Origin of the sequence: Spirillospora sp. NPDC048819 (genome assembly GCF_040650055.1) — a bacterium.
In the GTDB taxonomy this organism is placed as follows: domain Bacteria; phylum Actinomycetota; class Actinomycetes; order Streptosporangiales; family Streptosporangiaceae; genus Spirillospora.
This window is the reverse complement of the sequence record NZ_JBEZGN010000039.1, coordinates 57,181-105,760: the sequence shown is the minus strand read 5'-3', so window position 1 is coordinate 105,760 and position 48,580 is coordinate 57,181. Positions and strand designations below refer to the sequence as shown.

At 69.0% G+C, this 48,580-nt stretch carries 44 protein-coding genes and 1 CRISPR repeat array (1 of these 45 cut by a window edge); of the genes, 11 read left to right on the top strand and 33 right to left on the bottom strand.

The window, feature by feature from the left end; genetic code table 11:
• Positions 1 to 134 precede the first annotated feature (134 nt).
• Positions 135 to 1,385: direct repeats of the CRISPR family, unit length 29 nt; unit sequence GTGCTCCCCGCGCACGCGGGGATGGTCCC.
• 231 nt (positions 1,386 to 1,616) lie between these two features.
• Together AB0C35_RS37495 and AB0C35_RS37490 are read right to left on the bottom strand one after the other, a co-directional pair.
• Complete coding sequence (locus tag AB0C35_RS37495; protein WP_358466725.1) at positions 1,617 to 2,213, bottom strand: hypothetical protein; 597 nt, start codon at positions 2,211 to 2,213, stop codon at positions 1,617 to 1,619.
• Positions 2,214 to 2,325: 112 nt separating this feature from the next.
• A complete protein-coding gene (locus AB0C35_RS37490; RefSeq protein ID WP_358466723.1) occupies positions 2,326 to 3,048 on the bottom strand; it encodes an ATP-binding protein in 723 nt (240 codons plus the stop codon).
• 832 nt (positions 3,049 to 3,880) lie between these two features.
• Here AB0C35_RS37490 and AB0C35_RS37485 point away from each other — a divergent pair.
• Complete coding sequence (locus AB0C35_RS37485) at positions 3,881 to 4,717, top strand: helix-turn-helix transcriptional regulator (RefSeq protein ID WP_358466721.1); 837 nt, start codon at positions 3,881 to 3,883, stop codon at positions 4,715 to 4,717.
• Positions 4,714 to 4,917: a DUF397 domain-containing protein gene (locus AB0C35_RS37480; RefSeq protein WP_358466719.1), complete on the top strand. Its 204-nt coding sequence runs from the start codon at positions 4,714 to 4,716 to the stop codon at positions 4,915 to 4,917. Before AB0C35_RS37485 ends, AB0C35_RS37480 begins: the two co-directional genes overlap by 4 nt.
• Positions 4,918 to 4,934: 17 nt before the next feature.
• Here AB0C35_RS37480 and AB0C35_RS37475 read toward each other — a convergent pair whose 3' ends face one another.
• The 7 genes from AB0C35_RS37475 to AB0C35_RS37445 form a co-directional block, all read right to left on the bottom strand.
• Positions 4,935 to 5,681, bottom strand: coding sequence for a hypothetical protein (locus AB0C35_RS37475; protein WP_358466717.1), 747 nt, complete (start codon positions 5,679 to 5,681; stop codon positions 4,935 to 4,937).
• 466 nt (positions 5,682 to 6,147) lie between these two features.
• Positions 6,148 to 6,444, bottom strand: coding sequence for a superinfection immunity protein (locus AB0C35_RS37470; protein WP_358466715.1), 297 nt, complete (start codon positions 6,442 to 6,444; stop codon positions 6,148 to 6,150).
• A 17-nt stretch (positions 6,445 to 6,461) separates the two neighbouring features.
• The gene (locus AB0C35_RS37465) at positions 6,462 to 7,349 is read right to left on the bottom strand and encodes a hypothetical protein (protein ID WP_358466713.1); all 888 of its coding nucleotides are present in this window, start codon (positions 7,347 to 7,349) and stop codon (positions 6,462 to 6,464) included.
• Positions 7,346 to 9,400 (bottom strand): toprim domain-containing protein, encoded by a 2,055-nt coding sequence (locus tag AB0C35_RS37460; protein ID WP_358466711.1) that lies wholly within the window; start codon positions 9,398 to 9,400, stop codon positions 7,346 to 7,348. Before AB0C35_RS37460 ends, AB0C35_RS37465 begins: the two co-directional genes overlap by 4 nt.
• On the bottom strand, positions 9,397 to 10,260 hold the full coding sequence (locus AB0C35_RS37455; RefSeq protein ID WP_358466709.1) for a DUF2637 domain-containing protein: 864 nt from the start codon (positions 10,258 to 10,260) through the stop codon (positions 9,397 to 9,399). The genes AB0C35_RS37460 and AB0C35_RS37455 overlap by 4 nt, the downstream gene beginning before the upstream one ends.
• Positions 10,261 to 10,751: 491 nt before the next feature.
• Positions 10,752 to 12,542, bottom strand: a complete 1,791-nt coding sequence (locus AB0C35_RS37450) for a hypothetical protein (RefSeq protein WP_358466707.1) — start codon at positions 12,540 to 12,542, stop codon at positions 10,752 to 10,754.
• Between the two features lie 15 nt (positions 12,543 to 12,557).
• A complete protein-coding gene (locus tag AB0C35_RS37445; RefSeq protein WP_358466705.1) occupies positions 12,558 to 12,977 on the bottom strand; it encodes a hypothetical protein in 420 nt (139 codons plus the stop codon).
• Between the two features lie 188 nt (positions 12,978 to 13,165).
• Here AB0C35_RS37445 and AB0C35_RS37440 point away from each other — a divergent pair, with 188 nt between their 5' ends.
• Positions 13,166 to 13,561, top strand: coding sequence for a hypothetical protein (locus AB0C35_RS37440; protein ID WP_358466703.1), 396 nt, complete (start codon positions 13,166 to 13,168; stop codon positions 13,559 to 13,561).
• Between the two features lie 89 nt (positions 13,562 to 13,650).
• On the opposite strand, the gene AB0C35_RS37435 is transcribed toward AB0C35_RS37440, so the two are convergent.
• Positions 13,651 to 14,214: a hypothetical protein gene (locus AB0C35_RS37435; RefSeq protein ID WP_358466701.1), complete on the bottom strand. Its 564-nt coding sequence runs from the start codon at positions 14,212 to 14,214 to the stop codon at positions 13,651 to 13,653.
• A 221-nt stretch (positions 14,215 to 14,435) separates the two neighbouring features.
• On the opposite strand from AB0C35_RS37435, the gene AB0C35_RS37430 reads away from it, so the two are divergent.
• Together AB0C35_RS37430 and AB0C35_RS37425 are read left to right on the top strand one after the other, a co-directional pair.
• The gene (locus tag AB0C35_RS37430) at positions 14,436 to 14,942 is read left to right on the top strand and encodes a hypothetical protein (protein ID WP_358466699.1); all 507 of its coding nucleotides are present in this window, start codon (positions 14,436 to 14,438) and stop codon (positions 14,940 to 14,942) included.
• Positions 14,943 to 15,255: 313 nt separating this feature from the next.
• Complete coding sequence (locus AB0C35_RS37425) at positions 15,256 to 15,666, top strand: hypothetical protein (RefSeq protein ID WP_358466697.1); 411 nt, start codon at positions 15,256 to 15,258, stop codon at positions 15,664 to 15,666.
• A gap of 144 nt (positions 15,667 to 15,810) precedes the next feature.
• Here AB0C35_RS37425 and AB0C35_RS37420 read toward each other — a convergent pair whose 3' ends face one another.
• The 3 genes from AB0C35_RS37420 to AB0C35_RS37410 all read right to left on the bottom strand — a co-directional run bounded on the left by AB0C35_RS37420 (position 15,811) and on the right by AB0C35_RS37410 (position 19,969).
• Positions 15,811 to 17,058 (bottom strand): MFS transporter, encoded by a 1,248-nt coding sequence (locus AB0C35_RS37420; RefSeq protein WP_358466695.1) that lies wholly within the window; start codon positions 17,056 to 17,058, stop codon positions 15,811 to 15,813.
• Between the two features lie 85 nt (positions 17,059 to 17,143).
• Entirely contained in the window at positions 17,144 to 18,871 is a 1,728-nt protein-coding gene (locus tag AB0C35_RS37415) for a prolyl oligopeptidase family serine peptidase (RefSeq protein WP_358466693.1), read from the bottom strand.
• Positions 18,872 to 18,970: 99 nt separating this feature from the next.
• The gene (locus tag AB0C35_RS37410; protein WP_358466691.1) at positions 18,971 to 19,969 is read right to left on the bottom strand and encodes a LuxR C-terminal-related transcriptional regulator; all 999 of its coding nucleotides are present in this window, start codon (positions 19,967 to 19,969) and stop codon (positions 18,971 to 18,973) included.
• A gap of 270 nt (positions 19,970 to 20,239) precedes the next feature.
• Here AB0C35_RS37410 and AB0C35_RS37405 point away from each other — a divergent pair, with 270 nt between their 5' ends.
• On the top strand, positions 20,240 to 20,992 hold the full coding sequence (locus AB0C35_RS37405) for a hypothetical protein (RefSeq protein WP_358466689.1): 753 nt from the start codon (positions 20,240 to 20,242) through the stop codon (positions 20,990 to 20,992).
• Between the two features lie 249 nt (positions 20,993 to 21,241).
• On the opposite strand, the gene AB0C35_RS37400 is transcribed toward AB0C35_RS37405, so the two are convergent.
• The 4 genes from AB0C35_RS37400 to AB0C35_RS37385 form a co-directional block, all read right to left on the bottom strand.
• Positions 21,242 to 22,051 (bottom strand): coniferyl-alcohol dehydrogenase, encoded by an 810-nt coding sequence (locus AB0C35_RS37400; RefSeq protein WP_358466687.1) that lies wholly within the window; start codon positions 22,049 to 22,051, stop codon positions 21,242 to 21,244.
• A complete protein-coding gene (locus AB0C35_RS37395) occupies positions 22,048 to 23,460 on the bottom strand; it encodes an MmgE/PrpD family protein (RefSeq protein WP_358466685.1) in 1,413 nt (470 codons plus the stop codon). Before AB0C35_RS37395 ends, AB0C35_RS37400 begins: the two co-directional genes overlap by 4 nt.
• A 1-nt stretch (position 23,461) precedes the next feature.
• A complete protein-coding gene (locus AB0C35_RS37390) occupies positions 23,462 to 24,670 on the bottom strand; it encodes a cytochrome P450 (protein ID WP_358466683.1) in 1,209 nt (402 codons plus the stop codon).
• Positions 24,671 to 24,772: 102 nt separating this feature from the next.
• On the bottom strand, positions 24,773 to 25,783 hold the full coding sequence (locus tag AB0C35_RS37385; RefSeq protein WP_358466681.1) for an ABC transporter substrate-binding protein: 1,011 nt from the start codon (positions 25,781 to 25,783) through the stop codon (positions 24,773 to 24,775).
• Positions 25,784 to 26,013: 230 nt separating this feature from the next.
• On the opposite strand from AB0C35_RS37385, the gene AB0C35_RS37380 reads away from it, so the two are divergent.
• On the top strand, positions 26,014 to 26,619 hold the full coding sequence (locus tag AB0C35_RS37380; protein WP_358466679.1) for a helix-turn-helix domain-containing protein: 606 nt from the start codon (positions 26,014 to 26,016) through the stop codon (positions 26,617 to 26,619).
• 55 nt (positions 26,620 to 26,674) lie between these two features.
• Here AB0C35_RS37380 and fabG read toward each other — a convergent pair whose 3' ends face one another.
• Genes fabG through AB0C35_RS37355 form a run of 5 tightly spaced genes read right to left on the bottom strand, consistent with a single transcriptional unit; the run spans position 26,675 to position 31,805 of the window.
• Complete coding sequence (gene fabG, locus AB0C35_RS37375; RefSeq protein WP_358466677.1) at positions 26,675 to 27,436, bottom strand: 3-oxoacyl-ACP reductase FabG; 762 nt, start codon at positions 27,434 to 27,436, stop codon at positions 26,675 to 26,677.
• The gene (locus AB0C35_RS37370) at positions 27,433 to 28,413 is read right to left on the bottom strand and encodes an NAD(P)-dependent oxidoreductase (protein ID WP_358466675.1); all 981 of its coding nucleotides are present in this window, start codon (positions 28,411 to 28,413) and stop codon (positions 27,433 to 27,435) included. Before AB0C35_RS37370 ends, fabG begins: the two co-directional genes overlap by 4 nt.
• 7 nt (positions 28,414 to 28,420) lie before the next feature.
• The gene (locus tag AB0C35_RS37365; RefSeq protein ID WP_358466673.1) at positions 28,421 to 28,849 is read right to left on the bottom strand and encodes a VOC family protein; all 429 of its coding nucleotides are present in this window, start codon (positions 28,847 to 28,849) and stop codon (positions 28,421 to 28,423) included.
• Positions 28,768 to 30,558 carry a dihydroxy-acid dehydratase gene (locus AB0C35_RS37360; RefSeq protein WP_358466671.1) on the bottom strand — a complete coding sequence of 597 codons (1,791 nt, stop codon included), beginning with the start codon at positions 30,556 to 30,558 and terminating at the stop codon, positions 28,768 to 28,770. The genes AB0C35_RS37365 and AB0C35_RS37360 overlap by 82 nt, the downstream gene beginning before the upstream one ends.
• Positions 30,555 to 31,805: a cytochrome P450 gene (locus AB0C35_RS37355; protein WP_358466669.1), complete on the bottom strand. Its 1,251-nt coding sequence runs from the start codon at positions 31,803 to 31,805 to the stop codon at positions 30,555 to 30,557. The genes AB0C35_RS37360 and AB0C35_RS37355 overlap by 4 nt, the downstream gene beginning before the upstream one ends.
• Before the next feature lie 121 nt (positions 31,806 to 31,926).
• Here AB0C35_RS37355 and AB0C35_RS37350 point away from each other — a divergent pair, with 121 nt between their 5' ends.
• Positions 31,927 to 33,366 (top strand): aldehyde dehydrogenase family protein, encoded by a 1,440-nt coding sequence (locus AB0C35_RS37350; RefSeq protein WP_358466667.1) that lies wholly within the window; start codon positions 31,927 to 31,929, stop codon positions 33,364 to 33,366.
• A gap of 74 nt (positions 33,367 to 33,440) precedes the next feature.
• Here AB0C35_RS37350 and AB0C35_RS37345 read toward each other — a convergent pair whose 3' ends face one another.
• Together AB0C35_RS37345 and AB0C35_RS37340 are read right to left on the bottom strand one after the other, a co-directional pair.
• Positions 33,441 to 34,820 (bottom strand): IS110 family transposase, encoded by a 1,380-nt coding sequence (locus AB0C35_RS37345; protein ID WP_358466665.1) that lies wholly within the window; start codon positions 34,818 to 34,820, stop codon positions 33,441 to 33,443.
• 253 nt (positions 34,821 to 35,073) lie between these two features.
• The gene (locus AB0C35_RS37340) at positions 35,074 to 35,592 is read right to left on the bottom strand and encodes an enoyl-CoA hydratase/isomerase family protein (protein WP_358466663.1); all 519 of its coding nucleotides are present in this window, start codon (positions 35,590 to 35,592) and stop codon (positions 35,074 to 35,076) included.
• A 195-nt stretch (positions 35,593 to 35,787) separates the two neighbouring features.
• Between AB0C35_RS37340 and AB0C35_RS37335 the strand changes: the two genes are divergently transcribed.
• Both AB0C35_RS37335 and AB0C35_RS37330 read left to right on the top strand, forming a co-directional pair.
• Entirely contained in the window at positions 35,788 to 36,258 is a 471-nt protein-coding gene (locus AB0C35_RS37335) for a VOC family protein (RefSeq protein ID WP_358466661.1), read from the top strand.
• A 25-nt stretch (positions 36,259 to 36,283) separates the two neighbouring features.
• Positions 36,284 to 36,478 (top strand): ferredoxin, encoded by a 195-nt coding sequence (locus AB0C35_RS37330; protein ID WP_358466659.1) that lies wholly within the window; start codon positions 36,284 to 36,286, stop codon positions 36,476 to 36,478.
• 34 nt (positions 36,479 to 36,512) lie between these two features.
• Here the strand turns inward: AB0C35_RS37330 and AB0C35_RS37325 are convergent, their stop codons facing one another.
• The 9 genes from AB0C35_RS37325 to AB0C35_RS37285 all read right to left on the bottom strand — a co-directional run bounded on the left by AB0C35_RS37325 (position 36,513) and on the right by AB0C35_RS37285 (position 48,274).
• Positions 36,513 to 37,286 (bottom strand): SDR family NAD(P)-dependent oxidoreductase, encoded by a 774-nt coding sequence (locus tag AB0C35_RS37325; protein WP_358466657.1) that lies wholly within the window; start codon positions 37,284 to 37,286, stop codon positions 36,513 to 36,515.
• A 120-nt stretch (positions 37,287 to 37,406) separates the two neighbouring features.
• Positions 37,407 to 38,348, bottom strand: coding sequence for a helix-turn-helix domain-containing protein (locus AB0C35_RS37320; RefSeq protein WP_358466655.1), 942 nt, complete (start codon positions 38,346 to 38,348; stop codon positions 37,407 to 37,409).
• A gap of 299 nt (positions 38,349 to 38,647) precedes the next feature.
• The gene (locus AB0C35_RS37315; protein WP_358466653.1) at positions 38,648 to 39,184 is read right to left on the bottom strand and encodes a DoxX family protein; all 537 of its coding nucleotides are present in this window, start codon (positions 39,182 to 39,184) and stop codon (positions 38,648 to 38,650) included.
• Entirely contained in the window at positions 39,181 to 42,735 is a 3,555-nt protein-coding gene (locus AB0C35_RS37310; RefSeq protein WP_358466651.1) for an indolepyruvate ferredoxin oxidoreductase family protein, read from the bottom strand. The genes AB0C35_RS37315 and AB0C35_RS37310 overlap by 4 nt, the downstream gene beginning before the upstream one ends.
• Positions 42,736 to 42,751: 16 nt before the next feature.
• Complete coding sequence (locus AB0C35_RS37305; protein WP_358466649.1) at positions 42,752 to 43,960, bottom strand: thiolase family protein; 1,209 nt, start codon at positions 43,958 to 43,960, stop codon at positions 42,752 to 42,754.
• A complete protein-coding gene (locus tag AB0C35_RS37300; RefSeq protein ID WP_358466647.1) occupies positions 43,957 to 45,213 on the bottom strand; it encodes an acetyl-CoA C-acetyltransferase in 1,257 nt (418 codons plus the stop codon). The genes AB0C35_RS37305 and AB0C35_RS37300 overlap by 4 nt, the downstream gene beginning before the upstream one ends.
• On the bottom strand, positions 45,210 to 46,280 hold the full coding sequence (locus AB0C35_RS37295) for an acyl-CoA dehydrogenase family protein (protein ID WP_358466645.1): 1,071 nt from the start codon (positions 46,278 to 46,280) through the stop codon (positions 45,210 to 45,212). Before AB0C35_RS37295 ends, AB0C35_RS37300 begins: the two co-directional genes overlap by 4 nt.
• Positions 46,281 to 46,282: 2 nt before the next feature.
• A complete protein-coding gene (locus AB0C35_RS37290; RefSeq protein WP_358466643.1) occupies positions 46,283 to 47,491 on the bottom strand; it encodes an acyl-CoA dehydrogenase family protein in 1,209 nt (402 codons plus the stop codon).
• A gap of 6 nt (positions 47,492 to 47,497) precedes the next feature.
• Positions 47,498 to 48,274, bottom strand: coding sequence for an SDR family NAD(P)-dependent oxidoreductase (locus AB0C35_RS37285; RefSeq protein ID WP_358466642.1), 777 nt, complete (start codon positions 48,272 to 48,274; stop codon positions 47,498 to 47,500).
• A 194-nt stretch (positions 48,275 to 48,468) separates the two neighbouring features.
• On the opposite strand from AB0C35_RS37285, the gene AB0C35_RS37280 reads away from it, so the two are divergent.
• Positions 48,469 to 48,580, top strand: the start of a protein-coding gene (locus AB0C35_RS37280; RefSeq protein ID WP_358466640.1) for a coniferyl-alcohol dehydrogenase. The gene runs 746 nt beyond the window's last position; 112 of the gene's 858 nt are visible here — the first part of the coding sequence; it begins with the start codon at positions 48,469 to 48,471; its stop codon lies beyond the right edge, outside the window.

The window sequence follows — 48,580 nt, the reverse complement described above, 5'->3', positions numbered from 1 at the left end:
TCAGCGCGGAGATCGGCAACACTCAACGTCACGCTAGAAAGATCCCTGTCTCGCCCTACTTGTGTCACAGAAGACTAGTTCGTCCCCATGTCTCCTCTGAGTCTGACAGAGAGGGTTGCGCGGGGGTCGGGTGAGTGCTCCCCGCGCACGCGGGGATGGTCCCCCGCGACGACCACTGCAGATCGCTCGCGGATCGTGCTCCCCGCGCACGCGGGGATGGTCCCTACGACCCCACCCGCGGCGCGGACGGGTCGTTGTGCTCCCCGCGCACGCGGGGATGGTCCCGCCTGCTGCACATCCATGCGCAGGCCGAGAAGGTGCTCCCCGCGCACGCGGGGATGGTCCCGACCCGCCCCCAGCACCGACCAGTTGGTGTGGAGTGCTCCCCGCGCACGCGGGGATGGTCCCGTGCTGGCGGGTGGTCTGCGGTGACGGCGCTGGTGCTCCCCGCGCACGCGGGGATGGTCCCTCGACCGGGAGCGTGTACGGCGCGGACCCGTTGTGCTCCCCGCGCACGCGGGGAGGGTCCCGCGGTCGCGACTCTGGTGATGGGTTTGGCGGTGTGCTCCCCGCGCACGCGGGGATGGTCCCCCCGAGGAGGACGACATGCCCAGCGCGGAAGAGTGCTCCCCGCGCACGCGGGGATGGTCCCTGCGTGCAGCGATCCGGCTCCGCGACCTGTACGTGCTCCCCGCGCACGCGGGGATGGTCCCGGCGACAACGCCACGGTGAGGCTCGGCGTCCAGTGCTCCCCGCGCACGCGGGGATGGTCCCCAGGGGGTTGGCGTGTGACGTGCCCGACGTGGGTGCTCCCCGCGCACGCGGGGATGGTCCCGGCCGGTGCCGGGCCAGTCGAAGTAGCGCGTTGTGCTTCCCGCGCACGCGGGGATGGTCCCTCGCGGGTGCCGGCGCCCTGGTGGGCGTGGTAGTGCTCCCCGCGCACGCGGGGATGGTCCCCCGCACACCTACCCCCTGACCAGCACCGCCAGGTGCTCCCCGCGCACGCGGGGATGGTCCCTACCCGACCACGGGCGAGACGCAGATACGGATGTGCTCCCCGCGCACGCGGGGATGGTCCCCAGCAGGCGAACGCACAGCGGGTGTGCTGTCCGTGCTCCCCGCGCACGCGGGGATGGTCCCGGGCGATGAGCAACGTGACCTGGCCGAGCATCGTGCTCCCCGCGCACGCGGGGATGGCCCCGGGCGATGAGCAACGTGACCTGGCCGAGCATCGTGCTCCCCGCGCACGCGGGGATGGTCCCATCCGAGACGGGAAGGTCAAGACCTGATGAGCGTGCTCCCCGCGCACGCGGGAATGGTCCCTCGCGGGTGCTTGCTCCTTTGGTTCGTCTCGTAGTGCTCCCCGCGCATGAGGGAATGGTGCTCGGGGTTGGACGCGAGCAAGAGGGACGGGGCAGTTCTGTTGAGCGCTTTGCGCATGGTCCATGGCGTCCCACCAGCAGCGGTCGCGGGCCAACAACGTGGCGTGCTCTCCGTGTCCGGGAGGGCGCGGCCATGCAGCCTGGGCGTTCGGCCGCGTGGCCTAGCGAATGTGCCTAGGCGCGGACAGGAAGGTGGGATGCCCTTCGCCCCGCGGCTTCAAGCGAATTTCCTCATCATTGTTCAGAGTGACCGTCGAATGTCATTGGTTCTTGGTGCTGGTAGCGGTGATATTGCTTGGCGAGGACGTCGATGGGGAGCAGGGGCCAGCGGGTGACGGTGCCGGTGGTCTTGTCGATGACGAGGGTAGTTGGGGTCTCGAGGGTGGGAACGGGTGGTGGCTCGGGGATGGTGGTCAGGATTGGGATGGCCTGGTAGCCGTCCTCGAATTCTTGGATGTGGATGAGGATCGGTTCGTCGTGGCGGGCAGGCAAGTGGAGGTGGGCTCGGCGCCAGGCCTCGGCCGGGCCAACTGAGATGCCGTTTGGGAGGGTGGGAACCAGGGCCTTTCCGCAATGCTGGCAGCCGTGCTGGCCGGATGGGCCCTCGTGCTCGCGATGCGCTTCGATGACCACCATCAGAGCATCTTCGGCGCTGACCAGGAGGTCATGGACACGGCAGAGGAAGGCGATGGTGTTGGCGTCAGGGTCGCCCGTCCTTATCAGCCGATCGAAGACCTGGTTGATGCCGTTGCTGGCGACTCGTCCTGCGAAAGCTCTGATGTCTTCGGTGGCTCGTGCTAGGCGGGCGTGAAGGTCGGCGGCTTTGTGCATGGAGATTCCTGGAATGTGGGCGTTGCGTGGGCCGGGGACGCGGCGTATGGGAGGTGTCGACGCGTCCCCGGGGAGTGGCGCCGGAGCTTGGTCCGGGAGGTGTCGGCCGCGTTCAGGCCGGTGATGCGGAAGCGGATGCCGTTTCGTGGCAACTGACGATGCGTTCGGCGACTTCCTGCAGGTCGATCAGCGGCTGGCGGGTGTAGCCCTGGCTGCTGCGCCAGGAGAAGGCGTTCGGCTCTACCCAGATGTTCAGGGCTCCGACGTTGATGAGCGAAATGCCGTTGTCGTCGCAGCGGCAGGCGGCGGGCACGCCGCGGGCCCTCAGGACTTCGGAGAGTCGACCTGCTGCGACCGCAGGGATGATGACGCGTTTGGCCGCCGGCCATCCGGTAGGGAGGGTGAGCGTAAACCAGACACACTTACCCACCGAGGTGGTGAGACGGGAGCGGGTGTGGTGGGTGCCCGTGTTGGAGGAGAGGGCCGCGACGATGGCCAGGCCCTTGCCGTGTTCGTCGAGTAGGTCGGCGTTGTGGGAGACGGGCCACGTTTCGCAGTGAGTGTCGAATACGGAAACGACCAGTTCGGGGGCGGGGCGGGTGCGCGCCCAGACCCACAGTTCTGGGCGCGATGTCGAGGGTGCGTGCGCGTGCGCGTTGGTGGCCAGTTCGGACACCGCGAGCTTGGCGTCTTCGATCGAGTCGGCGGTGAAGTTGAGTTCGCGCATCGTTGCGGTGAGGAGTGAGCGCGCTTGGGACGCGCAGCGCGCGTCTCCGGGTAGCTGGAACGCGCAAGCTCCACCAGGCGGGATGTCGGCGGGTCGGCCAGTCAGCATCGGCCGCTCCTGCCGAGCGTCCTGGGCATGGAGTGGCGACCGCGGCATCTGCCCCTCTTCCGGGAGGGCCTGCGACTGGAAAGGGCCTGCGCAGCAGGTGGTAGGTACGAAGTGGCGCTTCTGTGCAGTGCTCTGTGCGACGGCATTTGCGGCCGACGGCGCTGCGGCAGACGGGGCATGCGGAAGTCGAGCCGACGACTCAGGGCTTCTGGTGTGGCGCCCTCGACCAGTCCGGGCGTGCCGTCCTGTGCGTGGGTCAAGGCCCAGTAGCTTCCGGTGTACTCGCCGAACCAGACCGTTGCCACGGGGAACTGCTCGCCGATTTCGGCGATGGCCCGATCAGGGTCGATGTCGCCTGCCCAGGGCGCCGGTGACGTCATGGTTGGCGTGATCGGCGTCGAGGGTCGTCGTCGGACGGGGACGGGTGGGCGCTCCAGGGTGGCCGTCATCGCCTGGACGGGTGACGGATTCGTACGATCGTGCATAGTCGGACCTCCTGCGTCCGATCAGGCCCCGGCCGGTGTTGCCGCACCGCGTCCGGGGCTGCCCTTCTTCGGGGGTCACATCGAAAGAGCAGCGAAACCGGCCACTTCCGGTTTCATCACTCCCGCTCTGCAATCGAGTGAGTACGACCCCAGCATGCACAGCGAACATGTGCTGCACAAGTGTGCCGACCGTTGGACGCCAGGCTTGCATGGATATGTCCGCGATATTCTTCGCCTAAGCTTCGCGGCTCCTGCCTCGCGACGACGAGCGGCACTTGCGCCGGGTAGCTTGTGCCACGCAAGCAACAGGGGGATCTATGCCGCAGCCTGGAGTCACAACCGTTCGGATGCGCCGACTCGGCTCCGAACTCCGCAAGCTGAGAGAGAACGCCGGCTACACCATCGAACAGGTCGCCGAACACCTGGAGTGCTCGCCCTCACGGGTAAGCCGCATCGAGACGGGCAAGGCGCAACCACCGAAGCAACGGGAGATCCGTGACCTGCTGGACCTGTTCGGCGCGACGGATGCCCGCACCAGGGACACGCTTCTTCAACTGGCCAAGGAGGCGGCGCAACCAGGCTGGTACAGCGAGTTCCAGGACGTCTTTCCGCCCCGCTTCGGCTCCTACATCGGGTTGGAGAGCGAGGCCGCTGAGCTGCGGCATTTCGACAACCAGCTCGTCCACGGGCTACTGCAGACCCCCGAGTACGCTCGCGAGGTCCTGCAGACGACCCTCCCCGGTGAGGCTCCCAAGACGATCGACCGCTTGCTGGAGCTCCGGCTTGCCCGACAGCAGATTCTCGGCCGCGCGACACCGACGTTCGCCCTGTGGGTGATCTTGGACGAGAACGTGTTCCGCAGACCGATCGGTGATGCCGCGGTGATGCGCGGGCAGGTAAGCCGCCTGCTCGATGCGATCGAGACTCCCAACATCACCGTGCAGGTTCTACCCTTCGATAAAGGTGGACATGTCGGCCTCGACGGGCCGTTCTCGCTACTCGGCTTCCCCGAGCCCACCGACCCGGACGTCGTCTACGTCGAGAGCCAGGCCGGCAACGCCTACCTGGAGCAACCGCACCAGGTGAGCCGCATGAACACCAAGTTCAACCTACTGGTGGCAGCGGCGCTCGACCCCCGCGAGACGGGAGCCTTCCTGCGCGGGATCGAAAAGGAGACTCGATGACCAAACCAGCCCCCTACGCTCTGAGATGGCGCAAAGCCACGGCCAGCCAAGGTAGCCAAGGTTGCGTCGAACTGGCTCCGCTCGCCGGCGGCCTGGTGGTCCGCGACTCCAAGAACCCTGACGGCCCTACGCTCCTCTTTGGCCGCAGCGCGTGGTGCGAATTGACCGACCGCGTGAACCGCGGAGAATTCGACCTTTAGAGTTTGTCCCGCCTTGCCTAGCTTGCCGGGTTCCTGGCGAGCGTCGGCATGGACATGAGCTGGGCGAAGGCATCGGGTCTCGACAGCAGCGGCAGGCGCTCGGGCATCTGTGGGCCGGTGGCGCTTGCGGTGACCTCGCCACCAGTTGAGACCGTGACGGGAGCTTGGGTCCGGGCCGATAGAGATACGACAGTGAGTTGGCCCTGTTGGTGAGCGGGGAGCGCCCGAAGGTCTTCGACCTCGTCGTCGTAGGTGATGAGGAGGCACCGGGACGGGCCTTGGCGAGCCAAGTAAGTGCGAGTCTGCGCCGGGTCGTCGATGACAGTGAGGCCGGGAATCCGGTCGTCTTGCAGAGTGCCCATGTCCGTGCCGAACAGGCGCCACGCATCGGGGCGGCTGAGGACGAGTTCGGTGGCGTTGCTTTGGCGGCTGAGGATGGCGTCCACGACGAGGTGACGGACAGCGTCTTCAGCTCCCGGGCCGCCGAGCGAAATGCTTTTCGTGGCGAAGTGCGTGATTCGAGTTTCTACGCCAGTTGGGGTGCCCTGGAAGGACGTCGTTGCCGTCGGCGTCCCTTTAAGTCGCGTATAGCGTTTGATGCGCTCGAAACTCGATGTCGCTGCCTGGGTGACCGTCTGCCGCCGTCTGCCCACGTAGGCGGCGCCGCCGATTAGGGCGAGGAGCGCGAAGGCCCCAGCCCATCCGGCCAGTCCAGGCACATCGTCCTCCGGGCTGGTGGGCGACGTCGGGGTAGGGGTGTTCACGGGCGCCTTCGCCGTCTCTGTCGGGATGGCAGGTTGCGGGCTGCTGGACGGCTCAACGTCAGCCCGGCTTGATGGGCTGATCCGTTCGGTCGTACGGGGTTCCGTACGTGACGGTGGGGACGGCGTGTGGTTCGGCTGGTGCTTCTCGGTTCCGCGACGTGGGTGCTTTGAAGCTTGATCCTGTCTAGGGCGCTTGGACGCTTTTGGGATCGAGTCGCGGAACACGTCGCCCCAGTCGGGGTCACGGCCGGTCCTGATGCTCCGTAGCGCTTCTTTCCGGGCGCGGCGGCAGATCTTGTCTCGGTCGACGTACTTGTCGGCGACAGGGCCGAAAGGGCCGCAGGCGGCGACATGCCGGATGGTGAGCGGGTCCGCGTCCTCCTGCAAGGTAGAGCCTGCCAGGACGATAGCGCCGATGAGTACCGTCGAGTTAACGGCGATCGGGAGCCGGCGAGGTGTTGTGGACTCAGGCATACGGACCTCGTTCGTGGGTGCGGCTCCGGTGGCGGTCGAGGGGAGGCGCGGGCGAGCGCTGGAGAGACGTCCGTGGCGGGGTCGGATAGCGGCGGGGCCATCTGATGGCTGTGATGAGCGCGATGGGCCAGCCGAAGACGGTGACGCAGCAGATCACGTTGAGCAGGACGATGTAGCTGATGTCGTCCGCGCCGCGGATGAGCGCTATGAGCGTCGGCAGCGCCGCGAGCACGGCGAGAAGGCCGATCAGTGCGAGCCAGAAGTACACGCTGTTCTGGATGGCGGTCATCATTTCGTTCCCTCTGGTCAGAGATTCCGTCGGCGGTTCCGGTCGGGAACCTGCGGCTGTGTCCGGCGCGCGGCAGGCATACCGGAGGAGTTACTCGAACTCATCTCCAGTGCCTCGTCGATGGAGTGGGGGAAGTCTTCGGCCGCCCGTTGCACGTCGGAGCCTCGAGTGGGGCCGGACGCGGCAGTCGCCGGGACGGCCTTGGCGATGATGTGCTCTGGCAGGTTGGTGGTGATCTCCAGGACGGTGCGCAGTTCTTCGGCCAGGGGCTCACGCCCTTGGAGACGAAGCTTGGTTCTGAGCTGGTCGGCGATCTGGCTCGCGCGCTGTTCCTGGCGAGCCTCCTCCCATTCACCACGGTCCGGGCCGTGAAATCGTGCGGCCCACTCGGCGCCGGTGCCTTCGTGGAGTTGTCCGGGCTGAGGTGCCGGCTCGCCAGTGCGGACGTTCGGTTCCCGTGTGAAGAACGGCGCGGCCTGCGTCATTGCGTCGAGCGGACCCTTGCCTTCACCGCGGAACCGGTCGTAGTGGCTCATCGCGTAAGGGTGAAGGTGGCGCAGCCGCTCCTCGCATTTGCGGACGGCGAGGGACGCTGAGGCGTTGTCCGAGGCGTACGGGACAGCCGCACCCCATGCTTTGGCGACGTCCAGCAGGGATGCCTGGCGTAGCCACTTCCGGTCGTGCACGCGGCCCCAGCGCGAGCGGGCTTCGGCCAGTGCAGCCCTCTGGACCTGGGCTTCTGCTCGTTGAGCCGTACCGTCCCGCGCCTGCCGCGCGGCCTCTAACCGCTGACGGCGCTGGGCGAAGCCTTGCCGCGCTGCGACGGCCAACGACACGATCTGGACGAGTCGTTGCCCGCCGTGCTGGAGACCTTCGGCGATCGGGTCGGGATGCTGCTGGCTCAAATCGTCCTCCGAGTGTTGTCAGGGCGCTTGGAAGGTGCTCTGTGAGGAGAGCGTTGGACGTCGGGGCTTCTCTGCTGCTCGGGCCGGCCCAGAGAGGGCGGTAAGCGGACGTCGTCCGCTGCCGATGAGATGTCCGGGCCGGGCTCTGGGCTGATCGCGGAGGTGACGATGGCGGTGACCTCGGCCTTATCCATGCCCGTGCGGGCCGAGACGCGGACGACCTGGCGAGCGATCTGGTCCGGCGGCAGTTCGGCGATCAGGGCAGCGGCGGCTTGGGCAGCGGCCACGCGGGACTCGACGAACTCCAGCGTTCCCCCGAATCTCCGGATCCTCTCATCTACCAGCAGGTCAGCGAGAGGAGTCACGGAAAGTAACGCCTCATGGACAGCCGTGTGGCTCTTCGAGGACAGGAGTTCTGCCGGGTCCTGGCCTTGAGGAAGGACGGCCGCCTCGACCGGCCCAGGGACACGGCGAAGCATGGGCCAGGCCCGGATCGCTCCGGCGCGTCCCGCGGAATCGCCGTCGAGTGCGATGACCAGCCCGGACGTTCCGAGGTCGGTGCAGGCGGCTATCGCATCCACCTGGGAACCGGTGATCGCCGTCCCGCAGGGGGCGAGCGCGGCGTACGTCTCCGGCATGGCGGTGTTGACGGCGATCGCATCAAGCGGGCCTTCGACCATGAGGGGGCGTACCGCACCCGCGAGCCGGCCTTGTCCCTCGTGAAGGCCGAAGAGGATCTCGCTCTTGCGGAAGAGTGCCGTCTCGGGGGTGTTGAGGTACTTGGGGCCTGGAGCGTTGTCGCGACGACGGCCGATGAAGCCGAGGACGTCGCCGCCTCGGTCCCGGAGTGGGAACAGGACCCGGTCACGGAACAGGTCGAAGGGCTCCCCGCCATCTTTGCTTCTGGCGAGGCCGGCTTGGATGAGCGTCTGGTCGCGGTGTCCCCGCTCGCGTAGATGTTGAAGCAGCGCGTGGCGGGTGCGCGGTGCGAGGCCGATCTCCCATTGCTCTTGCGTCACCAGGGTGAAGCCGCGGCTTGCGAGGTAGCGGGCGCCCCAGCTCCCCGGCAGGTTCCGCCTGTAGAAACGGTGAGCATCGGCAACAGCGGCCCGGAGTTGTTGCGTGGAGACCTCCGGTGACTGTTGGGCTGCCAAAGCCGAGGCTCGGCTCGACGGCGGGGTCTGCTCCGAGCGGTCTCCCTTCTCGGTGGTAGCTGCGCTTGCGACGGTCGCCGGTGGACGAATGGTCGCGGCAACGTCGGACAGCCCGCGTAGCTGACGTCGAAGCCGCGTGCTCGTCCGGACGATCTGGTCTCCGATGGCACGAATCGCGGCGGACGCGTCTGTCCGGCTGTCGGTCCCCGCCCACTCTCGCGGCGTTGGGAAGGCGAGCAAGCCCGAGATCTCCAATCCCATCTCGCGAAGGACGAGATAGGCGATCGAGTCCGCCTGAACGCGCCGAACGCCGCGGCATGGGGCGGAGTGACTGCCGTCGGTGTCGATATGTCCGCCGGGTCGCTGGGTGTGGGCAAGTTGGTGTGCGAGCACCGCCGCCGCGGTTGTGTCGTCCAGTTCCGGTGCGATCTTGATCCGCCGCCCGGGGCGTCCGAGGTAGGTCCACCCCTGCCCACGGTCCACGTAGAGCCCGAGGTCGGCAGCGAGCTTGGACAGCCCCCGCAGCCCCACAGCAGGAGAGAACAGCTCCTTCTCGATCGCCTCGCCGTCGGTCTGTTCGACGTCGAAAACCGTCCGTGGCTTCCCGCGCGTGGAGATGATCCGGATCCCCGTCTCGCCGCGGCGAACCTGCCGACCCTCCTTCTGCCATGCGTCGTACGAGCGCACGTCGGTCGCCGACGGTCGCTGAGCCGGGATCAGCAGGGTGTTGGTGAATCCGTAGCGTCCATGCCGACTCGCATGCTCCAGCCAGGTTTCCCACTCCAGCCGTCCGTCGGTGAGGCAGGTGACGGCATGGTCCGCGATCCCCTGAAGGATGCCGAGCCGACGGGCCTGTTCCTCGTGTGCGAGTTGCTCGCCACCAGACGGGTTGGTCATGACGGTCCGCCCTTGGTGGCCTCTTCGCGCACAGCGGCGATCATCTGCGTGAGCCGGTGGTTGGCGATCGTGAAGCCGAGTTCGCGTAGGCGGCGGCCCAGCCGGTCCCGGCTGAGCTGGACGCCTTCGCGTTCTACCTCGCGCTGAAGCTGCCGGGCGATTGCCATCAGCTGGTCGTCTTGCCCGCTGTCGGCCGCCTCGTCTTCACCGGACGTGCCGTACGCGGTGTGCTGGGCCGGGAGGTGGCTGAGCGCAAGCCGTTCGGCCAGCGGTGCACGCCACCGCCAGGACCACCTGCCGTACTCTCGCTGCAGTTGCGAGACAGCTACCAGGTGGCGGTACTCCAGGTCGAGGCCCTGCCGGTACTCGATGATGTGCCAGAGGATCATGCGGCGCCACAGCAGCAGGCTGGATACCGGGGCGAGCGCCCAGCGCGCCGCGGGGACCCGTTCGACGCGGCTGGTGGACGTGAGACCGACCCAGCGTCGGATCAGGTGCCGGAGCCCTTCGACGACCGTGATGAACAGGATCGGCATGGCCGCGAACATGACGCTCCCGGCGAAGTCTCCATGGGCGGCGGCCACATTCACCAGGACGGTGCCGGCGATGTAGGCCCAGGCGACCCACCGCAGCACCGGCCATGGCAGGTCGAGGTACTCCATCAGCAGGTCCCAGGCCAGCAGGACCAGGATCCCGACGTCCATGCCGACCGGGACGATCCACGCCAGGCCCTCGAAGTGCGGCTCAGCCATCTGCCGGAGGGTGGTGAACGAGCCGAGGCCGCCGAGCACCGCCAGCGCCGCAATCAGAGGTGCGACTCCGGCGGCGACCCACTTGACGACCCCGGCGTTCCGACGCACTCGCGCGCCCCCCTTCGGGGCGTTGGCCGGCGTCGTTGCTTCCGGTTGCCGGAACGGAGTCACCGAAGGCGCCTCTCGACCATCCAGATCAGCACCCGGGCGACGTGCCGAGCCTCGTCGGTGGTGCCGAGGAGCCGGCCGTGGGCTGTGACGTAGGCGTAGGCGCCCTCGGCTCCGGCGCACAGAACGGTCTCCGACCACCCGTTGTGACGGATCCGCAGGCGCCAGCGTCCGTTGCGAGGCTTGCGGGCTCGTACGCAAGCCCGAGCCGCCGCAGCTCGTAGTGGAGCCGGAGGAGACGGGCTCGCCGTTCTTCCAGTTCAGCCTGTGTGGTCGTTGCCTGCGTCTTCATCGCGTCCCCCGGTGATGTCAGCCGACGAGCCGAGCGGTCATCAACTAAAGTTCTTGATCAGAAAGATGCATCACACAAGAGAGGCTCGTCAATCACAGTGGGCACTCAGCGTGTTGCGTCGCTTATGAGCGACAGAGGTTCAAGAAGGCGTTCGCCGTTGGCTCGTTCGCGGACGCGTTGCCGCGGGAGCCGAGCCAGCAGCGGCTACACCACTCGCAGGAGCCCACGGATTCGGGAAGGCCGCCATGGCCAGTTGGAACGGTGATGGCTGGACGAGAGCCTCGTGGCCCGCCGCCTGACCCGCAACAGCAGTCGCATGGCTCAGGTTCCGGCTCGCGGCACGCGCCGCGTCGGCCTGCGCCTGACGCTGTTGGAGTTGCCGGAGCTGGGCAAGGGTGTCCAGAAGAGTGATCAACCGGCTGACCAGCACCATGATGGAAACGGCGCCGCGATTCTGTGTTCCGGCCAGCGTCAGCAGCCGGGCTGCCGTACGCAGAGCATTCCCCGCCGAACTGGCCCGAGGGATACGACCGTACGGAGCGCGGGCGGCGCGGTCGTAGCTGTCGGCGGCACGTCCGAGGTGAGGATTGCCGGTGGCCTTGGCGGCTACGCGTAGGGCGTCGGACGCGGCCCAGCACGCGTCCTCGGCGGCATAAGGGTTGGTGGCTAGATGCCGACGGAGGTGAGACGTGGCGTAAGCGGCGGCGCCAGCGGCATCGTCATAGAACGCCTGGCGCTCTTCGAACGTCAGCTCGTCCTCCTCGGCACCGGCACCACGCTCCCCGGCGTTCCACCCCTGCTGAATACGAGGCAGGCTGAGGTCTTCAGAAAGCCGACCCCCGGTGTGCCAGACGGGTTCTTCCGTGTCGGGCAACGCGACCGCATAGCCGGTGAGCTGGCCAGGTTCCAGCCGACTGTACCGACGCTTCACCAGCAACCCCTGCCGCTCAAGCAGTTCAAGGAATTCCGTAGCCGTCCGGGCTTCGTCCGCCGCGCGGCGGACGGTCGTCCGTAAAACGGCGCGAGTCGTCCGCGCCGACAGATGCCGTCCAGATAGCGGACGAGACCCTGGACGGTCGGGCCCCTCCATGCCCCACCGGCGCCGGAGCTTGGGAAGGGTCAAGTCGCTGGCGAGCTTCCCGCCGCCGAACCACACGGGCCGTCCGGATGCATTCAGATCATCGGGCATCGCCACGGCGTAACCGGTGACCTGGTCGGCGAACTGCGTGCTGTAGCGCTTGCGTACCAGGACGCCCTCAGCCTCCAGGGCAGCGAAGAATTCAGCCTCCGTCCGCGCCTCCGCCGCAGCGGTGGCGACATGGCGCCGCAGGACACCGCGCGCAGGCTCACGACGACCAACGCGCTGGGCCTTTTCAGTCTCGGCGCGTTTGGGTCGCCGCGCCGCCGTCCGGTCCGCCGACGCGGTGGACCGCAGACCGAACTGCTCCTCCATCGCACGGCAGGCGGCCCGGACCCGGTACCCGTCGTTCCAGACCTCCGGCCGGATCCCGTCGGCACGCGCCAGCGTCGCGGCGATATGGATGTGGTCGTCAGCATGACGAACCGCGATCCATCGCACACCGTCATCGTCTCCGTCCGGGGCCAGCCCGGTCCGGGACATGATCTCGGCCGCGACCTCGGCCCACTGCCGATCGTCCAGAATCGGATCATCGGGCGCCGCCCGGACCGACAGATGCCACACCGGCTTGCGGTAGTTCCGCTCCCCCAGCAGTGCAAGCGGCTGAGTGAGCAAGCCGTCCAAGCGCGTGAAGTCCCGGCTCCCATCGCTTCGCAGGGCCGGCTCAAGCTCGGCCGGGCTCCGGAACCCCGCCACGATGCGTGGATCCCGATGCTCCCCGTGCCGTCCCGGCCCATAGAGGTACCGGATCAGGCCCTGCACCCGCTTACCGCGCAGCACCTTCCCGATCAACGCCGGTCCCCGACTTCAAGGGAGACGGCGGCGCAGCTCGTCAGCAAGGTCATCAAGCTTCCCGACGGTCCGCGCTGCCGCCTCGGCATACCACCGCAACTGCGGCGGCGGCTCACCCGAATGCAACGCCGCAACCGCCTGGTTGAGATTCACCCCGATCCGCCGGACCTGCCCCACCGCATGCATCAACGCCGCCAGCGCCTCCCGCAACTCGACGTACTCGGGCCGCTCCACATCGCGCGCGGCCGCCAGCAGCACCTGAGCCGCCCAAGCTCCCGTCGCCAGCCGCTCCCGTCCCGCAGCCGCCACCAGCAAGGCATGCTCATCGTCAGACAACGCCACGAACAACGCCCGATCACGCCGCGGCGTACGGTGCGCCCTTCGATTTCGTGTGGTCGCCTTCCGGGGCGACGAGCCCTCAACGTCCTCCGTCATCGGCCTCCACCGGATCGCGCTCGATCCGCCGCCGACATGTGGACCGCGCCCGGTCCACACGCCAAATCCTTAGGATTTCCATTTCTTGCCCCGCGCCAGCGGACCCTCCAGCGAACGCGGCCCGCGTCCGTGCGCACGCACGCAAGCGAAGGACCCGCCGACGGGCAGGGCCGGGCTAAAGTGAGCCCGTGGAACGTGAGCAGGTCGTCATCAACCTCTCGGCGGACGAGGCCCTGGTGCTGTCGGACTGGCTGGAGCGAGTACAGATGACCGACCTCAGCCACCTGATCGACGACCCGGCCGTATGGGCTCCCCTGCACCGGATCGCCGGCAGCCTCGACACGACACTGTCCGCGATCTTCGCGCCGGCTACGCCGAGCACCTCGCCGCAGCGCGTCAACGCCTCTCCGCCGACACCGCACAGGAGCCGACTGATGAACGGTGACCCGGCAACAGACCTGCCCAAGCTCGCCGCCCCGGCCCGGCGAGCCCTGGCATCCGCCGGCTACGGCAGTCTCGCCCAAATCGCTCAGGCCACCGAGGACGAGATCGCCGTACTGCACGGAATGGGCCCAACGCGATGAAGACGTTGCGGCAAGCCCTCCAGGAACACGGCTTGTCATTCCGAACCGACGCCTAACCCCCGCCTACGTGGGCCTGCGACGGCCTCGGTTCACCGTTCCCGACGCGGATGCCGCGCCTGAGGTGGCGAGCGAAGCTCGGGCGCCACATGCTGGACGGCGCTCGGGTCGGTAAGGACGTCGCCGACCGGGTTAGGAAAGTCCTCCCTCGCGGGCTCAACCTGCGACGCCTCCCGCTCGATCGCGCTCCGCACCGCGTGTTGGTCGAGTGCCGGCTCGTCGCCGGGGCCCAGCGTGTAGATGGGGGCGATCGCGCTTGCCGCCCGCCGGAAGCTGTCCCCGAGGTCGGCAGCCTGCTCGGCGGCCTGCGACAGCGAGTTGTGCGCCACCGTCACGGCCGCGACGGGATCGTCGCCCTGGTCATGCCCAAGGTTTCCTGCATCCAGTTCCTTGGTCAGGAACTCATCGACTTGCTCGGCAGTCTGCGCCAGACGGAAGGAGGTCTGGGCCAGGTTCCCCAGAACCGTGTACGCGCCGGCGGCCTCCGACAGGCCCGGCTCGCGCTGAGTCAGACGGTTGAGGGCTCGGACGCGCTCATGCAGCTCACCGGCGAGCCGCTCGATGTCGGCGCCTGTACGGGTCTTGTGATCGTTCACCTGAGGTGCTCTCCAACATCATCGGGGATACGGCCATTCGGCACTCCTCTCTCTGGACAGCACTGACGTTGAATCAGGAGCTTTGAAGCTCACTGCGCTCCATCTTGTCAACTACAAGCAACGATAGCCAGCTTGATCAACGGCGTGTCACCGCCCTTCGCTTGGCCCGCGACCACAGCTGAGGACTCGTCTGGTTCTGCAGGAGCGGCAGAATGGTCCGAATGCTCATCGTGCGTGCGACCAAGAAGCTCCTCAATCGCATCGGGACGCCCAGCCCAGGTGAGACCGAAGCGTCCACCACCCTGCTCGGCCAGTGGTACGCCACGGCGCTCTTCTGGAAGCCCCAGGTCGCGCTGTTCGTCAACGAACCCACGCTGCTCCCGGTACTGATGCCGCTGGCTCCCGCCGCAACGTTGGTGGACCGATTCCCACACCATCTCGCGACGGTGCTCACCGCCCACGGCGCCTCAGAGGCGATCGTCGACCGGGAACTGGAGCAGATGGCTGAGCATCGCGTCGCCAAGACCGCCAACCGCAGCGTCGTGGGCGTGATGAACGAGTTCTCCTACCTCGCCGACATCTACCGCGCCGGCACCCCGGCCCCAGACCTATTCGACCTGTCGATGCGTCTGGCCACTACGCCCTGCGGCCCCCTCTACCCCCGGCATGGCAACCCCGACCGCGAACTGAGAGCCCTACTGCGATCGGTTGCGCCGCTGGAAACCTGACTCGCCGACGACCGCGATCGCGGACAAGCCCGACGGCCACCAGGTGATCGGCGATCTCACCTCCCAGAGGCGATTACAGCGCTCGCTTCGTCAGCCGCTGCGGCAGTCCGCTTTCGCAGGTCAGCTCCAGAATGACTCCAAGGGCGGGAAGTGGCCGCACCTTCGAGCTCTTGACTTCTGGCCCAGTTGACGATCTCGATGCCTTGATCACGGATGAATGTAAGCCCCACCGTCCGGTGCTTGGACGATCACGCTTAACGTGCTGGGTGAGAGCAGGGGAGGTGCTATGGGGTCAGATCGTGCCGCGCCGAGGGTGACCAGGGATGAGTTGCTGGCGATGATGCCGGAGGCGCTCAGGGAGACGTTGCCGTTGGTGCCGTGGAAAATCGAGCGGTTGTGGCGGCTGGAACTTCCGGTGCGGCGCGTTGCTGTCCAGGAGCTGGCCTGGTTGTTCGATCTGCCGTTGTGGCAGCTGAACGGCGAGCGTTTTCGGGTCGCGCCGCGCCAGGTCCGGGACGATCCCCAGCGGTTTCCCGATCATCTGCAGCGGGTGATGGCCAGCGATCTGGCATATCCGATCCACCTGGTCGAGCACAACGGTCGGCTGGTGGTACTGGATGGGTTCCATCGCCTTCTCAAGGCCAGTATCGAGGGGCGGGGCGAGGTCGAGGCGATGGTGCTGTCGCCTGCTGACCTTGAATCAATCTGCGAGGAGCGGCGGTAATCTCAAGGAGGTTCTCGCGGAAGCGGTGGCGGTGCAGCCGACAACCTCCCGCAGGTCGCGAGCCTGGACGAGCGGCCGGTCGATCATCTCGTGCCCGACAGTTCGGCCACCGCATCCGGACGGTCGGGCGTCGGACCTCGTCCGTCATGACGGAACCGGGACGTCCTCGACAGGCTTGGTGGGGGTCACTGCCGCGCGTGGCGTTGTCCGGAGGACGAGTAGGGAGCAGGCCACGGCGACGACGGTGAGGGCGCCTGCGCCAAGGACGGCGGCTTGGGATCCGAAGCCCCTTACCAGAGGCCCCGCCACCAGGACCGTGATGGGCATCAGGACGTAGCTGGCGATGATGTTCCAGCTGTTCACCCGCACCAGTACCTCCGGCGCGAAGGTGTTCTGCAGCGCGGTCGTCCAGAGGACGTAGTAGATCGCCGTGCAGACACCTGGGATGAGCGTCGCCGCCGCCAGGACGCCCCATGGCGCCTGTACCCCCATGAGGAACATGGGTATGGCCCCGGCGGCCGGCAACGAAGCTGCGGCTAGGACCAGGCGGGTCGGCCTCCAGCGGGTGCCGATGAATGCTCCCACCAAGGCGCCGACGTACTCGAAGGCGGTGACGATTCCCCATGCCCGCGCGCCGCCGTGGCCGTCTTCCATGTACACCGGACCGGCGATGTCGGTGTAGCACACCATGGCGATGATCACTGCGGTGTATTGCAGCGTCATGACCCACACCCAGCGGTGCGACACGAACTCGCGCCAGCCGTCGCGGAGTTCGCGGACAAAATTGGGATGGTCGCTTTGCCAGCGCGGTGTCTTGAGTCGGCAGAGCACGACCGCACCAACCGCGCAGAGAATGCTTCGGGTCGAAGCGGCCCAGCCGGGGCCGACCGTGCTGACCACCATCCCGGACGACGACAGACCTATCAGCAGGCCGATCGAGTCGGTCTGCTTGATCAGGGCGTTGCCGGCGAGCCGGCCCTTCCCGGCAAGAAGGTCGGCGACGATGCCACGGATCGTGGGCAGGAATGTCGCGGTACCGATGCCGGACAGCATCGCGAGCCCGCAAAGCAGGGGGAGCGGGGCCTGCTCGGTCAGAAAGCAGGTTCCCAGGGCCAGCCACGCAACGCTCGTGATCACTTCGGCTGCGATCAGGACGTGGTGGCGGCGGAAGCGGTCGCCGATGACTCCGCAGAAGAGGATGAGGAGGGCGGGGAGGGAGTTGCAGGCCAGCACGATCGCGAGGCCACCGGGACCGTATCCAAGGTCCATCACACCCCAGGCGAGAGCCATCTGGCCGAAACCGGCACCTGCACTGGAAACGAGGCGGGCAATGAACAGCGGGGATGCTTCAGGGTCTCTGAAAAGAGCCAAGGGCGAGAGGATTTGGAACACGCTGGCACTTTAGAACGCGGCACGTTCGACGCTACTCACTCTTTTCTGGACATTACCAGATGCAGGCGAAACTCTTGCCGTCCAGTCAGACTTTAGTATCGAGCAAGTTGCTGCACAGGAATTGCGAGATCTCCTCATAGGCGCGAAGTTCGTTATTCCGGTTGGTGAATCCGTGCCCTTCGTCCTCGAAGACCTCATAACGGACGTGGACACCTCGGTCGCGCAGACGGGTGACCAGCTGGTCGGACTCGGCTCGGGGGACGCGCGGATCGCGGGCGCCTTGCAGGACGAGCAAGGGCGCGTTGATGGCGTCGGCGTAGCTGATGGGTGAGCGTTGCGTGAGCGCCTCGGCGTCGCGGTCCGGGTCACCGAGGACGGTGGAGACGAAGTGCTTCCAGGTCGGCGGGCACTCTCGGGCGAGAGTCACCAGGTTTGAAGGGCCGCACAGAGACACACCCGCTGCCCACGAGTAGGGAAGCCGAGCCAGGCAGGACAACGCAGCAAAGCCACCATACGAGCCGCCCATGACAGCGATGCGATCACCATCGAGGTCTGGGATGGACTGCAGGTAGCGAGCAGCATGGTCAAGGTCGTCCAGGTCGAAGCCGCCCCAGTTGCGGTAGATGAGCTTCTGGTGCGTCGCTCCGTAGCCGGTGGACCCGGCGATGTTGGGAGCGAAGATGGCGATGCCCTGGTCAAGCAGATACTGATAGAGGCCGGAGCGAGGGTAGGCGGGACGTTCCTGGGCCTCGGGACCACCGTGGATCGACAGCAACACCGGGTGTGGCCCGCGCATGTGCGGCCGGTAGAGCAGCGCATGAACACGACGTCCGGCAGACGCGGAGTAGACGACGGGCTCCGGCTCGACCGGCTCGATGACGTGCAGCGCGGGCGGGCGAACATCGGTGAGGTACCGGAACCCTTCCGCCGGGTCCAGGACGGCGATCTCGCTGGGGCGGGTGGCGGTGTCGATCAGGGCGACGGCGGGGTCGGCGCCAGGTGCCAGCGCGAGCGCCTTGACGACGCCCGGCGGGATGTCGGGCAGAGACAGGGCGGCTTCACCATGGATGGCGTGGAGTGTGGAGCGTCCATCGACGTTGATCGACCACAAGACCGTTTCGTCGACGGCTTCGATGCACTCAACGTCCCACTCGTGCTGGGCGAACGGTTCGAGGGAGCCATCGGACAGCCGGTAGCGAGCGGCAACCGTGAACTCTCCCCACAGGTCAGTGAGCAGGAAGAAGCCGGAAGAGTCGGCCATCCAAGGACCTGGCACGAAGAGTCCATCGCCATACGCCGCCGTGAGGCATTCCGGCTCGGTGTCGATGTCATGTAGGTCGATCAGGTAGATCGCGACCTGTGTGTTGGACCGAAACCCGGCGGTCAGCAGCCATCGTCCGTCCGGCGAGACCCTTGCCGGCTCAAAAACCACTCCGGGCGGCGGGGTAATACGGCGATCCGACTCGGCGGCCAGGTCACGGACGAGGACATCCTGAACGGTCGCGTCACGGTCATTGGCCGCATAGACCAGGTGCCGCCCGTCGGTGTCGAACGGCACGGTCGCCAATATTCGCTGGCAGTCCGGGCCGGTGCTGATCTCGGTGGGGCTTTGGTCGTCCAACTCGATCCGGTAGATGCGGTACTGCTCATCACCATCACGGTCAGCGGTGAAGACCAGGCTTTTGCCGTCCGGCGCCCACGCAATCTGCCGGACCGCTTGATCTGTGAGGCTGGTCAGCTGACGAGGCGCACCACCCGCGACCGGGATCGTCCACAGGTCGAAGCGTCCACTGGCATTGCTGGAGTAGGCCACCGTGCCAGCGTCCGGGGATAGAGCCAGGGTGGGCTGGAAACCTTGCTGGGGAACAAAGTCTCGGTACTCAGGCATGGGTTGCCTCTCGGGCGTTACGGGTTACTTGATCCAGCCGCGTCGAACCGCGGCGACTCCAGCGGCGAAGTGGTGGTCGAAGCCGAGCTTGTCCCGGATGGTCGCCGAGTGCCGACGCACCGTGGAAAGGCTCACGCCAGCTCGTTTGGCGATACTCGCGTCGGTCAGTCCCTCGACGAGCATGCTCAGGATCTGCTGCTGCAGCGGATTCAGCGGGCTTTCGCGGCTGGCGGCACCGAAGGGAATCGCACGTTCCCACAGCAACTCGAAGTACTCCCGCAACGCCGCGACGATGACCGACGACCGGATCAGCAACGCTCCCGACATCCCGGTCGGCGTCAGCGGCAGCATGGCGATCGCCTCGTCGGCGAGCTTCATCTTCATGCCGATACGGGGCAGCAGCCGGGCCTCTTCGCCAGCCTCCACAGCGATCTCGATGGTCTTGACGCCGACGGGATGTTCGGCACAACTCGTCTCGTAGAGGGCACGACATCTGACGTGGCCCGCGAAGGACGGCGGAGGTGGCACCGCGGTCAACTCGTCCATCGGCCGCTCGACGTACCCGTTGTCCATCGTGATCCAGTCATGCCGCGCGGCACCGATCAGCGCCCGGGACACGTTGCCGATCTCCTCCCGGTCGGTGATGATCCGCACCAGCCGGTCGTTCGACTCGTCCACTGCCGGGCTCGCCCAGGGATGCGTCTCGGCCATCCGCCGCTGCCCTGTCAGCAGACGCTCCTGGTCGGCGACTAACCGGCGCGTCAGATCGGCCAGCGTGCTCTGCAAGGCCATGTCCGGAGAGACGGGCATCAGCCGTGGCGGCAGTGCCGGCCCCGACGACTGGACGTGCGCCATCCCCGCATCGGTCAGCGCCTCAACCAGCTCGGCACCACCGAGCACAGCGGACGCCTCCGTGTGCAGACACCCGTCCTGCGCCAGCAGTTGGGTGTACGCCGTCAGCAGCTCGCCAGGGACGATGTCCTTCAACAGCCGCTTCGCCGCCTGCTCGGCGTCGATGCCCACTCCACCACCTCCAGGCACAGAGAGTAGCGACACGAAGTGGCAGAGTTACATGACCTCACGGGTGAGTGTTTCGCACCAATGAGCAAAAGTCACCACCGACCCCGCCACCCATCGTGATCCACGACGCCACAGCAGATCCGATGCTCCGAACCGCCAGGGTGCCCTCCCAGAGTTGATCACTTGTCGTCATCATGGGTTTCGCTCACACCGCTGACCTGCGGACTCTCGATTTCATCGTGGCTAGCCAGCGACGACCGACCGGGAGCCAAGATGACTAGCATCTCCATACCGACCTGCAACCGCTGCGACCAGCTGAACGGCCGCAATGTCATCCAGCGACGCCTCCCCCGGATCAGTACCTCAGGGAGTGGAGCCTTCGGATTCCGGTCCTCGCCGAAGAGGATCCGCGCCCGCCTGCGCAGCGTCTTCAGGAACAATCACGACCAGCCTCAGCCCCGCCCGACGTCCCACCGCGCGAACACCGACCCACAGCCACTCGCCCACGCCTTCGGAGGGCCGGAGGGCGCCGGGCTCATCGGGCCGGGCGCAGACGGTCTCCTTCGGGCCGCATTCACCGAAGCGCTCACCCACGCCACCGGCGCTAGGCAGGTCATCACGACGAAGCCCGATCTCGACCGCCTCTTCGCCGGCGCCTTCGACGAACCCTTGATCGACAACTTCGCCCCACGCCTCCACGCGGCGGAGACCCTCGAAGATGCCATCGAGTACATCGAGTTGGAGGACTGCATCTCCACCGCAATCGATACCAACGATGCGTCGTCTGCTGAGAGCCCGGTCTATGTGTGGTTCGCAACTCCTGGGCCGGACGCCGACGTCGTCCACGAGACCCTGCAACGCTGGCACGGAACCAACCTCATCGCCCTCATGTCTGGCGCATGGCCCTATGGCCCCACGCACTTCATCGACGCTGACGGCCCCCGGCGCCTACCCGACCACAACTTGCACCTCCTCCCCCGCGACCAGGCGATCACCAGGCTTCGTGCCCTCGGTTCACAACGCTGAAGGGCAGCACGTTCGATGTGCGCCAGGACTCGTTCGTCCTGGCCCACAGCATCTTCAACGAAGGTCCGGACGCTGGGCAGTGACGTCGGAGACCTCGGCAACAGCGGCATTGATACGGGCCGAGGCCTCGCTTGAATCGGGCGATCGGCCGGTCAGGTGAGGGCGGTGACCTCCTCCCCCGATTCCCGGTCGGCAATGTCGACGTTGTCCCGCCTTCATTCGGCGGTTTGCGTGGTCTGCGGCGTGTGATCAGGTCGTGCCAGGGAGACCGGGGGAGGTGGGGACCTGGCCCATGCGGCGGGCTGCGGTGGCGCCGGCGTCGACGACCAGGTTGGTGCCGGCGATGTAGCTCGCGTCGGGGCGGTTGAGAAAGAGGAGGGCGCGGGCCTGCTCCACGGGTTCGGCGGGACGACCGATGGGCAAGACCCGGGAGTTCCAGAACTCGCCGCCGTAGAACTCCCGGAAGTGGGACGTCATGGGAGTCGTGGTGTCGCCGGGACTGCTGGAGTTGATCCGGATTCCGCGTCCGAGGAAATCGATGCTGCGGGTCATCGTGTAGGCGATGACGCAGGCCTTGGAGAAGCGGTAGCCGGCATCGACGATGTCGGGATGGTCTTCGACCCAAGCGCGTCCCGCAGCGAAGTCCGCGGTTGCGAGGAGTCCTTTGATGTGCTCCAGCAGGTCTGGCCAGCCGAGGCCGCCGACGGATGCGACGCTTGCGATGGCGGAGCCGGGCGCCATGCGCGGCACGAGTGCCTCGGTGAGGTGGCGGAGACCCAGGAAGTTCACGGCGACGACCTCAGCGGGGGCGAAGGTCTGTGGCAGGCCCGCGCAGTTGAACAGGGCGTCAACGTGGTCGGGCAGGGCGGTCACCGCCCGGTCGATCGACGCGGGATCGCGCAGGTCGACGATCGTCGACGTGGCGGTGGCCGACGGGACGGGCCGGATGTCGAGGGCGTGCACGATCGCGCCCTCGGCGTTCAGGAGTTCGGCCGCGGCGGCTCCGATCCCGGATGACGCGCCGGTGACCACGACCTGCTTGCCGGCATACGTGCTCAACTTTGCAACTCTCTGGTCAGGGCCGCGACGTCGTCGACCTGCTCGAGGTTCAGGACCGCGTCGACGAAACCGTCGAGTGCGGCCTCGTCGATGGGGATCCGCGCGTAGGCGGCGCAGTCCCGGAACTTCCGGATCACCTCTTCCTGCGACAGCCGGCTGTACGGCCAGACTCCGCGCGGCTGGTCACAGCGCTGTACGAAGGTGCGGCCGTCGGTCGTCGTCACCTCGATCCTGGCCGGCAGGGCGGCCTTGCGGATCGCGAGGCTCGGGTCGTCGACCGCGGAGATCTTCTGTGCGAACTCCCGGACCGCGGGATCGTTCAGACGTTCGGGCCGGAAGTCGTCGAGTCCGACGTCCCCGCGGACGGCGGCGACTGCGATCGCGTACGGGATGGAGAATTTCGCGTCCATCGGGGTGGTGGGGGCCCGGCGCGCCTCGATCGGCTGGGTCAGCGCGAACGTGCCGAGGGTCGTGGCGACGGTGAGGGACTTTACGTCGGCCGGGTCGAGGCCGGTGTCGGCGAAGAGCTGCAGGGTCGCGTCGATCGCGCAGTGGGAGCCGCCGCAGGCGGGCCAGACCTTGAAGGACACCTCCGCACCGCGGAACCTGCGGCCGAGGTCGTGGGTCACCTCGGCCCGGTCGTGTTCGCCGAAGTAGGCCGGGAAGAGCCCACCGCGCCCCTCGAAGACGTTCTCGATGCCCTGAGCGCCGCGTTGTGCGAGGAGAGCGGCCATGACGCCTGTCTTGTTGGGCCATGAGCCGTTGAAGGAGGCGATGTTGGAGTTGCCGCTCCAGCGCATCTCCAGGGTGCCCGCGGACTGGGTGTAGGCGATGCCGAGCGCCGCATGGGCGCCGCCGGCGTCCAGCTTGAGCAGCTTCGCCGCAGTCGCGGCGGCGGCGAAGCAGCCGAACACCGGCGTGCCGAACCATGGGGCGTGGCTCGGCACGGCCGCGGCCAGCCGGGTGCCCAGGTCGTTGCCGAGCGCAACGGCGAGGATCAGGTCGCGGCCTGATATGCCGACGCTCCGCTCGGCGAGCGCGAGCGCCGTCGGCACTGTGGGCGTGCTGGGGTGGTAGCCGACGTCGCGGACCAGGTCGTCGAAGTCGAGCCCGTGGACGAGGGCACCGTTCACCCAGGCGGCCAGCGGAGCGGGCAGCCGCAGGTCCCCGAACCCGAGGACGGTGCTCTCTTGCGTGCCGCCGAACTCGGCCGCGACGGCGACGTAGTCGTCCACTCCCGGGGTCAGTCCGCTGGAGGCGAGCGTCACCCCGACGGTGTCGAGGATGCTCAGCTTCGTGGTCGTGACGGTGTCCTCGTCGAGGTCGGTGAACCGGGCGCCGACGAGATGCCGGCTGACCGCGTGCGCGAGGTCCCCACTCCCGGTGGGCACGATTGGTGTGGCAGCCACCTCAGGCCCCCGTCCCGTTCGCCGGGAGGTCCCACTCCAGGTGCACTGCTTCTGGGCCGCGGCTCGTCCAGAGCGGCAGATAGCGGATGTCCTGGGCGGGCATCCGCAGGTTCGGCAGGCGGCGGGCCAGTTCCTGAACGGCCACCGGCGCGATCACACGGGCCAGCGGCGCACCTGCGCAGACGTGTGGGCCGAGCCCGAATGCGAGATGCCGGTTCGCGTTCGGACGGTCCAGTTCGTACTTCTCAGGCGCCTCGTATACGGACTCGTCGTGGTTCGCCGAGCCGTAGACCACCAGCACGCGTTCGCCTGCCGGGATCGTGGTGCCCTCGAAGCTCACCTCGGCTGCGGTCCGGTACCACAGGGCCGTGACGGGAGCGTCCATCCGCAGCGACTCCTCGACCGCCCCTGCGGCCAGGGCCGGGTCGGCGGTGACGCGTTCCCAGCGGGAACGGTCCTGCAGCAGGTGGATCATCATGGACGCGAGGTTGTTGGTCGTCGTCCGGTGCCCGGCGATGACCAGGTGGTGGCAGATCGAGATGATCTCTGAGTCGGTCAGCGGCTCCCCGTCCGCGCCGTCGGCCTGGATGAGGATGCTGAACACGTCGTCGCGCGGTTCGGCGCGGCGTTCACGGATCAGCGACCCGATGTACTGCCAGTAAGCGACGTTGTCACGGGCCGCCTGCACCTGCCGCTCGGGCGGGCAGAAGTCCCAGAACAACTCGACGTAGGACACCGACCAGTCCCGGACGCGGTCGGCCGCTTCCCTGGGAACTCCGAGGAAGTCGAACGCCACCATCGCCGGAAGCTGGAACGCGAACTGCTCGACGAACTCACAGCGTCCGTCCGCGGCGAAGCCCTCGATGAGCTCGCCGGCGATGGCCCGGATCCGCGGCTCCATCGTCCGCATCCGGGCGGGAGTGAAGATCTTGGAGGTGAAGCTTCGGATCCGGCGGTGCTCGGGTGGGTTCGTGTCAAAGGTCGGGACCCGGTCGAAACCCTCGGCGAGGATCCGGGTCGCCTCGGCTGTCATCTCGTAGACCGGAAGGAATTCGTCCTTGTGGAAGCGGACTCCGCGGTCCCGCAGGATCTCCGCTACGTCGGCGTAGCGGGACACGACCCACATCCCGATGCGCTCGCTGTAGAACACCGGCTGCTGCCGCAGTTCGGCGTAGACGGGGTGCGGGTTCTGGATCGTGTCATCACTCAAGGGGTCGTACTGGTCGGCCGATTTCGCCGGGGCATGGGCCGGGCAGCTGGGGGCCGGGGCTGGTCCAAGACTCATCGATACTCCTGGTGGGTGCCGAGGCCGTCAGCCGATGACCGCGGGGACGGCGAGATCGGCGGGGTTGACGGCCGGGTCGGCCTTCAGCTGGCCGGTGCGCTTCATGAAGTCGAGGGTGGTCTGCAGCTGGGCGGTCGTGAACGTGGGCCGGAGCATCGAGGCGAACGCGGTCAGGGCGCTGTCCAGCTCCGGGTGGTCGGGCACCTTCGCGGTCTCTACGGCGAACTTGCGTAGATCGCCGAGGTTCGCCGGATCCTTGATGTAGTCCTGCGTCTCCTGCATGGCCGCATGGAACCGGGCCGCGAGTTCGGGCTTGGCGTCAAGAGTGGTCTGCGAAGCGATCTGGCCGGACCATGCCTGCTCGGAGAGCCACTTCGGACCCTGCTTCGCGAACTCGATCACCGCGACGCCGCCGCCGTCGCTGACCAGGCTGAGGGCGGTGCCGATGTCGGCGAAGACGGCGTCGACCTGACCCGACTTGAGCGCGGCCACCTCGGGGCCCCCGTGCTTGATGTTGATGTTCGTGAAGTCCGACTCGCTGAGCCCCGCGTCGGTGAACAGGCCGCGCAGGATGAAGTCCGCCGGGGTGCTGGCACCCGAGCCGGCGATGCTGGCGCCCTTGAGGGCCTTGATCGTCTCCTGCCAGCCGTCCGGGCCGGGAGTCGCGGCGGGGACGGACCCGTAGTCCTTCCGCACCACGAGCACGTAGGGTGCGCCGACGCTCTGTGCCGCGACCAGCGGGATCTTCTTACCGGTCTGCGCGGTCTTCGCGACCGTCGTGACGGCGTGGGCGACGACATCGGCCGTCCCGCTGGTAACCGCGGTCAGCAGGGCGGCTCCGCCGCGCAGGCCGGGAATCAGCTCGGCGTCCAGCCCGTGCTTGGCGAAGATGCCCTTCTCCTGTGCGAGGAGGATGGGCATGCCGGGGATCGATCCGCTCTGCGCGGCGACGGTGATCGAGAGCTTCCCGTCCGCGTTCACGCCCGAGTCGGAGTCACCCCCGCATCCGGCGGTCAGGGCCAGGATGAGGGTCGTCATCGCCATAAGTGATGTCATTCGGGGTCTGCGCGGGCCTCGCTGCAAGGACATCGTCGCTTCCTCTCTGCGCGCGGTTCCGTCCGGATGGTCCGGCCGGGGTTCCCGGCGATGTGATGCCGAACACAACATTCTGCACCATACGCCTAACTTGGCACCCGGTGTCAAGAATGACGCGATATAAAGCCTGGAGTGTCATGCGGTGTCAGATTTGGCATGGCTACACTTGGCGCATGACGAAGCCAGCAGCCTCACCGCTCCGCGAACGCACCCGCCGCGCGGTGCGCGGGGAGCTCATGGACGTGGGCATGGCGCTCTTCGCGCGCCAGGGGTATGACGCGACGACCGTGGAGGAGGTCGCCCAAGCGGCGGGCATGTCGAAGCGCAGCTTCTTCCGCTATTTCGACTCCAAAGAAGATCTGGTCCTCGGCAACCAGGAGTCCATCGGCGAGGAAGTGGCGCAGGCACTCGCGGGCAGGCCGGCCGACGAGCCGCCGTGGCCGGCGCTGCGCCGGGCCTTCGACCTCGTCGTGGAACGCATGGATTCCGCACCGGACCGAGCGCTGATACTGCTGCGGATGCTGAACGACACCCCCGGGTTGATGGCGAGCCAGCTCGCCCGGCGCTCCCGCTGGCGCGAACTGCTCGTACCGCACCTGCACGCAAGGCTCACACCCGAGGGCGCCAGCCCGCACGATCCCCGGCCCCTCGCGCTCGCCGGCGCCGCGCTCGCCTGCTACGAGGCGACCCAGGCGACGTGGCTCGCCTCCGGCGGGACGCTGAGCGTCGGCCTGCTGTTGGACGACGCGATGTCCGCGGTGGCGCCCCTGGAGACCTGACCCGCCCGCGGGCGCAGGCTTGGTGACCTTGCAGGCGAAGCCGACCCGGACGAGGTCATGCCTTCGGTCCGCCCGCCACGTACAGGACCTGCCCGGAGACGAATCCCGCGCCCTCGCTGACGAAGAACGACACGGCGTGCGCGATGTCACCGGGCAGGCCACCGCGCCCCACCGGGATCTGGGCGACGCGGGCGGCGACGAAATCGTCCCAGTCCTGGCCGATCCGTTCGGCGGTCGCCATGGTCATCTCCGTCTGGACGAATCCCGGGGCGACACAGTTCACGGTGACGCCGAACTTGCCGAGTTCGATCGCCAGGGTCTTGGTGAGGCCCTGCATCCCGGCCTTGGCGGCGGCATAGTTCGCCTGCCCGCGGTTCCCTAGGGCCGAGGTGCTGGACAGGTTCACCACGCGCCCCCAGTTCACGTCGACCATGTGCTTCTGCACGGCCTTCGTCATGAGGAACGCCCCGCGCAGGTGCACGGCGATGACCGCGTCCCAGTCGGAGTCGGGCATCTTGAACAGCAGGTTGTCACGGGTGATCCCGGCGTTGTTGACCAGGACGGTGGGCGCACCCAACTCGTCGGTGATCCGGCGTACCGCGGCCTGGACCTGGTCGGCGTCCGAGACGTCGGCGCCAACGCCCAGCGCCCGCCCACCTGCGGAGACGATGGTGTCGACGGTAGGTTTCGTGGCCGCCTCGTCCAGGTCGAGCACCGCCACGGCGAACCCGTCCTCGGCCAGGCGGCGGGCCGTCTCCGCGCCGATGCCGCGGGCCGCCCCGGTCACGATCGCGGTGCGGCGCAGGGACTCGGTCATGGGGTGCTCCTTTTTACTGCGGGCCGCTCGGCCCCCGGAGAATCGGGAAGTTCACGCAAGAGCGCCGCGAAGAGTCCGGCGCCCCTGCGGTACCGGCCGTGGCCCTGGCCCGAGGTGTGCGGGGTCAGGGTCACCGCCGGATGAGTCCACAGCGGGTTGTCGGGTGGCAGGGGTTCGACCGCAGTGACGTCGAGGACGGCCCGCGCCGGAGCCCCGGTGTCAAGCGCCGCGAGCAGCGCTTGCTCGTCGACGAGGCTGCCCCGGGCAACGTTGACCAGGACGGAGCCGGGTGCCATCGCGGCCAGCAAAGCGGCGTCGACCAGCGGCGGCGCGTCCGGGTCGGCGCTGCGCGCGAGGACGACGACGTCGGAACGCGGCAGGACCTCCGGCAGCCCGCCGGCGAGGACGAACTCCGTGGACGGCAGCGGGTCGGGCCGGGTGCGGGCGACGCCGATCACAGTGGCCCCGAGCGCGGTGGCGGCCCGCGCCACGGCCGAGCCGATGTCGCCCAGCCCGACGACGGCCCAGGTCGAACCGGCGATCTCGCGGAACTCGTGGGGCCGCCAGGTGCGTGCGGCCTGCGCGTCCCGCCAATTCCGCGCGTCCTGGAACTCGTCGAGGACCGCGCGCACCACGAACTCCGACACGGGGCCGGCGTAGATGTGCGAGCCCGTGACGCGCACCCCCCGGTCGCGCAGTCTGCCGAAGAGCGGGGAGTCCAGTCCTGCGGTGGAACTGTGCACCCACCGCAGCCGCGGCGAGCCCACGAGCAGCGGAGCGAACCAGCGGACTCCCGCGCCGCCGGTGAACAGGTCGCTCGACAACCACGCGACGTCCGGCGCCGGGTCGGTAAGCGGGGTTCCGGCGGCGTCGGTGACCCCTTCGGCGGACCCCAGGAGGAACCGGGCCCCGGGAGCCGCGTCGGTCAAGAGGTCCCCGAAGTCTCCGTGGGCGGCCTTTGAAACCAGCACGTCCATGATGCCGTCAGTCCTTCAGCTGGATGAACTCGACGGGGACGCCGTCGGGGTCCTCGACATAGAAGCTCCGGGCCGGTCCCCCCGCCACCGTCACGACCGCGGTCGGGGCGTGCCGGCCGGAGGCGACGATCTCGGTGTGCTTGGCGTCGACGTCCGGCACCGGCACGCACAGGTGGACGTTCCCGACCCGGTGGTGCCCGGTTCCGGCGTGGCCGCCGCCGCCCTCGTGGTACTGGACGAGCTGCAGTGTGAACCCGTCGAACCCAACCCGGGCGGCGTCGATCACCGCGCCTTCGTTACGGGTGAGCGTGTCGAACCAACCGCCTCCGGTCTTGAAGCCGCGTTTCTGGAAGCTCATGCCGACGACGTCGCAGTAGAACTCGATTGAGACGTCGAGGTCCGTGACGGTGAGGCCGACGTGGTCGAGACCGGGCATGGGGATTCCTCCTCATGAGGGGCGGCGTCCGGATGCCGCAGGAAGTCGAAGTCACAGCCCTCGTCGGCCTGCAGAACATGCCGCGTGTAGAGGGCCTCGTAGCCGCGCCGCGCCGCCGGAGCCGGGGCCTGCCAGCAGGTCCCTCTGCGGTCCAGCTCCGCTGCGTCCACCAGTAGATCGAGGGTGCCCGCCCGGACGTCGAGCCGGACCAGGTCACCGTCGCGGACCAACGCGAGCGGGCCGCCGACGGCGGCCTCGGGCGTCACGTGCAGGACGACGGCGCCGCCCTGGGTACCGCTCATCCGGGCGTCGGAGACGCGGACCATGTCGGTGACCCCGACCTCGAACAGCTTGGACGGCACGGGGATTCCACCGGCCTCGGGCATCCCCGGCCCACCGCGCGGTCCCGCGCCGCGGAGCACGAGCACGGTGTCCGGGGTGACGGGCAGGTTCCGGTCATGGATGCGGGCCTGCATGTCGGCACGCCCGTCGAAGACCAGAGCGGGGCCGGTGTGCCGCCACAGCCGCGGCTCGGCGGCCGAGTTCTTGATCAGGGCCCCGCGCGGTGCCAGCGAGCCCCGCAGGACGGTCAGGCCGCCGTCCGGGCGCAGCGGCGCGTCCACCGGGTGGATCACCGCGCCGTCCGGCTCCGGCGCCGCGGCGATCACCTTCGCGAGAGACTCCCCGGTGACCGTGGTCGCGCCGGTGTCCAGCAGCGGTTCCAGCGCCCGTAGCAGGGCGGGCACGCCCCCGGCCTCCGCGAAGTCACTGAGCAGATGCGGACCCGAAGGGCGGATCGCGGCCAGCTGCGGGGTCGTCATGGCGAGTTCGGCGACGTCGTCCAGGCCGAGCCGGAGGCCGAGCCTTCCGGCCACCGCGGTCAGATGGATCACGGCGTTCGTCGAGCCTCCGACGGCGAGCACCGCACGCAGCGCGTTGCCGAGGGCGCCACGGGTCATGATCTTCTCCGGCGTCAGCCCGGCCTCCACGGCGGCCACCGCGACCGCCCCGGTGGCCTCCGCGAGCTGGAAGCGGCGGCCGTCGACGGCCGGGATCAGGGCCGCGCCGGGCAGCGACATGCCGAGCGCCTCTGCAACGACGGCCATGGTCGTCGCCGTCCCCATCACGTTGCAGGTGCCCGGTGAGATGTTCAGGCAGGTCTCCAGGCACGCCCACTCCGCGGCGGGCAGCCGTCCGGCGACGCGTTGGGCGGCGAGGTCCCAGTAGTCGTCGGTGACCAGGGGCCGTCCACGGAAACGGCTTTCCAGCCGGGGGCCCGCGGGTACGACGAGGGCGGGCTTTCCCGCGCTCGCCACCCCCATCAGCTGCGCTGGCAGTGTCTTGTCGCACCCGCCGAGCAGCACCACGCCGTCGACGGGGCTGCGCGCGGTCATCTCCTCGACGTCCATCGCCATGAGGTTGCGCAGCAGCATGGCCGTCGGCGTCAGAAAATTCTCGCCGAGGCTGATCGTGGGGAATTCCAGCGGCAGCCCGCCCGCCCGCAGCACCCCCCGCTTGACCGCCGCGCCGACATCGCGGAGCCCGGCGTTGCACGGGTTGAGTTCACTCCAGCTCGTGCAGATCCCGATCACCGGCCGGGCGGACGCCGACGCGCCGAATCCTTCGGCGTGCAGCCAGCTCCGCAGGACCATTCCGCCCGCGCCACCGTCCAGCCGCGTACTCGCGGGCCCCTGCTCGCCTCCGGTCATCGGGAATTGAGGCGGGCCGGGAGGTCGACCAGACCTCGCGTGGGGACCGAGTGGTAGCACCGGGGCCCGGCGGCCGTCTCGATCACCTCCACACGCTCGGCCACCACCGTCACCGCCTGTTCCAGGACGAGTCGCGCGAGGTTCGACCCGATGCAGCGATGCAGCCCGACACCGAAGGCCAGGTGGCGGTTCGGCGAGCGGCCGGGGTCGAAGACCTCGGGGTCGGAGAACTCGGCGGAGTCGTAGTTGGAGGACGCGTAGCTGAGCTCGATGGTGTCCCCCGGCCGGAACTCCTTGCCGTGCACGGTGACCGGGCAGGTGACGGTGCGGCGCAGGTAGGTCGTCGGCGCGAACATGCGCAGCGACTCCTCGACCGTCGAGCGGACGAAGACCGGGTCCTCGCGCAGCCTCGGCAGAAGGTCCGGGTGCTCGGCGAAGTGGTTCAGCGCGCCGGAGAGGGCGCCCGAGGTCGTCTCCAGGCCACCGAGGATCAACAGCATGAGCACGGAGACCACGTCGCCCTGGGGGGCGGACTTTCCGTCGACCTCCGTATGGACGACCGCGCTGACCACGTCATCGGTCTCCGGCCGTGTGGCGACCTCCGCGGCCAGCGGCTGAACGAACCCGGCCAGCTCGGCGAAGCCCGCCGCCGACTCCCCCGGGTCGTGCGATCCCACGGCCCGCTCGATGAACCCCATGCACAGCTCGGCGTCCCCGGCGGGCAAGCCCATGATCTCCGAGAAGAAGATCTGGGCCGGGAGCGGCTGGGCGAAGCGTCGGACCAGGTCCACCTCACCGGCGTCCAGCAGCGGCGTCAGCAGGTCCTCCGCCGCGCGGCGCACACCCGCGGTGTGCCTCTTCATTCGCTGCCGGGTGAAGAAGGGGTTGAGCTTGCGGCGCCAATCCGTGTGGTGCGGGGGGTCGGCTTCCATCGGCAGCAGGCGCGAGTTGGTCCCGGCGGTCCCGGCTACGCCCGCCGCCGAGGAGTAGACCTCCCAGTCCTGCAGAAGCCGCCACACGTCGGCGTATCGGCTGACGAAGTAGGCGCGGTCGAACCGCAGGTCCGCCGCGATGGGCGAGCTCTCCCGGAGCACGGCCAGGGCCTCGTGGAAGTTCTCGTCGAGCGCCGCACTGCCGAACCGGACGCCGAACGGGCATCCGCCGGCACCCGCGACAAGGGGGCCGTCCTCGGCCGTCAGTGCCGCGACGTCTGGGGAGTGAGGCGTGAACGTTTCGGGACGAGCCACCACGGACCTCCATTCGAAGAAGACCATCGGTGTTTGATTTAACAACCGAGCGGTTGCAGAGAGGCTACGATTACTCCTAGCTTGGTGTCAAAGGTCACACGAGTATCGACTGGGGTTCGGGATGATCCAGCACAGCACCCTCCACATCGGCGGACAGTGGGTGTCTCCGCAGGCTGGAGGCTTCATCGACGTCGTGAACCCAGCGACAGAACAGGTCATCGGCCGTGTCCCGGAGGCGACGGCCGCCGACGTCGACGCGGCGGTCGCCGCGGCCCGGACCGCCTTCGACACCGGCGCATGGCCCGGACTGCCCGTCGACGCACGGATCGCCGCGGTCCAGCGCATCGTGGCCGCCCTCGAACCTCGGACGGAGGAACTCGTCGACGTGCTCGTCCGGGAGATCGGCTCCCCGGTCGGCGGCAAGGGCGGGATGCAGGTCCGGATGGTGCCCACGCTGGTCGACACGCTGATCGGCGCCGCCCGCGCCTTCCCCTGGGAGGAGGAGCGCAAGGGGCCGTTCGGCACCTCCGTGGTCAGGCAACTGCCAATCGGCGTGGTGGGTGCGATCGTTTCGTGGAACGGTCCCCTTTTCCTCACGATGCAGAAACTCGTCCCCGCTCTCATCGCGGGGTGCACGGTGGTGCTGAAGCCCTCCCCCGAGGCGCCGCTGACCGTCCAGGCGCTCGCCGAGTGCATCGCCGAGGCGGGCCTGCCCCCCGGAACCGTGAACGTCCTGCATGGCGGAACGAAGGCCGGGGCCGCGCTGAGCGCACACCCGGGCGTCGACCTGGTGTCCTTCACCGGCGGCGCGGCCGCGGGCCGCGCTATCGGCCGGGCCTGCGGGGAGCAGATCAAGCCCTGCGTGCTCGAACTCGGGGGCAAGTCCGCCGCCGTCCTGCTCGACGATGGAGACCTCGATCGCCTGGTTCCGGCCGTGCTGGGCGCCACCTTCGGCAACAACGGGCAGCAGTGCTACGCCCTGAGCCGGGTCCTCGCGCCGAGGTCGAGGTACGCCGAGACAGTCGAGGCCGTCGGCTCCGCCGTCTCCGCCCTGCGCGTGGGGGACCCGCTCGACCCGGAGACCGAGATCGGGCCCCTCATCAGCGTCGCTCAGCGCGACCGGGTGCTGGCGATGGTCGAGCGTGCCGTCGCCGAAGGCGCTCGTGTGGTGACCGGCGGGGGCCGCCCCCCGGGCCTGCCCGTCGGCTACTACGTGCGGCCCACCGTGCTCGCCGACGTGGACCACCGCGCGGAGATCGCGCAGGAGGAGGTCTTCGGCCCGGTCGTCACGGTGATCCCCTACGACGGAGAAGAGCACGCGATCACGCTGGCCAACGATTCGCGCTACGGCCTCTCAGGCGCGGTGTTCGGCGAGGATGCCCGGCGCGCGGCGGGCACCGCTCGCCGGATCCGCACCGGGATGGTGACGGTCAACGGGGCCACGACCAACTGGGCGGCCCCGTTCGGCGGGCTGAAGGACTCCGGGCTCGGCCGGGAGTACGGGCCCGAGGGCCTGCGCATGTTCCTCGAGCCGCAAAGCCTCCACCTGACCGGAAACTGAGTACCTCGACTGGACGTGCGGCAGCGGACCCCGGCCCTTGTGATTTCGGGTCGGGGTCTGTCGTGCGGGTTGGTTCAGGCGGCCTCGGCGGGAGTGAGGGTGACGGTGAAGCCGAGGGCTTGGAGTTGGCGGATGTGGGTCGAGGCTTTCCGGTCTTTGTTGATCTTGGTGGTGTAGTAGTCCGGGCCGAGGTCGCGGAAGCGGGCGGCGGGGGCGGCGAGCAGGTGCCAGATGATGACCAGGATGGAGCGGGCGACCGCGACCATGGCGCGCAGCTTGCCGCGGCGTTTGACGATGCGCCGGTAGCGTTCGCCCAGGAAGGTGTCGGTCTTGGCGGCGGCGGTGGCCATCTCTGACAGCACGCCTTTGAGGTACCGGTTGCCCTTGCCGGGTTTGCCGGTCTTGTTCTTAGGACCCGATTGCAGGGTGCGGGGGCACAGTTTGGCCCAGGAGACCAGATGGCCGACGGTGGGGAACCGGGACATGTCCAGGCCGATCTCGGCGAGGATGATCTGGGCGCCGTGCGGGGTGATGCCGGGGATCTCATCCAGCCGCGCCACCGCGCCCAGCAGGCAGGTGCAGGACTGCCGGTGATCACACCCGCGACCACGACCGTCGGGGTCGTCGGGGCCGCCGGGGCCGGGTGGTTGCGCTGCGGGGATCGCTTGCAGGTGGTCTTCGATCCAGGTGGTGAGCTGGTCGATCTGGCCGGTGAGGGTGTCGATCTGGTCGAGCAGCATCCGGGCGAGCAGGGCGTGGTGGTGGCCGAACCGGCCGGTCAGGGCCTCGATCAGCGCGGCGTGTTTCTCGCGCATCCGGCCGCGGGCGAAACCGGCCAGGACTTTGGGGTCGCGTTCACCGGCGATGAGGGCCTCGATCATGTCCCGCACCGATGCTGTGGTGATCCTGGAGGCGACGGAGGTCACCTTGATCAGGGCGTCTTCGAGGAGTTTCTCCAGCCTCGACCAGTGCCGGGTGCGCTCGGCCGTCAGGTCCAGCCGCAACCGGGTGAAGTCGCGCAGCTGCCGGATCTCGGGCGGCGGGACGAACGAGGGCCGCAGCAGGCCCTTCTCGGTCAGCTTGGCCAGCCACACGCTGTCGAGCTTGTCGGTCTTGGGCCGGCCGGGCAGGCTCTTGGCATGCTGGGCGTTGACCAGCTGCACCCGCAACCCGCGTGCTTCCAGCAGGTAGAAGAAGATCCGCCAGTAGTCCGACGTCGACTCCAGCGTCACCACCTCGATCCCCTGGCAGGCCAGGTGATCACCCAGCTCGATGACGTCACCGGTCACGGCGTCCACGTCCCACACCCTGGTCACCCGCCGTCCGGTGGCCTGCGGGTGCGGCAGCCGCGTGCACACCTTCCCGGCCCCCTTGGCGACATCGATCGCGCACACCCGCTCGAACAGCCGCTCATGCTCCTCGTCGGGGACCTCCACCGGCTCCGATCTGGCCACCCGCACCCCTTCACACCGCCGCCGACTGGGACGGGCCGCACGCAGGGCCTCGGTCGGGAACCGAAATTCTGACCGGCGTGCTCCAGGCACAAACAGCGACCCTTCAGGTCCAGGCCCCAGCAACCAGACTGACCTACGCGCTCACATCACACGGTTGGACCGGCGTCAGCGAGCGACCCACCCCCAAGTTTCACGCCCACGCGGCGTCCCCCGCAGGGTTATCGGGACTGACCTGACCGACCTGATTCCGCCGTCACCCGCTGGTCCGGACCGCCGCAGCGGCCCGCCAGGTGACCTGCTTCAACTCGACCAGGGGGCAGACCTCGTGGACCAGGCCCGCCGCGCGGGCCTGGTCCGCCCGCATCGGCGTGCTCCAGTCGGCGCCGTCGAACCACCGCGACCGTCCTGCTCCGGGTGCGGCGGGCATCGGCCGGACCGGCTGGACGAACGTCGCGTGCTCGGCGGCGATGATCATGTCCGCATCGTCCAGGAGCGCGAAGGCCTCACCGATGACGATGCCGTTCACCGCGGCGATGATCTGCTGGCGCACCCCGTGCACGCGGGGGGTGAAGGACGGGTCGCTCGGCCGTGAACGCGAGGACAGCCCCACGCTGAAGGCCTCCGGACCGTTGCCCGTGATGACGATCGTGGAGATCCCCGGCTCCTCGCGCAGCCAGGCCCAGGCGCTGCGCAGCTCTATGGCCGCCTGGTCGTCGATCGCGTTGGAGTAGTCCATCCGGTTCAGCCGCACCCACGCGACATCGTCGCGCACGCCGCACAGAGCCGACCTCTGTCGCCTGAGAGCTGGGGGAACGTTCACGAGACGACTCCTGTTCTCCGCCGGCGGCGCCTCCCTGACCGGGGACCGCCGGCGCGGGCGCGATTCCCTTGACCTCTTCCATCTCTGGCGACAGTATAGCGAACGACAGTTTGCATGAACAAACCCTAACGGGAGTGGGGAGAGGCGATGCCCATCGACCTGGACACGATGGCCGTCTACGCCATCGAATACGGGCTCCATGTCCGCGACGCGGAAGCATCCCTGCGTTTCTACCGGGATACCCTCGGAATGGAGCCGTTCGCGGAGATCTTCGTACCCGGCGCGCACGTGTGGGGCCTGCGGCTGGGCAACTCCATGCTCAAGCTCCTCAAGGACGACACGCCGCCCGAAAGCCAGAACCCGCGCGAGCGATCCATCGGCTTCCGCTACATCACCATCCATGCCCTTAACATCGCGGAACTCGTGGCGGAGTGCGCCGCGGCCGGATACGAGGTGATGACGCCGCCGTCGCGCTTCAACCCGCGCAGGCCCGGGGACCCGGAATGCGAGTACGCCTTCGTGCGCGACCCCGACGGCAACACCGTCGAACTCTCACAGGGGTCGCCATGGGTGCCGCCCACCGACGAGTTCATTGCCGGCACGATCCCCACCCGCTGAGCCCCCGGACATCTGGAGAAGTCCCGTGCAGATCGAAGTCGACCGCGCCCGCTGCCAGGGCCACGCGCTGTGCTCCCTCGTCGACGAGAAACTCTTCCCGCTCGACGAGGAGGGCTACACAGCCCTGCCGGACGTGCAGCCGGTTGCGCCCGCCGATGCCGAACGGGCGCGTACCGGGGCGGGGTCCTGCCCTGAACGCGCGCTGCGGCTGACCGGCTGAGGCGACGAGCCGCGGTGCGCGGCCCGAGCGCCGATCACCCCAGCGTGAGGCCGCGCACCGCGCTGCCGCCGCCGTCCACCGGAAGTGTGACGCCGGTGATCGCACCCGCCTCGTCCGAGGCAAGGAAAAGCACCGCGTTCGCCACGTCCTGGGTCGTCGGCATCCGGGTGAGGTGCATCGCCTCGAACCGCTCCCGGGTACGGGGGTCGAGTTCCCCCACCCGCTCCTTGCCGGTGATGTAGCCGGGAGCCACGGCGTTGCAGCGCACGCCGGCCCGCGAGTAGTCCATCGCGATCGACCGCGTCAGCCCCTCCAGGGCCGCCTTGCTGGCGGAGTAGGCCGCCAGGTCGGGGGTGCCACGCAGCGCGGTCCGGGAGGTGACGTTGACGATCGAGCCACGTCCGGCGGCGGTCATCAGGGGGACCACCTCCTGGCACAGCCACATCGCCGCGGTCGTGTTGGTGCGGAACATCTCGTCCCAGATCTCATCGCCGACCGTGCCCACCGGGCCGTCGTCCGGGGTACGGAGCGATACCGCGCAGTTCACCAAGATCGACGGACCGCCCAGTTCGGTGGCGGTGGCGGCCACCAGCCGGGTGCAGTCGGCCCGTACGGACAGGTCGGCGGACTTGAAGGCCGCCCGGTACCCCGCGGCGCGCAGTTCCCCGGCCAGTGCGGCCCCGCGGTCCTTGGAGCGCCCGGTGATCATGATGGACGCCCCCTCCCGTGCGAAAAGGCGGGCGATCTCCGCGCCCAGCCCTCCTCCGCTGCTGCCGGTGACGAGCGCGGTCTCACCCTGGAGTCGCATGGCCCTTCTCTCTGCTCGGGCACCTGGCTCCCCGCCCGGGAACCCGCGGGCGGCGGAGGGCGCACCCCTCCGCCTCATGCAGACATCATATTGACCTGGCGTTTGTAATAGCAAACGTAGCTACGTGCTCGCCGCAGCCAGCCGCCCGCCGGCCTCAATGGAGCGCGCCCACTGCGGGAAGGGCTCGTTCCCGTGCAGCGTCTCGGTCACCCGGCGAGTGCCCTCCACCAGCCGGTCGGCGAAGTGCTGCACCTCTGCACCGCTCAGCCCGCTGGGGAACTGTCCGATGCCCAAGGCCAGGACGATCCGTCCCGAGGGCCCGAAGATCGGCGCGCGGATGGCCATGATGGCCGTCGGGGCGTCCTCCTCTGGATCGATGTGAACCTGATCGTGACGTCGCCTCGCTCGCTCCTCGATGGCCCCCTGGAGTTCGGCGGCGCCCGGAAGCCCGTGCAGCATCTCGACGATCCGGGCGAGCATCATCGCCTGATCGAAGGTCGTGGCGTGATACCCGGTCAGGCGCACCGCGTTCAGCTCGCGGTAGTAGCCCGCCCGCTCCTCCTCGGACAGGGCCGGGTCCGCACGGTCGAGCCAGGCCTCGACTTCGGCCTCCCGGGCCCAGGCGAGGAATTCCTTGCCGTACGGCGGAACGATCGGCGACCGGTTCCCCACCGGCAGGTAACCGAACAGCGGGCGGTCGACGTCCTTGCGCGCCATCACCACCATGTCCGGACCGACGGCACTCGCCGCGACACACGAGACCTGGAGATCACTGTGGATCGCCGCCATCTCGGCCTTGGCGATGTCGAGCGCCTCGTGTGCGTCGAGGGCGGCGGCGGTGCCCAGGTTCACCAGGGCGGGGCCGAGCCCGTAGGTCTTGTCCGCCGGGTGGCGGATGAGCATGCCCTCGTTCACCAGTTCGATGAGCATCGCGTGGCAGGTCGCCTTGTTGAAGTCGAGGCTGCGTGCGATGTCGGAGAGAGAGAACCGTTCCTTCGGGTGATCCGCGAGGAACTTCAGCAACTTGACGGTCCGCTCGACCGACGGTGCGGGACGAGCCATGGAACTCTCCTGGTGTCAGGTGGGGGGAGCCTTCTCCGTCGGCCCCAGCGGAAGAAGGCTCGACCCACTGGTCGATATCACAACCACCTGGTCGACTCACATGACGATTCTGTCTCACCAGGCTCCGAATGCGACGCCCCAGCACTACCTTGATCCCCGGGGCGACCCACACTGCAAACAGTGCATCCAATATAGCAAAAGAGCTACTCGTGGGTACCTCATTGCGAGGGGATGGCACCCACCTGCGCCGATGCCCTCCGCACAGATGGCCGGCCGCGTGCGCACGGTCGTGGAAGGTATCAGGGCGCCGCCGGTTCCGCGGTCTCTTCGCCGACGATGCCGGTCGCCGTCGGCGGGCGCCGCCAGAAGACGGCGAGCTGCACAGCGGCGCCTGCCAGGCCCAGCCCGGCGACCAGTGCCGCACCCTGGAGGCCGGACACGCCCGAAAACAGGCCGAACGCGCCGTCGACACTGGCGGATCCCGTCCCTAGCACACCGATCGCCACCGACGCGATCCCCAAGTTCAGGACGTACTCACAGCCCTCACGGGTAATGAAGAACCCGTTCGGGACATGCACCGACAAGGCGGCCACCGCCATCGTCCCGACGACGGCCGCGGCGGCGAGCGGCGTCGCCAGGCCGGCGATCAACGCCAACCCCGCCCCGATCTCCACCACCGCGCTGGCCACGGCCTGCATCCGCGGACGGCGGAAACCGATGGACCCGAACCACCCAGCCGTCCCGTCCAAGGTCCTGGCGTGCTTCACGCCGTGCGCGGCCATCGTCACGCCCACCACGCAGCGCAGCACCAACTGCGCGGTCTCCGCGTCGGTCATCGGTCGTCCCCTCTCGTCTTCGTCGTAGCGGCGAAGTCGGCGAGCAGGGACTCCTGCCGCTCCCGGTAGCGCCGCACGTTGCCGAGCTTGATCCCCTCGTAGCCGCGGACGACGTCCGGCAGCGCGGCGAGCTCGACCGCAGCGGCGTGACCGTCCGGCGTCAACTCGTCGCCGAGTCGCTCCAGCAAGCGGAGGTAGTCCGTCACGAGGTCTCGTTCGACCTTGCGCACGTGCGCGTAGCCGAAGAGATCGAGCCGTGTCCCGCGGACCCGCCGCAACGCGCGCAGCGTTTGGAACGCCGGGGCGAACCACGGGCCCAGCGTGAGCTTTCGGTTCATCCCCAGCGTCCGCAGGAACGGCGGGTGCAGTCGCCAGGAGACACGCACCGGCGCGCCGGCGGCGACCGCCTCGACCTGTCTGCGGGCCGCCTCCTCCAGGTGGAGCCGCGCCACTTCGTACTCGTCCTTGTACGCCATCAGCTTGTACAAGCCCCGAGCGGCCGCCTCGGCCAGCGTCGTCGACCCGGCGGACACCTTTTCCTCCGCGCCGGCGATCCGGCGCACCGCGTCCAGGTACCGGCGCGCGTACCGGACGTCCTGGTAGGCCACCAGATCCGGTGCGCGAAGCGCGACGAGCCTGCCCAGCTCTCCCCCGAAACCGGAAGTGGCCAGCCCGGCCAGCCGCGGTGCGGCGGGCGGTTCCGGCTGCTCTCCCGGCCCCCCGGCCGCGACCGCGCGGTCGAACCGTTCCCGGTCGGCCACGTAGAGCCGTCCCCACCTGAACGCCTGCATGTTCGTCTTGACCGCCACCCCGTTGAGCCGGATCGCGTGCTCGATGGAGGCGGCGCTCACCGGAAGAACCCCGCGCTGGTGGGCCACGCCGAGGCCGAGCACGTTCGCCGAGGTGCTGCGCCCGAACAGCGCCTCGGTGAGGCGCGCGAGATCCAGATAGACGTTCTCCTCCGCCCGGGACCGCTCATCGAGCGCCGCGCGCATCCGCGCCACGTCCGGCTGCCTCGCTCCCGTGCCGATCATCCGGCCGGTCGGGGTGGCGGTCGTCGAGGCCACCACCACGGTCCGGGCCGGGCCGGCGCCGGAGAGGTTCGCCGGTGTCAGCCCCACGACGAGGTCGAAGGCCAGGTAGAGGTCGACGGCGCCGGACGGCAGCTTCGTGGCCGCCGGGACCGCCTCCCGGGTGATCCGCAGGTCCGACACGACCGCGCCGCCCTTCTGCGCGAGTCCGGTCTGGTCCATGCCGGTGACGAATCGTCCGTCGAGAAGCGCCGCCGTTCCGAGCATCTGCGCCACGGTCACCACCCCGGTCCCGCCGATCCCGGGCATGCGCACCCGGAAGTCGTCGGCGTTCACGCGCAGTTCAGGGTCGGGCAGTTCGTCGTCGCCGATCGGCTCGACCCGGCCTCCCGTCTCCGCCGCGACCACGGACCTGCTTCGAAGCCGGTGGAACAGTCGTCCCAGGGGGCCTGCGGGTTCGACCGTGACGAAGGACGGGCAGTCACCGGCGAGGCACGTGTAGTCCTTGTTGCACGACGACTGGTGGATCGCCGTCTTCGACCCGAACTCGGTGTCGATGGGCTGCACGGACAGGCAGTTGGAAGCCGCGCCGCAGTCGCCGCAGCCCTCGCACACGCGCTCGTTGATCAGCACCCGCATCGCGGGATCGGGCTGCGCGCCCCTCTTGCGCAGCCTGCGCGCCTCCGCCGCGCACTGCTGGTCGTGGATCAGCACCGTCACGCCCTCGATGGCGCGCAGTTCCTCCTGCGCATCGACGATCCGCTCCCGCGGCAGGACGCGCACCCCGCGGGGCAGGCGCACACGGCGATATCGGGACATGTCCTCCGCGGTGATAATGATCTTCCGCACGCCGATCGTCGTGAGCATCGCCGCGAGCTCAGGCACCTCCAGCAGGCCACCGGCCTCCTGCCCGCCGGTCATGGCGACGGCCCGGTTGTAGAGGATCTTGTACGTGACGGTGCTGCCCGCCGCCACCGACGCCCGGACGGCCATCTCTCCCGAGTGGAAGAACGTGCCCTCGCCGAGGTTCTGGAACAGGTGCCCGGTGTCCACGAACGGGGCGGCACCGATCCACTGGGCGCCCTCGCCGCCCATCTGCGTCACGCCCGTGACCTCTCCGACGACGTCGGGGGCCATGAACGCGACCATGGAGTGGCAGCCGATCCCGGCGCCGACCAGGCTGCCGTCCGGTACGCGCAGACTGGAGTTGTGCGGGCATCCCGAGCAGAAGTAGGGCGTCCGCGGGATCAGCGGCAGCGAGATCCTGGCCGGCGGCGCCGCTGGGACCCGCAGTGCGTCATCGCCCAGGCGCGGACGCAGGCGTCCGAGCAGGGGCGCGGTGAGTGCGTCGGCGTCCAGCCCGCCATGGGCGCGCAGGAAGACGCCGCCGCGCTCATCGCGCTTGCCGAGCACGAGCGGGGCATCCGGGGTGCGGTAGAGCGCGTCGCGCACCAGGTGCTCCAGGCGGGGTGCTTTGTCCTCGACGACCACGATCTCGTCCAGGCCACGGGCGAAGGTTCGCACGAGGTCGGAATCCAGCGGATGCACCATGCCCAGCCGGAGCAGCCGGATTCCGCGCCGCTCCAGGCCGTCACCGTCCAGCCCGAGCTGCCGCAGCGCCTCGACGGCCTCGTAGTAGAGGTGGCCGGGGGCGATGATCCCGAGCCATGCCTCCCGCCGGGAGCCGCCCATCTCATTCAGCCCGTTGAGCCGGGCGTAGGCGAGCGCGGCGGGCAGCCGCACCTCGTGGATCTCCTGTTCGACCGCAAGAATCTGCGGCGGGGAGAGCGTCGACGGCTCCTCCTTGCCCAGGACGCCGCCATCCGGTCCGGTGGGCATGACCGGGACGACACGTCCGGGGCCGACCCGAGCGGTTCCCGCACCGTCCGCAATCGAGGTGATCATCTTGAACCCGGTCCACAGCCCGGACGCCCGCGACAGCGCGATGCCGTGCAGGCCGAGGTCCAGCACCTCCTGGATCGAGCCGGGATGCAGCGTGGGCAGCTGAAGTTCGGCGAGCAGTGGCTCGGAGCTGTTCGGCACGCTTGAGGACTTGCACGTCGGGTCGTCGCCCACGAACGCCAGAACGCCGCCTGTCTTGGTCGTCCCGAAGTAGTTGGCGTGCCGGATCGCGTCTGCGGACCGGTCGAGACCGGGCGCCTTTCCGTACCAGAACCCCGCGACCCCCTCGGTCCGCAGTTTCCCGAATCGGGTCGCGATCTGGCTGCCCATCACCGCGGTCGCGGCCAGTTCCTCGTTGAGGCCCGGCCGGTGCACCACACCGAGCTCCTCCAGCAGCCCGGCGCGTGCCTCAAGTTCGAGATCGAGACCCGCCAGCGGGGAGCCGGGGTAGCCCGAGACGAACCCCCCGGTGCGCAGCCCGTCCCGCCGGTCGGCGCGCATCCGGTCGGCGATGACCCTGACCAGGGCCTGTAGCCCGGTCAGGTAGATCCGGCCCTCCTCGGTCTCGTACTTGCTCTGGAGGTCGATCCCGGGCGGTGGGGTGAGGATCTCGGTCACGGGAGTTCTCCTGGGTTCAGAGCCGCTCGATGATGGTGGCGTTGGCCAGGCCGCCGCCCTCGCACATGGTCTGGAGGCCGTAGCGTCCACCGGTCCGCTCCAGCGCGTGGAGCATGGTCGTGAGCAGGCGCCCGCCGGAGGCGCCGAGCGGGTGACCGAGCGCGATCGCCCCGCCGCACGGGTTGAGCCGCGCCGCGTCGATCGGGTACTCGCGGTGCCAGGCCACCGTGACCGACGCGAAGGCCTCGTTGACCTCGAAGTGGTCGATCTCGTCCAGGCCGAGTCCCGCCCGGCGCAGCACCTTCGCGGTCGCCGGGATCGGCCCCGTCAGCATCTCGATCGGGTCGACTCCGGCGAGTGCGAAGGAGTGGAAGCGGGCCCGCGGGCGCAGTCCGAGCCGCTCCGCCGCCTCCCGCGACATGATCAGCATCGCGGACGCGCCGTCGCTGATCTGTGAGCTGTTGCCCGCGGTGATCGACCCGTCGGGAGTGAACGCCGGCCGGAGCTTCGCGAGTGTCTCGGCGGAGGTGTCCGCGCGGATGCCCTCGTCCGCGGAGACGGTACCGCCGTCCTTGACGATCTCACCCGTCTCCCGGTCCCTGCGCCTGGCCTCGACCGGGACGATCTCCTCGGTGAACGCGCCGGCGCGGGTGGTCTCGGCCGCGCGCCGGTGGCTGCGCACGGCGAACTCGTCGAGTTCGGCGCGCGAGAGCTTCCAGCGCCGGGCGATGAGCTCGGCGGACAGGCCCTGGTTGATCCGGCCCCGCCGCCCGAAGTTCTCCCTGTCCGCGTAACGGGCGTCGACCAGCGGTCCGAAGGGCTCGCCGAGGGCGGGGTCGGAGACCTGTGAGCGCATCGGGATCTGCGTCATGTTCTCCACACCGCAGGCGACCGCGATGTCATAGGCGCCCGAGATGACGCCCTGGGCGGCGAAGTGCGCGGCCTGCTGGGACGATCCGCACTGCCGGTCGACCGTGGTCGCGGGCACGCTCTCCGGCCAGCCCGCCGCGAGCACGGCCGAACGGCCGACATTGAGCGCCTGGGCACCGACCTGGTTGACGCAGCCGGTGATGACGTCGTCGACCAGGGCCGGGTCGAGACCCGTCCTGGTAACCAGGGCGTCCAGGGTGGCGGCGAGCAGGTCGGCGGGGTGCAGGCCGGACAGCGACCCGTGCCGCTTTCCGGTCGCGGTCCGGACCGCCTCGACGATGACGGCTTCGGTCATGGGGTCTCCTCAACGTTGGACGGGGAGGCCGGCGGCGACACCGTGACCCGCTCGAAGATCGCGGTCAGGCCCTGGCCGCCGCCGATGCACATGGTCTCCAGGCCGAACCGGGCTTCCCGCCGGTCCATCTCCCGCAGCAGGGTCGCCAGGATGCGGCCGCCGGTGGCGCCGACGGGGTGGCCGAGGGAGATCCCCGAGCCGTGCACGTTCAGCCGGGCGAAGTCGGCCTCGCCGAACCCCCAGGCCCGGGTGACGGCGAGGACCTGAGCGGCGAACGCCTCGTTCAGTTCGATCAGGTCTATGTCAGCCAGGCGAAGCCCGGCGCGCTCCAAGGCCTTGGCCGTGGACGGGACGGGCCCGATTCCCATCACCTCGGGCCCCACTCCGGCGACCGCCCAGGACCGGAGCCGGGCGAGCGGGCGCAGCCCGAGGCGTTCGGCGCGGTCGAAGGTCGTCACCAGGCAGGCGGCCGCGCCGTCGTTCTGGCCGCTGGAGTTGCCTGCGGTCACGGTGGACTCCGGGTCTGCCGCGGCCATGACGGGCCTGAGCCGGGTGAGCGCCTCCAGGGTGGTATCGGCGCGGGGATGCTCATCGGTGTCGACGATCGTCTCGCCCCGCCTGCCGCGCACCGTGACAGGGACGATCTCGTTCTTGAACGTCCCGTCCCGCTGCGCGGTGACCGCGCGCTGATGGGACCGCAGCGCCAACTCGTCCTGCTCCGCCCGCGACACCTCGTATCGCCGACGCAGATTCTCCGCGGTCTCCAGCATGCCGCCGGGGAGGGGATGGTTCCGGCCGCCTGCGGTGACGCGTCCGCGGGCGAGCGCGTCGTGCAGTTCCAGGGCGCCGCCGCGCAGGCCCCACCGGGCCGCGTGGGTGAACAGCGGGGCCCGGCTCATCGACTCCGCCCCACCCGCGATCACCATGTCCGACGCCCCAGTCGCGACCTGCATCGTGGCGTAGATGACCGCCTGCAGCCCCGACCCGCAGCGGCGGTCGAGCTGGAGCCCGCCGGTTTCGACCGGAAGGCCCGCGTCGAGGCCGACGACGCGGCCCAGCGCGGGCGCGTCCATGCTCGGATAGCACTGGGAGAAGATCACGTCGTCGACGCCGACGGGATCGATGGCTGTCCGCGCGAGGAGTTCCCGGACGACGACCGCGCCGAGATCCTGCGCGGGCACGTCCCGGAACGCTCCGCCGTAGCGGCCCACGGGGGTGCGGAGCGGTTCGCAGATGACGGCGTCGCGGTTCATGCGCTCACTCCTGCCAGCTGGAGCCGGGCCACGCGAGCCCGATGTTCGTGGACGTCGCCGAGGAGCGCCCGGTCGACCTTCGCCCGCCGCCAGAAGAGATGGGCGTCGTGTTCCCACGTGAACCCGATGCCTCCGTGGACCTGGATGAGGGTCTCCGCAGCACGTTCGGCCGCGCCCGCGGCGTAGGCCGCGGCGGCGGATGCGTAAAGCGGCAGGTTCCGCGGGTCGGCGTCGGCGGACCAGGCCGCGAGCCACACCAGGGACCGCAGCTGCTCCTCGGCCACATACGCGTCGACCAGCGCGTGCTTCACCGCCTGGAAGCTGCCGATGCGCCTGCCGAACGCGGTCCGGTCCTTGGCGTATTCGACGGCGCGGCGGACGCACTCGCCGGTGGTGCCGAGATCCTCGGCGGCCAGCACGACGACGGCGATGTCCCTGGCCCGCTCCCAGGCCGCGGTGGCTGCCTCGCCCGTGGCGAGGACGGTTGCCGGCGCACTGGTGAGCTCGAAGGTGGCCAGCTCTCGCGTGGGATCGAGGGCGGGACGGGACGCGGCCACGGCGTGCGAGCTCACTTGGACCGACACCAGCGCGGCGCCGTCCGCCCGCCAGGCGGGCATGATCAGTGTGCCGGCGATCGTTCCGCCGGGTGCCGGGCCGGTCACGCCGCTGACCGTCCCATCGGCGGAAAGTTCGACTTCGCGCACGTCGGCCACCGCGACCCTGACGGCCCCGTCGAGGATCCGGCCGAGCAGTTCGGCCGCGGGTGGCGTCGCGACGTCCCGCAGCAACGGGACCGCGCGCGCGGCCGTCCCGGCCAAGGGGGTCGGGGTGAGGGTGCGGCCGGCCTGCTCGGCCACGACCGCCAAGTCCAGGACGGTGCCGGCCTCGTCGCCGGATTCTGCGAGAAGCCCGAGCAGTCCCAGCTTGCGCAGGTCCGCCGAGACGTCGGGGAGTTCGCCGTCCCCGGCGAGCACGGCTCGGGCGCCGGCGATGCCGCCGTTCCCGGCGAAGAAGTCGCGGGCCATCTCCTGCAATGCGAGCTGATCGGCCGAGAGCTGGAAGTCCACGGTCAGCGCTCCTTTCCACCCGTCGCCGCCGCGGCCTTGTCCAGGCGCGGTTCCGGCGGCAGGCCGAGGACCCGCTCGCCGAGGATGTTCTTCATGACCTCCGTGGTCCCGCCGGCCAGCGAGATGCCCGGGGCGAATGTGGCGATGCCCTGCCAGGTGCCGTCGCCCGCCGCGGAGGCTCCGAACAGCGCGTCGTCGCCCTGGAGGCAGAGACCGAGGTCGGCGGCACGTTTGAGGAGGGCGCTGGAGGCGAGCTTGCCGGCGCTGCCCTCCGGGCCCGGCTCGCGTCCCTCGGACAGCGCGGTGAGCATGCGGTTGCCGGTCATCCGGCAGGCGAGCCCCTCGATCCAGCAGGCCGCGTACTCCTGAAGGATCTCCGCCCTGCGGTCGGTGCCAAGGCCGGGCAGCGCGTCGGCCACCGCGCGGGTCAGCGCGTCCGGGCCGGCCCCGTACACGGTGCCGTCCCCGCCGACGCTGTAGCGCTCATTCATCAGCACGGTCAGCGCCACCGCCCAGCCGCCGTCGATCTCGCCGAGACGGGCGCTGTCGGGCACCGGCACGTCATCGAGGAAGACCTCGTTGAACACGGCCGCGCCGGTCATTTCGCGCAACGGACGCACCGTTAGGCCGGGGGCGCGCATGTCCAGCAGGAACATGGTGAGGCCGCGGTGCTTGGGCTTGGACGGATCGGTGCGTGCGAGGAGGATGCCGTAGTCGCACCACTGGGCGCCGGTGGTCCACACCTTCTGCCCGCTGATTCTCCAGCCGTCGCCGTCCCGCACAGCCCGGGTGCTCAGCGCGGCCAGATCGCTGCCCGCGCCAGGCTCACTGAACAGCTGGCACCACACCTCGTCCGCGTTGAGCATCGGGGTGAGGTAACGCCGCTTCTGCTCCTCGGTGCCGTGCGCCATGATCGCCGGACCGCACATGCCGACGCCGATCCAGCCGATCAGCCGCGGCACCTCGGCACGGTCGAGCTCCTGCTCGACGATCACCTTCTGCACCGGGGTGCCGCCACGGCCGCCGTACTCGACGGGCCACGTGACGCCCACCAGCCCGGCGGAGTGCAGCAGGGCCTGGGCGCGTCTGAGGTCGGGAACGCGCTCGGGCGCGGCCCCCCGGCCTATGGAGAGCTCGTCGCGCCGCGCGGAGACGAACGCCCGTACCTCGCCGCGGAAAGCGGCCCCCTCGGCGGAGTCTTCGATGTCCAAGATCGCCTACTTAGGTTGGAGGCGGGCGCCGCCGTCGAGACGGACGACCTCGCCGTTGAGATAGCCGTTGCCGAGCAACTCGACGGTGAGGCTCGCGAACTCGGTGGAGTCGCCGAGCCGCGGCGGGAAGACCACGTCGCGGCGGAGCCTGTCCTTGACCGCCGCCGGGTCCGGGAAACCGTCATAGATCGGGGTATCAATCAGGCCGGGCGCGATGGTGTTGACCCGGATGCCGAGGACGGACAGGTCGCGGGCTACCGGCAGCGTCAGCCCGGCGATGCCGGCCTTGCTCGCGGCGTATGCGGCCTGCCCGATCTGGCCCTCGAAGGCGGCGACGGACGCGGTGTTGACGATCGCGCCGCGCTCACCGCCGGGGCCGGGCTCGGCGCGGCCCATCGCGGTCGCCGCCAGCCGGACGCAGTTGAAGGTCCCGACCAGGTTGACCGTCACGATGCGGGTGAACTTCTCGATCGGGAACGCCGATTCGTAGGTGCCGTCGCGTCCGACCGTGCGGGCCGAGCCGCCGATTCCGGCGCAGTTGACCAGGATGCGCAGCGGCGCCCGCCCGACGGCGGCGTCGACGGCCGCCAGGACCTGTCCGGGATCGGTGACGTCGGTGCGCAGGTAGACCGCTCCGGTGTCGGCGGCGACCCGCTGGCCCTTGTCGTCCTGGAGATCGGCGACCACGACGGACGTGCCCCGTGCGGTGAGAGCCCGGACCACGGCCTCGCCGAGCCCTGAAGCACCACCGGTCACGAGAGCCGAAGATCCTGCAAAGTCCACTGACGACCTCTCCTTCGAGCGCTATATTTCAACTAGATGTTTGTCATGTTGAACGTAGGAGCGGCGACTGCACGTGTCAAGAGCACACCGAGTGGTTGACAGTCGTCGAGACCGAAATATACGTTCGATGGAACAAATTACTAGTCACATCTCCAAACAGAGTGTGGAGCGGCATGCACAACAAAGGGGCGGTTGTGGGGATCTTCGGATTCGCCGGGAAGCGGGTGGCGGTGACGGGCTCCTACTCCGGCATGGGCCGCGCCGCCGTCGAGCACCTCCTCGCGGACGGCGCCGAGGTGCATGCAC

Coding starts and splice junctions, on each gene's coding strand:
- AB0C35_RS37495 (WP_358466725.1), bottom strand. CDS start 2,213: ATGCACAAAGCCGCCGACCTTCACGCCCGCCTAGCACGAGCCACCGAA.
- AB0C35_RS37490 (WP_358466723.1), bottom strand. CDS start 3,048: ATGCTGACTGGCCGACCCGCCGACATCCCGCCTGGTGGAGCTTGCGCG.
- AB0C35_RS37485 (WP_358466721.1), top strand. CDS start 3,881: ATGCGCCGACTCGGCTCCGAACTCCGCAAGCTGAGAGAGAACGCCGGC.
- AB0C35_RS37480 (WP_358466719.1), top strand. CDS start 4,714: ATGACCAAACCAGCCCCCTACGCTCTGAGATGGCGCAAAGCCACGGCC.
- AB0C35_RS37470 (WP_358466715.1), bottom strand. CDS start 6,444: ATGACCGCCATCCAGAACAGCGTGTACTTCTGGCTCGCACTGATCGGC.
- AB0C35_RS37460 (WP_358466711.1), bottom strand. CDS start 9,400: ATGACCAACCCGTCTGGTGGCGAGCAACTCGCACACGAGGAACAGGCC.
- AB0C35_RS37445 (WP_358466705.1), bottom strand. CDS start 12,977: ATGACGGAGGACGTTGAGGGCTCGTCGCCCCGGAAGGCGACCACACGA.
- AB0C35_RS37430 (WP_358466699.1), top strand. CDS start 14,436: ATGCTCATCGTGCGTGCGACCAAGAAGCTCCTCAATCGCATCGGGACG.
- AB0C35_RS37405 (WP_358466689.1), top strand. CDS start 20,240: ATGACTAGCATCTCCATACCGACCTGCAACCGCTGCGACCAGCTGAAC.
- AB0C35_RS37385 (WP_358466681.1), bottom strand. CDS start 25,783: ATGACGACCCTCATCCTGGCCCTGACCGCCGGATGCGGGGGTGACTCC.
- AB0C35_RS37380 (WP_358466679.1), top strand. CDS start 26,014: ATGACGAAGCCAGCAGCCTCACCGCTCCGCGAACGCACCCGCCGCGCG.
- fabG (WP_358466677.1), bottom strand. CDS start 27,436: ATGACCGAGTCCCTGCGCCGCACCGCGATCGTGACCGGGGCGGCCCGC.
- AB0C35_RS37370 (WP_358466675.1), bottom strand. CDS start 28,413: ATGGACGTGCTGGTTTCAAAGGCCGCCCACGGAGACTTCGGGGACCTC.
- AB0C35_RS37365 (WP_358466673.1), bottom strand. CDS start 28,849: ATGCCCGGTCTCGACCACGTCGGCCTCACCGTCACGGACCTCGACGTC.
- AB0C35_RS37360 (WP_358466671.1), bottom strand. CDS start 30,558: ATGACCGGAGGCGAGCAGGGGCCCGCGAGTACGCGGCTGGACGGTGGC.
- AB0C35_RS37350 (WP_358466667.1), top strand. CDS start 31,927: ATGATCCAGCACAGCACCCTCCACATCGGCGGACAGTGGGTGTCTCCG.
- AB0C35_RS37335 (WP_358466661.1), top strand. CDS start 35,788: ATGCCCATCGACCTGGACACGATGGCCGTCTACGCCATCGAATACGGG.
- AB0C35_RS37325 (WP_358466657.1), bottom strand. CDS start 37,286: ATGCGACTCCAGGGTGAGACCGCGCTCGTCACCGGCAGCAGCGGAGGA.
- AB0C35_RS37320 (WP_358466655.1), bottom strand. CDS start 38,348: ATGGCTCGTCCCGCACCGTCGGTCGAGCGGACCGTCAAGTTGCTGAAG.
- AB0C35_RS37315 (WP_358466653.1), bottom strand. CDS start 39,184: ATGACCGACGCGGAGACCGCGCAGTTGGTGCTGCGCTGCGTGGTGGGC.
- AB0C35_RS37305 (WP_358466649.1), bottom strand. CDS start 43,960: ATGACCGAAGCCGTCATCGTCGAGGCGGTCCGGACCGCGACCGGAAAG.
- AB0C35_RS37300 (WP_358466647.1), bottom strand. CDS start 45,213: ATGAACCGCGACGCCGTCATCTGCGAACCGCTCCGCACCCCCGTGGGC.